Annotated in this window: 59 protein-coding genes, 1 pseudogene and 1 riboswitch (1 of these 61 running past the window's edge); of the genes and pseudogenes, 6 read left to right on the forward strand and 54 right to left on the reverse strand. The window is 29.8% G+C overall.

What is annotated here, in order from left to right; genetic code table 11:
* Positions 1 to 319: 319 nt before the first annotated feature.
* Positions 320 to 715, reverse strand: a complete 396-nt coding sequence (locus tag CLLI_RS06100) for a hypothetical protein (RefSeq protein ID WP_106063332.1) — start codon at positions 713 to 715, stop codon at positions 320 to 322.
* A 199-nt stretch (positions 716 to 914) separates the two neighbouring features.
* Here CLLI_RS06100 and lexA point away from each other — a divergent pair, with 199 nt between their 5' ends.
* Positions 915 to 1,517 carry a transcriptional repressor LexA gene (gene lexA / locus CLLI_RS06105; protein ID WP_106063333.1) on the forward strand — a complete coding sequence of 201 codons (603 nt, stop codon included), beginning with the start codon at positions 915 to 917 and terminating at the stop codon, positions 1,515 to 1,517.
* A gap of 30 nt (positions 1,518 to 1,547) precedes the next feature.
* On the opposite strand, the gene CLLI_RS06110 is transcribed toward lexA, so the two are convergent.
* From CLLI_RS06110 to CLLI_RS06150, 9 genes are all read right to left on the reverse strand, one after another.
* On the reverse strand, positions 1,548 to 2,840 hold the full coding sequence (locus CLLI_RS06110) for a methionine gamma-lyase family protein (RefSeq protein ID WP_106063334.1): 1,293 nt from the start codon (positions 2,838 to 2,840) through the stop codon (positions 1,548 to 1,550).
* A gap of 96 nt (positions 2,841 to 2,936) precedes the next feature.
* Complete coding sequence (gene hfq, locus CLLI_RS06115; protein WP_106063335.1) at positions 2,937 to 3,182, reverse strand: RNA chaperone Hfq; 246 nt, start codon at positions 3,180 to 3,182, stop codon at positions 2,937 to 2,939.
* 89 nt (positions 3,183 to 3,271) lie between these two features.
* On the reverse strand, positions 3,272 to 4,207 hold the full coding sequence (gene miaA / locus CLLI_RS06120; RefSeq protein WP_106063336.1) for a tRNA (adenosine(37)-N6)-dimethylallyltransferase MiaA: 936 nt from the start codon (positions 4,205 to 4,207) through the stop codon (positions 3,272 to 3,274).
* Positions 4,208 to 4,224: 17 nt separating this feature from the next.
* On the reverse strand, positions 4,225 to 6,099 hold the full coding sequence (mutL, locus tag CLLI_RS06125; protein ID WP_106063337.1) for a DNA mismatch repair endonuclease MutL: 1,875 nt from the start codon (positions 6,097 to 6,099) through the stop codon (positions 4,225 to 4,227).
* A 15-nt stretch (positions 6,100 to 6,114) separates the two neighbouring features.
* Positions 6,115 to 8,766 (reverse strand): DNA mismatch repair protein MutS, encoded by a 2,652-nt coding sequence (gene mutS, locus CLLI_RS06130; RefSeq protein WP_106063338.1) that lies wholly within the window; start codon positions 8,764 to 8,766, stop codon positions 6,115 to 6,117.
* Positions 8,767 to 8,819: 53 nt separating this feature from the next.
* Entirely contained in the window at positions 8,820 to 10,148 is a 1,329-nt protein-coding gene (miaB, locus tag CLLI_RS06135) for a tRNA (N6-isopentenyl adenosine(37)-C2)-methylthiotransferase MiaB (RefSeq protein WP_106063339.1), read from the reverse strand.
* A gap of 116 nt (positions 10,149 to 10,264) precedes the next feature.
* On the reverse strand, positions 10,265 to 11,074 hold the full coding sequence (locus tag CLLI_RS06140; RefSeq protein WP_106063340.1) for a CsxC family protein: 810 nt from the start codon (positions 11,072 to 11,074) through the stop codon (positions 10,265 to 10,267).
* Positions 11,075 to 11,125: 51 nt separating this feature from the next.
* Positions 11,126 to 11,728 (reverse strand): RsiV family protein, encoded by a 603-nt coding sequence (locus CLLI_RS06145; protein WP_106063341.1) that lies wholly within the window; start codon positions 11,726 to 11,728, stop codon positions 11,126 to 11,128.
* Between the two features lie 81 nt (positions 11,729 to 11,809).
* Positions 11,810 to 12,604, reverse strand: coding sequence for a CsxC family protein (locus CLLI_RS06150; protein ID WP_106063342.1), 795 nt, complete (start codon positions 12,602 to 12,604; stop codon positions 11,810 to 11,812).
* 302 nt (positions 12,605 to 12,906) lie between these two features.
* Here CLLI_RS06150 and CLLI_RS06155 point away from each other — a divergent pair, with 302 nt between their 5' ends.
* On the forward strand, positions 12,907 to 14,100 hold the full coding sequence (locus tag CLLI_RS06155) for a pyridoxal phosphate-dependent aminotransferase (protein ID WP_106063343.1): 1,194 nt from the start codon (positions 12,907 to 12,909) through the stop codon (positions 14,098 to 14,100).
* A gap of 42 nt (positions 14,101 to 14,142) precedes the next feature.
* Here CLLI_RS06155 and CLLI_RS06160 read toward each other — a convergent pair whose 3' ends face one another.
* The 13 genes from CLLI_RS06160 to CLLI_RS06220 form a co-directional block, all read right to left on the reverse strand.
* The gene (locus CLLI_RS06160) at positions 14,143 to 15,009 is read right to left on the reverse strand and encodes a GNAT family N-acetyltransferase (protein WP_106063344.1); all 867 of its coding nucleotides are present in this window, start codon (positions 15,007 to 15,009) and stop codon (positions 14,143 to 14,145) included.
* Between the two features lie 66 nt (positions 15,010 to 15,075).
* Positions 15,076 to 16,134, reverse strand: a complete 1,059-nt coding sequence (locus CLLI_RS06165; protein WP_106063345.1) for a CotS family spore coat protein — start codon at positions 16,132 to 16,134, stop codon at positions 15,076 to 15,078.
* A 94-nt stretch (positions 16,135 to 16,228) separates the two neighbouring features.
* The gene (gene speD / locus CLLI_RS06170) at positions 16,229 to 16,609 is read right to left on the reverse strand and encodes an adenosylmethionine decarboxylase (RefSeq protein WP_106063346.1); all 381 of its coding nucleotides are present in this window, start codon (positions 16,607 to 16,609) and stop codon (positions 16,229 to 16,231) included.
* Positions 16,610 to 16,871: 262 nt separating this feature from the next.
* Positions 16,872 to 18,791, reverse strand: a complete 1,920-nt coding sequence (locus tag CLLI_RS06175; protein WP_106063347.1) for a bifunctional 4-hydroxy-3-methylbut-2-enyl diphosphate reductase/30S ribosomal protein S1 — start codon at positions 18,789 to 18,791, stop codon at positions 16,872 to 16,874.
* An 8-nt stretch (positions 18,792 to 18,799) separates the two neighbouring features.
* Positions 18,800 to 19,465: a (d)CMP kinase gene (cmk, locus tag CLLI_RS06180; protein ID WP_106063348.1), complete on the reverse strand. Its 666-nt coding sequence runs from the start codon at positions 19,463 to 19,465 to the stop codon at positions 18,800 to 18,802.
* Between the two features lie 70 nt (positions 19,466 to 19,535).
* Positions 19,536 to 19,892 carry a chorismate mutase gene (gene aroH / locus CLLI_RS06185; protein ID WP_106063349.1) on the reverse strand — a complete coding sequence of 119 codons (357 nt, stop codon included), beginning with the start codon at positions 19,890 to 19,892 and terminating at the stop codon, positions 19,536 to 19,538.
* Positions 19,892 to 21,118 (reverse strand): BaiN/RdsA family NAD(P)/FAD-dependent oxidoreductase, encoded by a 1,227-nt coding sequence (locus CLLI_RS06190; RefSeq protein ID WP_106063350.1) that lies wholly within the window; start codon positions 21,116 to 21,118, stop codon positions 19,892 to 19,894. The genes aroH and CLLI_RS06190 overlap by 1 nt, the downstream gene beginning before the upstream one ends.
* Before the next feature lie 54 nt (positions 21,119 to 21,172).
* Positions 21,173 to 22,051: a MurR/RpiR family transcriptional regulator gene (locus CLLI_RS06195; protein ID WP_106063401.1), complete on the reverse strand. Its 879-nt coding sequence runs from the start codon at positions 22,049 to 22,051 to the stop codon at positions 21,173 to 21,175.
* A 97-nt stretch (positions 22,052 to 22,148) separates the two neighbouring features.
* Positions 22,149 to 22,313 carry a DUF4264 family protein gene (locus CLLI_RS06200; protein ID WP_106063351.1) on the reverse strand — a complete coding sequence of 55 codons (165 nt, stop codon included), beginning with the start codon at positions 22,311 to 22,313 and terminating at the stop codon, positions 22,149 to 22,151.
* A 95-nt stretch (positions 22,314 to 22,408) separates the two neighbouring features.
* Complete coding sequence (locus CLLI_RS06205; RefSeq protein ID WP_106063352.1) at positions 22,409 to 23,119, reverse strand: pseudouridine synthase; 711 nt, start codon at positions 23,117 to 23,119, stop codon at positions 22,409 to 22,411.
* A gap of 17 nt (positions 23,120 to 23,136) precedes the next feature.
* Entirely contained in the window at positions 23,137 to 24,264 is a 1,128-nt protein-coding gene (locus CLLI_RS06210; protein WP_106063353.1) for a Coenzyme F420 hydrogenase/dehydrogenase, beta subunit C-terminal domain, read from the reverse strand.
* A 145-nt stretch (positions 24,265 to 24,409) separates the two neighbouring features.
* On the reverse strand, positions 24,410 to 25,834 hold the full coding sequence (locus CLLI_RS06215) for an NCS2 family permease (protein WP_106063354.1): 1,425 nt from the start codon (positions 25,832 to 25,834) through the stop codon (positions 24,410 to 24,412).
* 93 nt (positions 25,835 to 25,927) lie between these two features.
* A riboswitch (purine riboswitch) is annotated at positions 25,928 to 26,027 on the reverse strand.
* A gap of 87 nt (positions 26,028 to 26,114) precedes the next feature.
* Positions 26,115 to 27,515: a glycosyltransferase family 2 protein gene (locus CLLI_RS06220; RefSeq protein WP_106063355.1), complete on the reverse strand. Its 1,401-nt coding sequence runs from the start codon at positions 27,513 to 27,515 to the stop codon at positions 26,115 to 26,117.
* A gap of 555 nt (positions 27,516 to 28,070) precedes the next feature.
* On the opposite strand from CLLI_RS06220, the gene CLLI_RS14465 reads away from it, so the two are divergent.
* On the forward strand, positions 28,071 to 28,238 hold the full coding sequence (locus CLLI_RS14465; RefSeq protein ID WP_170063653.1) for a hypothetical protein: 168 nt from the start codon (positions 28,071 to 28,073) through the stop codon (positions 28,236 to 28,238).
* A 131-nt stretch (positions 28,239 to 28,369) separates the two neighbouring features.
* Positions 28,370 to 28,972: a spore protease YyaC gene (gene yyaC / locus CLLI_RS06225; protein WP_106063356.1), complete on the forward strand. Its 603-nt coding sequence runs from the start codon at positions 28,370 to 28,372 to the stop codon at positions 28,970 to 28,972.
* Positions 28,973 to 29,077: 105 nt separating this feature from the next.
* Here the strand turns inward: yyaC and CLLI_RS06230 are convergent, their stop codons facing one another.
* The 10 genes from CLLI_RS06230 to CLLI_RS06275 all read right to left on the reverse strand — a co-directional run bounded on the left by CLLI_RS06230 (position 29,078) and on the right by CLLI_RS06275 (position 37,731).
* On the reverse strand, positions 29,078 to 29,626 hold the full coding sequence (locus CLLI_RS06230) for an ECF transporter S component (protein WP_106063357.1): 549 nt from the start codon (positions 29,624 to 29,626) through the stop codon (positions 29,078 to 29,080).
* 22 nt (positions 29,627 to 29,648) lie between these two features.
* A complete protein-coding gene (gene hydF / locus CLLI_RS06235; protein WP_106063358.1) occupies positions 29,649 to 30,848 on the reverse strand; it encodes a [FeFe] hydrogenase H-cluster maturation GTPase HydF in 1,200 nt (399 codons plus the stop codon).
* 17 nt (positions 30,849 to 30,865) lie between these two features.
* A complete protein-coding gene (gene hydE, locus CLLI_RS06240; protein ID WP_106063359.1) occupies positions 30,866 to 31,924 on the reverse strand; it encodes a [FeFe] hydrogenase H-cluster radical SAM maturase HydE in 1,059 nt (352 codons plus the stop codon).
* Between the two features lie 15 nt (positions 31,925 to 31,939).
* Positions 31,940 to 32,185 carry a TM1266 family iron-only hydrogenase system putative regulator gene (locus CLLI_RS06245; protein WP_106063402.1) on the reverse strand — a complete coding sequence of 82 codons (246 nt, stop codon included), beginning with the start codon at positions 32,183 to 32,185 and terminating at the stop codon, positions 31,940 to 31,942.
* A 267-nt stretch (positions 32,186 to 32,452) separates the two neighbouring features.
* The gene (locus tag CLLI_RS06250; RefSeq protein WP_106063360.1) at positions 32,453 to 32,884 is read right to left on the reverse strand and encodes a hypothetical protein; all 432 of its coding nucleotides are present in this window, start codon (positions 32,882 to 32,884) and stop codon (positions 32,453 to 32,455) included.
* Between the two features lie 89 nt (positions 32,885 to 32,973).
* Positions 32,974 to 33,768, reverse strand: coding sequence for an ABC transporter ATP-binding protein (locus tag CLLI_RS06255; RefSeq protein ID WP_106063361.1), 795 nt, complete (start codon positions 33,766 to 33,768; stop codon positions 32,974 to 32,976).
* Complete coding sequence (locus tag CLLI_RS06260; protein WP_106063362.1) at positions 33,734 to 34,636, reverse strand: ABC transporter permease; 903 nt, start codon at positions 34,634 to 34,636, stop codon at positions 33,734 to 33,736. Before CLLI_RS06260 ends, CLLI_RS06255 begins: the two co-directional genes overlap by 35 nt.
* Positions 34,636 to 35,646 (reverse strand): ABC transporter substrate-binding protein, encoded by a 1,011-nt coding sequence (locus CLLI_RS06265; RefSeq protein WP_106063363.1) that lies wholly within the window; start codon positions 35,644 to 35,646, stop codon positions 34,636 to 34,638. The genes CLLI_RS06260 and CLLI_RS06265 overlap by 1 nt, the downstream gene beginning before the upstream one ends.
* A 251-nt stretch (positions 35,647 to 35,897) precedes the next feature.
* On the reverse strand, positions 35,898 to 36,317 hold the full coding sequence (locus tag CLLI_RS06270; protein WP_106063364.1) for a HutP family protein: 420 nt from the start codon (positions 36,315 to 36,317) through the stop codon (positions 35,898 to 35,900).
* Positions 36,318 to 36,390: 73 nt separating this feature from the next.
* Positions 36,391 to 37,731, reverse strand: a complete 1,341-nt coding sequence (locus CLLI_RS06275; protein ID WP_106063365.1) for an MATE family efflux transporter — start codon at positions 37,729 to 37,731, stop codon at positions 36,391 to 36,393.
* A 182-nt stretch (positions 37,732 to 37,913) separates the two neighbouring features.
* Between CLLI_RS06275 and CLLI_RS06280 the strand changes: the two genes are divergently transcribed.
* Positions 37,914 to 39,095 (forward strand): amidase domain-containing protein, encoded by a 1,182-nt coding sequence (locus CLLI_RS06280; RefSeq protein ID WP_106063366.1) that lies wholly within the window; start codon positions 37,914 to 37,916, stop codon positions 39,093 to 39,095.
* 45 nt (positions 39,096 to 39,140) lie between these two features.
* Here the strand turns inward: CLLI_RS06280 and CLLI_RS06285 are convergent.
* Both CLLI_RS06285 and CLLI_RS06290 read right to left on the reverse strand, forming a co-directional pair.
* Positions 39,141 to 40,309 (reverse strand): annotated as a pseudogene (locus CLLI_RS06285) (ABC-F family ATP-binding cassette domain-containing protein).
* A gap of 48 nt (positions 40,310 to 40,357) precedes the next feature.
* Positions 40,358 to 41,233, reverse strand: coding sequence for a YitT family protein (locus CLLI_RS06290; RefSeq protein WP_106063367.1), 876 nt, complete (start codon positions 41,231 to 41,233; stop codon positions 40,358 to 40,360).
* A gap of 214 nt (positions 41,234 to 41,447) precedes the next feature.
* Between CLLI_RS06290 and CLLI_RS06295 the strand changes: the two genes are divergently transcribed.
* The gene (locus CLLI_RS06295; protein WP_106063368.1) at positions 41,448 to 42,101 is read left to right on the forward strand and encodes a DUF4397 domain-containing protein; all 654 of its coding nucleotides are present in this window, start codon (positions 41,448 to 41,450) and stop codon (positions 42,099 to 42,101) included.
* A 39-nt stretch (positions 42,102 to 42,140) separates the two neighbouring features.
* Here CLLI_RS06295 and CLLI_RS06300 read toward each other — a convergent pair whose 3' ends face one another.
* From CLLI_RS06300 to CLLI_RS06390, 19 genes are all read right to left on the reverse strand, one after another.
* Positions 42,141 to 43,538, reverse strand: coding sequence for a vWA domain-containing protein (locus tag CLLI_RS06300; protein WP_106063369.1), 1,398 nt, complete (start codon positions 43,536 to 43,538; stop codon positions 42,141 to 42,143).
* A gap of 11 nt (positions 43,539 to 43,549) precedes the next feature.
* Positions 43,550 to 44,686 (reverse strand): AAA family ATPase, encoded by a 1,137-nt coding sequence (locus tag CLLI_RS06305; RefSeq protein ID WP_106063370.1) that lies wholly within the window; start codon positions 44,684 to 44,686, stop codon positions 43,550 to 43,552.
* A 12-nt stretch (positions 44,687 to 44,698) separates the two neighbouring features.
* Positions 44,699 to 45,382 (reverse strand): hypothetical protein, encoded by a 684-nt coding sequence (locus CLLI_RS06310; RefSeq protein ID WP_106063371.1) that lies wholly within the window; start codon positions 45,380 to 45,382, stop codon positions 44,699 to 44,701.
* Positions 45,383 to 45,541: 159 nt separating this feature from the next.
* Complete coding sequence (locus tag CLLI_RS06315) at positions 45,542 to 47,533, reverse strand: complex I subunit 5 family protein (protein ID WP_106063372.1); 1,992 nt, start codon at positions 47,531 to 47,533, stop codon at positions 45,542 to 45,544.
* A gap of 18 nt (positions 47,534 to 47,551) precedes the next feature.
* The gene (locus tag CLLI_RS06320; RefSeq protein WP_106063373.1) at positions 47,552 to 49,003 is read right to left on the reverse strand and encodes a complex I subunit 5 family protein; all 1,452 of its coding nucleotides are present in this window, start codon (positions 49,001 to 49,003) and stop codon (positions 47,552 to 47,554) included.
* A 12-nt stretch (positions 49,004 to 49,015) separates the two neighbouring features.
* Positions 49,016 to 50,485 (reverse strand): complex I subunit 5 family protein, encoded by a 1,470-nt coding sequence (locus CLLI_RS06325; protein WP_106063374.1) that lies wholly within the window; start codon positions 50,483 to 50,485, stop codon positions 49,016 to 49,018.
* A 5-nt stretch (positions 50,486 to 50,490) separates the two neighbouring features.
* A complete protein-coding gene (locus CLLI_RS06330) occupies positions 50,491 to 50,850 on the reverse strand; it encodes a sodium:proton antiporter (protein WP_106063375.1) in 360 nt (119 codons plus the stop codon).
* Between the two features lie 2 nt (positions 50,851 to 50,852).
* Positions 50,853 to 51,272 carry an MnhB domain-containing protein gene (locus CLLI_RS06335; RefSeq protein ID WP_106063376.1) on the reverse strand — a complete coding sequence of 140 codons (420 nt, stop codon included), beginning with the start codon at positions 51,270 to 51,272 and terminating at the stop codon, positions 50,853 to 50,855.
* Positions 51,273 to 51,276: 4 nt separating this feature from the next.
* Positions 51,277 to 51,555: a hydrogen gas-evolving membrane-bound hydrogenase subunit E gene (mbhE, locus tag CLLI_RS06340; RefSeq protein WP_106063377.1), complete on the reverse strand. Its 279-nt coding sequence runs from the start codon at positions 51,553 to 51,555 to the stop codon at positions 51,277 to 51,279.
* Entirely contained in the window at positions 51,552 to 51,791 is a 240-nt protein-coding gene (locus tag CLLI_RS06345) for a hydrogenase subunit MbhD domain-containing protein (protein WP_106063378.1), read from the reverse strand. The genes mbhE and CLLI_RS06345 overlap by 4 nt, the downstream gene beginning before the upstream one ends.
* On the reverse strand, positions 51,778 to 52,095 hold the full coding sequence (gene mnhG / locus CLLI_RS06350; RefSeq protein ID WP_106063379.1) for a monovalent cation/H(+) antiporter subunit G: 318 nt from the start codon (positions 52,093 to 52,095) through the stop codon (positions 51,778 to 51,780). The genes CLLI_RS06345 and mnhG overlap by 14 nt, the downstream gene beginning before the upstream one ends.
* A complete protein-coding gene (locus tag CLLI_RS06355; protein WP_106063380.1) occupies positions 52,092 to 52,361 on the reverse strand; it encodes an MrpF/PhaF family protein in 270 nt (89 codons plus the stop codon). The genes mnhG and CLLI_RS06355 overlap by 4 nt, the downstream gene beginning before the upstream one ends.
* The gene (locus tag CLLI_RS06360) at positions 52,354 to 52,836 is read right to left on the reverse strand and encodes a Na+/H+ antiporter subunit E (RefSeq protein ID WP_106063381.1); all 483 of its coding nucleotides are present in this window, start codon (positions 52,834 to 52,836) and stop codon (positions 52,354 to 52,356) included. Before CLLI_RS06360 ends, CLLI_RS06355 begins: the two co-directional genes overlap by 8 nt.
* A gap of 138 nt (positions 52,837 to 52,974) precedes the next feature.
* Entirely contained in the window at positions 52,975 to 54,057 is a 1,083-nt protein-coding gene (gene mnmA / locus CLLI_RS06365; RefSeq protein WP_106063382.1) for a tRNA 2-thiouridine(34) synthase MnmA, read from the reverse strand.
* 30 nt (positions 54,058 to 54,087) lie between these two features.
* Positions 54,088 to 55,236, reverse strand: coding sequence for a cysteine desulfurase NifS (gene nifS / locus CLLI_RS06370; RefSeq protein WP_106063383.1), 1,149 nt, complete (start codon positions 55,234 to 55,236; stop codon positions 54,088 to 54,090).
* A gap of 19 nt (positions 55,237 to 55,255) precedes the next feature.
* Positions 55,256 to 56,182, reverse strand: coding sequence for a cysteine synthase A (cysK, locus tag CLLI_RS06375; RefSeq protein ID WP_106063384.1), 927 nt, complete (start codon positions 56,180 to 56,182; stop codon positions 55,256 to 55,258).
* Between the two features lie 66 nt (positions 56,183 to 56,248).
* On the reverse strand, positions 56,249 to 56,683 hold the full coding sequence (locus tag CLLI_RS06380; protein ID WP_106063385.1) for an RrF2 family transcriptional regulator: 435 nt from the start codon (positions 56,681 to 56,683) through the stop codon (positions 56,249 to 56,251).
* A 129-nt stretch (positions 56,684 to 56,812) separates the two neighbouring features.
* Positions 56,813 to 57,220 (reverse strand): hemerythrin domain-containing protein, encoded by a 408-nt coding sequence (locus tag CLLI_RS06385; RefSeq protein WP_106063386.1) that lies wholly within the window; start codon positions 57,218 to 57,220, stop codon positions 56,813 to 56,815.
* Between the two features lie 130 nt (positions 57,221 to 57,350).
* A protein-coding gene (locus CLLI_RS06390; protein ID WP_106063387.1) for an ABC transporter ATP-binding protein crosses the window boundary here: on the reverse strand, positions 57,351 to 57,671 show its final stretch. The gene runs 1,509 nt beyond the window's last position; only the last 321 of its 1,830 coding nucleotides appear in the window; the start codon falls outside the window, past its right edge; its stop codon occupies positions 57,351 to 57,353.

The following is a 57,671-nucleotide window of genomic DNA, read 5'->3' on the forward strand; positions in this document are numbered from 1 at the left end:
GTTTCCGAATAGTCGTTGCATCAAACCGTTTTTACCTACTAAATCCTCCATACTATCACACTTATTTAGTTCTTTCTTAAGGTCAATATCTGGTATATTTAATTCTCTCATAATCATTACTCCTATCAAAAATATTTTGTAGATATTATTCCCATAATTACCAGCCACATATACAAAAAGAACGTAGGTAGATTTGTATTTACACAAATCTACCTACGTTCTCACATACAATATATTGTAATATTTATTCTTAGTGCCATAGCTCTTTTCTAGAAGTTTAAGTTCATTAATTGTCAATTGTGCTGTAAGTATCCCTCTTCTAATGTTTCTTTCTAATTCTTATAAGGCCAGGAAACTCTTCATATAAAAGATCCTTAGATTTTTCTTCATCCTTTAAAATATCGCTTAAACCTTCTACATCATCGATGAATTCCATATTATCTTCATTAAAATCTGGCCCGGTATAGTCATCTCCTACGAATTCGCATTGAGAATTATTATCACTGCTGTTATTATCCACATCATCAGCTGAAGAAGTGCTATTTTCATCCTCTATGATTTTGTCGATTTTTATTCCCCTCATATCAAAGTTACCCTGCAGACATTTATTACAATTATTACACTTTTTATTTCTATCTAAATCACATACATCGCATTCTCCACAATCATTGCAAAGTTTATTGCTGTCTAATATACAATACTTATATTTTGGCATGTATTTATCCCCTCTTTACTTTTATAAGTTTTTGCAATTGATGAATTACTACATTAAGGTATTATATCAAAATGAAAAAATATATTCAACTAAAATAAAAATATAAATATCATAAGCATTTGTAATATGAGAACATAAGTTTGATATTACTTAAAGTATATGGTATAATTCAAATAAGATTAATTTGCGAGGTGTTTATATGGCTAAACAGGATAAGCAAAGCGAAATATATGAATATATTAAAGATCAAATAAGAACAAAGGGATATCCACCTTCAGTGCGTGAAATTTGTGCTGCAGTTGGATTAAAATCAACCTCTACAGTTCATGGTCACCTGCAAAGATTGGAGAAAAAAGGTTTTATAAAAAGAGATCCTACAAAGCCTAGAGCTATTGAACTGGTGGACAGTACTGTATATAAAAAGGAAATGATAAATATTCCTATAATAGGCACTGTTACGGCCGGAACTCCTATTTTAGCAGTAGAGAATATTGAGGATACCTTTGCATTGCCTGTAAATTTTATAAAAAGCAACAATGAACTTTTTATGTTAAAGATACATGGTAAAAGTATGATTGATGCTGGTATAATGGATGAAGATTTTGCTATACTTGAGCAGACTAATTCAGCAGAAAATGGTGATATAATTGTGGCTTTAATAGAAAATGAAGCTACTATTAAAAGATTTTATAGAGAAAATGGATACATAAGATTACAACCAGAAAATAAAACTATGAAGCCTATAATAGTTAAGGATTGTAAAATAATTGGCAGGCTAGTAGGGCTGTATAGAAAGTATTAAAAGATAGGGCTATTTACCCTATCTTTTACTTTACTTGTTATCTGTATTAAGTATTTTATTAAGGGCAATTAGAATTCCTATCTTTGCATGATCAAATGTAAGCCCTCCCTGTAAATATGCAATATAAGGCTCTCTTATGGGAGCATCAGCTGATAATTCAATAGATGATCCCTGAACAAAAGCCCCTGCTGCCATTATTATCTGATCTTCATAACCTGGCATATCCCATGGCTCGCATTGAAGAAAAGAATCAACTGGTGAACCCTGCTGAATACCCTTGCAGAAATTTATAAGTTTTTCTTTATCATTAAACTTTATAGATTGAATTATATCGCTTCTCTTTTCATTATATTTTGGTAAAACTTCAAAACCTGCTAACTCCATTATCCTTGAACAAAAAATAGCACCTTTAACTGCTTCCATAGCTACATGAGGAGCAATAAATAACCCCTGAAATAGTAATCTCATAACTCCAAAAGTTGAGCCACATTCCCCTCCTATTCCTGGAATAGTAAGTCTATAGGCAGCTTGAGTAACATATTCACTCTTACCTACTATGTATCCTCCTGTTGGTGCAATCCCTCCACCAATGTTCTTTATTAAAGAACCTGCTATTAAATCCGCTCCTACATCTGTAGGTTCTATTGTATCAATAAATTCTCCATAACAGTTATCTACAAAACAAATCACATCCTTCCTTATGTTCTTAATAAAGCTAATTATTTCTTTTATTTCAGAAACTAATAGGGAATTTCTCCATCCGTAACCAGTAGATCTCTGTATGTGGACTAATTTAATGCTTTTATCTTCAATTAATGCTTCTCTTACTGCATCGAGATCTACTTTACCATTCTTTAAATCTATTTGTTTATAATTAATTCCATATTCTTTTAGAGAACCTATATTCTTATCTCCTGCTATGCCTATTATGCTATTTAGAGTATCATAAGGAGCTCCTACAATAGAAAGCATAGTATCATTAGGCCTTAGGTTTCCAAATAAAGCTGCTCCAATAGCGTGAGTACCATTTACAAAATGGGGCCTAACCAAAGCAGCCTCTGCATTAAATACTCTAGCATACACCCTATCTAATGCATCTCTGCCTATATCTCCATAACCATAGCCTGTAGAATTAGTAAAATGAGAATCACTTATTCTTTCCTCTTGAAATGCATGTAAAACTTTTAGTTGATTAAATTCTCTTATTTCATCATACTTTGCAAATTCAGGTTCTACATCATTTAAGGCTCTTTCATATAAGTCTATAACGTTATCCTTAATTTTATAAATATTTTTTAATTGTTCTTTTGTGTTTTTAATCATTTTTAAGAACCCTCCCCTATTTAATTTTATGTATTAAAACTATAACCACAATTAAATATATTATCATATAAAAAAAGAATAGGCAAAATAATTCGCCTACTCTTCTTCATTTTCTGGTGTAGAAGTAAATAATATTGCCTTAGCGGGTGTTATTGTAGAAATGGCATGCTTATATATAAGCATCTGTTGACCTTTGCAATCTAATACTACAGTAAAACTATCAAATCCTTTTACTATCCCCTTAAGCTGGAACCCATTAGTTAAATATATAGTAACATCAGTTTTATTTTTCCTGGCTCCGTTTAAAAATATATCTTGTAAATTATTAACCGCTTTGCTCATATAACTCACCCTCCATTATGTACTTTATAATATTATTCTATAAATTATAAGAAAATCCTTTTAATTCCCCAATTAATTCACCTTATGATTTATTTTTTTACTTCTTTAGTTTTCTTTATAATACTATTTACTATGTCTTCATCAGAAGAAAATTCATCTTTATTTATCCAGATAGCTCTTTTATCTTTTCTAAACCAAGTGAGCTGCCTTTTAGCGTAGTTTCTACTGCCCTTTTTAATTAGGTAAATCATTTCATCTAAAGTTATATTCCCTTGAAGATAATATAGTACTTCTTTATATCCTATACCTTTCATAGACTGCATATTCTCATTACAACCCATTTCTTTAAGCTTTTTTACTTCCTCTATAAGACCCTTTTCCAGCATTATATCCACTCTTTTATCTATTCTTTCATACAATTTAGCCCTATCCATATTTAATACAAAATAATTTATATTATAAGGAATATTATACATATCCTGTTCTGCAGAATATTCACTCATAGTCTTCCCTGTTAATTTATATACCTCTAAAGCTCTTATTACTCTTTTTAGATTATTGTAGTGTATTTTGTTGTAGGATTCTATGTCTACTTCTTTTAATAGGTTATGTACATATTCCTTACCCTTTTCATTAGCTAGGATTTCTAGATAATTTCTATACTCATCATCCTTATGTGCTTCGGTAAAGTTATAATTATATATTAAGGAATTTATATATAATCCAGTTCCACCTACTACCATAGGAAGTTTATTTTTTGCATATATTTCTTCTATAGCCTTTTCTGCATGTTCTTTAAATTCTGCAGCACTAAAACTATCCCATGGTTCTACTATATCTATAAGATAGTGCTTTATACCCTTCATTTCCATATGTTTTACCTTAGCGGAACCTATATCCATGTGCTTATAAATTTGCATAGAATCCGCGGATATGATCTCTCCATTTAATCTCTTGGCTAAAGAAATTGAAATATCAGTTTTGCCTACTGCAGTAGGACCAGCTAGTATAAATAAGTCTTTCATATCTAGTATCTCTCCCTTTACTGTATTCTCTTGAATCTTTTTTCTAATTCGTATAAAGTTATTTTTATTATTGTAGGTCTGCCATGAGGACATGTAAAAGGATCGTCTATATATCTTAAATCTTCTAAAAGGCTTTCCATTTCTTCTAGTGATAATTTATCATTAGCCTTTACTGCAGATTTGCATGCAAGCTTTGCTATTTTATTGTATTTTATATCGGTTGTATCTCCACTTCCTAAATTCTTTATATTATCAATTATTTCCATAAATAGATTATTTAATTCAGGTTTTCCAATAATAAAGGGTACTTCTCTTATACTTATAGTATTATCCCCAAAAATTTCTATATTAAAACCTGCTATTTTAAATATTTCCTTATTTTCTATATAACATGTAAAATCCTCAGGCAATAATTCTATTACTACGGGAGATAATAATATTTGAGATTTAACTCCGTCATTTTGTATATTAGATCTATATTTTTCAAAAAGTATTTTTTCGTGAGCTGCATGTTGATCTATCATATATAAATCCTCAGCACCTTCTGCTAATATATAAGTACTATGAAATTGCCCTATTATTTTAAGTTTTTCAAATTTAGCTGTAGGTACTCCTTTTGGTACATTAACTTCATCATTCTTTAATATTACTTCATCAGTATTTAAAGGTTTAGCTTTATCTTCATTAATAAAATTACTATTATAGCAGGAGTTTAATTCATAATTGTTATTTGTTAAATCATCTTTTCTGGTATACATTTTTTCTAATTTATAAAGATTTTCATCTTTTAAATCTATGGGTAGTTGAATTTTTTGAATAGATTCAAATTCAGGGTCTTGCTTTGTCCCTTGAGAAGTTAAATTACCTGTATTATTTTCCACATCTATATTAAAGGAATCTAAAAGGCTATCTCTTAAAGCTTTATGTACTCCGTTAAATACTGAAGCAAAAACCATTCTATCATCTTTAAACTTAATTTCAGTTTTTGTAGGATGTACATTAACATCAACATACTCAGGAAAAATGTCTATAAATACTATAAAAAAAGGAAACTTATTTATGGTTAAAAAGGATTTGAAGGCATTTTCCACTGCGGTGGTAATAAGTCTGTTTTTTATATATCTCTTGTTTACAAATATGCTTTGATTATTTCTACTTCCTCTGCTTATCTCTGCACTTCCTATATATCCATATATGGATAAAATATCATTGTGTTGTTCAAAGCTTGTAATATTATCTATGGTGTTCTTTCCATATATAGTTCTTATAACATCCAAAATATTTCCTGTACCATAAGTATTTAATGTGGTTTTATTGTTATTTATTAGCTTAAAAGCTATATCTGGATTAGCTAAAGCCAATCTATGGATTATATCAGATATTAGAGAAGCTTCTCTTGATGGAGATTTTAGAAATTTAAGCCTAGCAGGTACATTATAAAAAAGATCTCTAACCTCTATAACAGTACCCCTATTAGCCCCTATTTCACTTATATAATTTATTGTTCCACCATCAATGCTTATCTCTTTACCAAAGCTAAATTCTTCTACTCTGCTTCTTAAAAGAGTTTTTGATACAGAAGATATACTAGCTAAAGCTTCACCTCTAAAACCCATGGTATTTAATGCAAACACATCTTCAATTTTCTCTATTTTACTAGTAGCATGAGCTAGGAATGCCTTTTCTATATCCTCAGGGTATATACCTGAACCATCATCTGTAACTCTTATTAATTTTTCTCCCCCATCTTCAATTTCTACTGTTATGTTCTTACTCTTTGCATCTATACTGTTTTCCACTAATTCTTTAACTACAGAAAAGGGTCTTTCCACCACTTCTCCTGCAGCAATTTTATTAAAAGTATCCTTATCTAATAAATTAATTCTACCCAAATATTTCCCCACCTTTTAAATGGATCTAGCTTTTTTAACAATTTCGTACAGTTTATTAAAACCTTCAAAAGGAGTAATATTCATTACATCAATAGAGGATATTTCCTTTATTAAATTATCCTTTTGAATATCTGTAAAATCTAATTGAAAACTATCTTTTGTAGAGCTAGCATTATTATGTTCTATTATATCATTTTTAGCTTGATTATTAACTTCACTTATGGCTGTTTCTGAAGTTATATTATTTATATCAATATTATTGCTCTTATCTTTTTCTATAGAATACAATATCTCCTTTGCTCTTTTTATTACTTCTTCAGGAAGACCAGCTAGCTTTGCTACTTCTATTCCATAGGATTGATCTGCCCCTCCCCTAACTATCTTCCTTAAGAATACTATATCATTATCTATTTCCTTTACAGATACAGAGTAATTTTTTACTCCTTTAATGGTATGCTCTAATGCGGTTAATTCATGATAATGGGTAGCAAATAGAGTTTTACATTTTAAATCTTTATTATTGCATATATACTCTATAACTGCCCAGGCGATGCTTAAGCCATCAAATGTACTAGTACCCCTTCCTACCTCATCTAATAGTATTAAACTTTTATTGGTAGCGTTCTTTAATATATTTGATACTTCCCACATTTCCACCATAAAGGTACTTTTGCCTGCAGCTAAATCATCTGAAGCGCCTATCCTTGTAAATATCTTATCACATATGGATATCTTCGCCTTTTTTGCAGGAACAAAGCTGCCTATTTGAGCCATAATGACAATTAAAGCTACTTGTCTCATATATGTAGATTTACCTGCCATATTAGGCCCTGTTATAAGCAATAATTCATCTTCTGTGGTATTCAATAGAGTATCATTAGCTACGAAATTTCCTGTGGGAATCATTTTCTCTACCACAGGATGTCTGCCTTCTTCTATTAATATTTCATCCTTATTTGTAATTTCAGGCTTAGAATAATTATTTTCCAAGGCTGATGTAGCTAGTGAACTTAAGCAATCTAAATTCGCTATTATGCTAGCGGAATTTTTCATTCTATCTATATGCTTTTCAATAGAATCCCTTATGGCTACAAAAACCTCATATTCTAAATTCACTAGCTTTTCTTCTGCTCCAAGTATCTTATCCTCCATTTCCTTTAGCTCAGGGGTTATGTATCTTTCTGCATTTGCTAAAGTCTGCTTTCTTATATATCTACCTTCTGGTACAGAGGATAAATTGGATTTTGTAATCTCTATATAATAACCAAATACTTTATTGTAGCCAACCTTTAAGGACTTAATGCCTGTAAATTCCCTTTCCTTATTTTCTAAGTTTGCTATCCACTCTTTACCGTGAGTTTTTGCCCTTCTTAATTCATCTATATCCTCATTATATCCTTCTTTTATAATATTGCCTTCCTTAACAGATAAAGAAGGATTATCCACTATGGAATTATTGAGAAGCTGAAAAATATCTTTAAGATCATCTAAACCTTCATACATACTAACTAATAAGTTACTTTTAAAATTTTTAATTATGTTTTTAATGTTTGGTATCTTTTCTATAGAATTTTTAAGAGAAAGCAGTTCCTTAGCATTAACATTCTTTGAGGAAATCTTGCCAACTATTCTTTCAATATCATATATATCCTTTAGACTTTCCTTTAGATCCTCATGCAAAGATAGATTATTTAATAACTCTTCTACTGCTGCTAATCTATCCTCTATCATATTCTTATTAATTAAAGGCTGTTCAATCCATTTTCTAAGCTGTCTTCCTCCCATGGAAGTATTAGTTTTATCTAGAATCCAAAGCAGGGAACCTTTTTTGCTTTTATCTCTTATGGTTTCTGTAAGCTCAAGATTACGCCTGGTGTTTATATCAATGGATAAAAAGTCCACTATATTATAATATTGAAATTTATCTATGTGAGATAAGCAGGTCTTTTGAGTTTCTAGCATATATTTTAATAAACAGTTACTATTTTTTATTAAGCAATTAGAATAATCCTCCCTTTTAAAATCAGGAAACTGGTGTTCTAGTGTGTCTTCTAAGGAAAAATACTGTTTTCCTAACTTTGTAAACACTACATCAAATCTATCTTTTATAGTATTTACTATTTTTTCATCTGTATTTTCTTCTATTAATATTTCGCTGGGATTATATTTAGAAATTTCATCTAATAGAATAGATTCATTGTAATGACAGCTAGTAGCAGAAAATTCTCCTGTAGAAATGTCACAAAAGCATATACCACATTCTCCACTTTCATCTATATAAAAACTCATGATGTAGTTATTTTTATTTTCCTCAAGAAAAGCCGCATCTGTGTAGGTTCCAGGAGTTATTATCTTTATAATATCTCTTTTCACAATACCCTTGGCTAAGGCTGGATCTTCAAGTTGTTCACAGATGGCAACTTTATATCCTTTGCTTATCAATCTTGTTATATATGTATTAGCGGCATGGTAAGGTATTCCACACATTGGGGCTCTATTCTCAAGGCCACAATCCCTCCCTGTTAAAACCAACTCTAATTCCCTTGAAGCAATTTCTGCATCTTCAAAGAACATTTCGTAAAAATCACCAAGCCTAAAGAAAAGTATGCAATCCTTGCATTTTTCCTTAACTTCTAAATACTGCTGCATCATTGGGGTAAGTGCCAATTTCTTCACCTTCCTTATGTAATCTATAAAAAAAGCCCTATTAAAGAGCTTTTTTATATTTCTTCTCCTATTAAGGAGAAGCTTTGAGCTTTTGTTATTTTAACCATTACTAATTTTCCTATATTATCCTTATTGCCAATGAAGTTTACAAGCTTCCCTGTCCTAGTTCTGCCCGTTAATTTATCCTCATCATTTTTACTTTCTCCTTCTACTAATACTTCTACCACTTTACCGTCATATTCCTTATTTTTCTTAGCTGAAATTCTATTTACTACCTCTACTAATCTATTAAATCTATCATGTTTTACACTGTCCTTAACTTGATTCTCCATTTCATCAGCTGGAGTACCTTTTCTATTGGAGTATATAAATGTGAATGCAGAATCATACTCAACTTCTTCTATTAATGTTAAAGTATCTATAAAGTCCTCTTCACTCTCCCCAGGGAATCCAACAATTATGTCAGTAGTTAAAGCAACATTAGGAATTTTTTCTTTTATTTTCTTTACAAGAGCTAAATATTGTTCTCTATCATAATGCCTGTTCATTTTCTTTAATACTTTTGTGGAGCCTGATTGTACAGGTAAATGAATTTGCTCACATAGTTTATCACATTCTTTTACAGCATCTATTAAGTCTTCGGTTAAATCCTTAGGGTGAGAAGTCATAAATCTTATCCTGTCTATTCCCTCTATTTTGTTTATTCTTCTTAATAGATTACTAAAACTTACTGCTGGAGATAAATCTTTACCATAAGAGTTCACATTTTGACCAAGTAAAGTAATTTCTTTATATCCCTTTTTAACTAATTCCATAATTTCATGTTCTATGTCTTCAGGTTTTCTGCTTCTTTCTCTTCCCCTTACATAGGGAACAATACAATAAGTACAGAAATTATTACATCCATACATAATGGTTACGAAAGCTTTAACATTGCTCTTTCTATCTATTGGAAGCCCCTCCACTATACCTTCTTCTTTATTCCATATTTCTACTATAGATTTACCTTCATGTTTTACCCTGTTTAAATATTCAGGAAATTTGTAAGCATTATGAGTCCCAAATAATATATCCACAAAGGGATATTTCTTCATTATAGATTCTGCCATGCCTTCTTGCTGCATCATACAACCGCATACCGCTATTATAAGATTTGGATTCTTTTCTTTAAGCTTTTTTAATGCACCTAAATTTCCATATACCTTTAATTCAGCATTTTCTCTAACACAACAGGTATTAAAAATGATTATATCAGACTTTTGTCTTTCCTCTGTTCTAGAATATCCTAAGTTCTTCAGCATGCCTGATAGCTTTTCCGAATCCTCTTCATTCATCTGACAACCCCATGTTTCTATATAAAATAAACCTTTATCTTTTTCCATGTAGTTCACCTCATAAAATATTTTATCTATTTAACATTCTACATTATACTATATTTTATATTCATTATCTATTTTTTATCAAATTTTGTGATATAAATATTTAATTATCTTTAATCTTATTTTGAAATTTCTACATGTTGATTTTGTAGTAATCTTATTGTCAGAAGCAGTACTACTCTTTCAGTAATATTAGAAAAGGTTTGTTCTATAGATGATTTACAGTCTTTATTTATTGGATTTTCAAGAATGTCAGATTCAATAATTTCAGCACAAATCAATTCACAAAATACTTTTTCATTAAAGAATTCAGTTAATTTAAAGTTTTTCTCACAAATATTTTCCCCAGCTATATTTTCTTCGCAAATATCACAAACTTTAATACTTGTTTCAAGTAGTTCTACCTCATCATGAGTTATATTTGTCTTAAACTTAGGTGGGGTCTTAAATGTTATTTTAGTAGTAGATTTAAAAGGAACCTTAACTGTAGCATGCTTTAACTTCCCTCTTAATACACTTTTAGTATTATAGTCTTTAGTGGTGTATTCTATGTTTTTTTTAATAAATCCCTCTAGAAATAATATGCCATTATTGAATTTGCCATGTTCAGAATTAGGAATGAGTTTACACTGATTCAAATATACATTTTTTCTAATGTGTTTAATTTCTAATACATTCTCTTCTAATTTAAGTGAAGACTGAATAGTAATAGTTATACCACATTCTGTTAAAACCACTGGAACCTTTACTGTTACAGGCCTTGGGGTAACTTCAGACTTGCATGGACTATTCTCACAAATAGGTAATGTTTCTGAAATAACAGCTGCTTCACAATTCTCAATGGTATCTTTATCAACTGTAATTTCATGCTCTTGTTTTCCACTATGTAGCTTATTTTCATATTTTCTTGAATGGTGTCTCTTAGACATAATTTACCTCCTTATAATAATGTTGTAGATTTAACTACTTGTAACATGATACTATTTCCTAAGCAAGCCTCTAATAGGCCCTTTGGGATTAATAATGTTTTTTATGGAGTCAATTGGTATACTGAATTGAGGAATACAATAACTAAAGGCATAGGGAGAGTTCCTGTTAAGTTCATAGTAGATTACCAAGGAATCTTCTGTAAGATAAAAACTTCTATTTTTATTTATATTTGCAAACTCCTCTATTATAGGAATATTGTTATCCTTTATATTTTCTAGAATTATTTTGTTAATTATATATTCATAATCGCTTTCTTTATAAAATAAATCATCAAAATTATATATACAGGATTTTCTTATATTTATAGTTAGAGATTTTAATAAATTAAAGGTTCTGTCATCTCCAGGCAGATAGGAATAGCATTGAATAATTATACTTAATAAATTCTTTTTAAAAAGTGTAATTTTGTATTTTCCATATATATTCCTTTGTCCCAAAAATTCATCGGCTTCTTTTTTTATAAGGCTTTGTATCATATCTTCAATTAGATTATTTATTTTAGGCTTTAATTTAAACTGAGGATACATTATATCTGTATGTTCATTTTCTATTTTTTTAGCAATAACTCTATAGGATCTTTTTTTATGTGCCAATATTTATTTCCTCCTAAAAACAGACCCAAAACCTATGTTAGTAAGCTTTGGATCTGCAACATATCAATTAGCTAATATTATTTAGGCTGTACATGGATTAGTAGCTGCTATTGCAGTTAATTCTACCTGTTGGTTTTGCAATACTTTAAATGTTAAATTTATTGCCAATTTTTCAGTAATCTGCGTAAAGGTTTGTTCTGTAGGATTATGACAGGTTGAGGTTGGATTCTTGTGAATATCCAGTTCAGCAATGTCTGCTTTTACTAACTCAACAAAAGGCTTTTCATTAAAGAATTCTGTAACGAAGAAACTTTGATCGCAAGGATTTCGTCCTATTACATTGTCTGCACAAATGTCGCAGCTCTTAAGCTTATCAGTAAAGAATTCCATTTCACTTGGAGTAGTGTTTTCTGTAAAAACAGGTTGCCTAAAGAACCTAACTCTAGTAGTAACACTAAAAGGAACTTGAACAGTACATTGTCTTATATCTCCACATATATTTACACCGTTCTGACAAGTTTGAGTAGCGAATTCAATATTCTTTCTAACAAAGCCTTCTATAAAAACTATACCTGTACCTGGGCGATTGTCTTGTGAAAATGGAACAAGACGAGCTTCAGTTAAGAATACATTCTTTCTAATACGCTTAATTTCTATAGCTGGTTGGTCTAATGTGATAGTAGCATGAACTGGTATTGTTATATTTGATTCTGCAAGAACAACTGGAATCTTAACAAATACAGGTCCAGCAGAAATAACAGCAGGTGGTACACAAATTTGCTCAGTTAATGGTTCATTGCTTGTTGTAACAGATGAACAAATATTGTGTTCAGGGGATATACAGCAAGCACTATCTTCAAAATCATTATTATTCATAAAGTTATCCTCCTTTTTATCTACAGAAAGTAAGATTAGAAACATCTAATAGCTTACCTTCTGATATATATTATTCAAATCCATAGACAGTGTTACAAAAAAAGCATAATAATTAGAAGTTTTATATAATAATAAACCACCCTAATACTAATTCTACTTATAGGTGGTTCTTTAAAAATATCTATATACATATTAAAATTAACTAAAATATTAATATATTTTTACTATTTACATATTAATTAACTATAGTATAATAAATTAAAATACGGTGTGTAAATATATAGTAAATGGAGGATGAATTGATGGGGATTTCTAAAAGAATTATGGATATGAAGTTTTCAGAAATACGTAAACTAATTCCTTTTGCAAATGAAGCAAAGGAAAAGGGAATAAAGGTTTATCATTTAAATATTGGACAGCCTGATGTAAAGACACCTGAGGAATTCTTTGAAGCGGTTAATAACTATAAAGGAGAAACTTTAAAGTATGAAAATTCCCAGGGAATGATGGAGTTAATCGAAAGTATTGTAAAGTATTACAAGGAAATAAATATAGATTTTAATAAAGAGGATATTTATATAACCAATGGTGCCAGTGAAGGAATTCTATTTGCTTTAATGACCATATGTGATTTTGGTGACGAAATAATAGTGCCCGAACCTTATTATACAAATTATAATAATATTGCAAGATTAGCAGGAGTAAGCATAAAATCTTTTATGACTTTTAGGGAAGATGGTTTCCATTTAAGAAGTAAAGAAGAAATAGTAAGTCTTATAGGTGATAATACAAAGGCTATGCTTATTACTAACCCAGGCAATCCTACAGGTGTAGTTTATTCAAAGGAAGAAATTAGATTACTTTCAGATATTGCAAAGGAGAAAGATCTTTATATAATAGCAGATGAGGTATATAGGGAATTTGTATATGATGGTTTAGAATATACATCCTTTATGCATATGGAAGATATTTCAGATAGAGTAATACTTATTGATAGTATGTCTAAAAGATACAGTGCTTGTGGAGCTAGAATTGGCATGATGTGTTGTAAGAATAAAGAAATATCTAATGAATTTTTAAAGCTTTGCCAATCAAGACTAAGTGTGTCAACTTTAGATCAGGCAGGAGCGGCTAATTTAATAAATGTAAATAAAGAATATTTCTTGAAAGTAAATAAAGAATATGAAAAAAGAAGGGACATACTTTATGAAGGTTTATGTAATATACCAGGAGTAAGTTGTGAAAAGCCTTCCGGTGCATTTTATATAATTGCAGAACTTCCAGTGGAAAATTCCGATGATTTTGCTAAATGGCTTCTTACAGATTATAATTATAAAAATAAGACTGTTATGATAACTCCTGCTGCAGGCTTTTATGCTACAGAGGGATTAGGAAAGAATCAGGTTAGGCTATCCTATTGTATTAAAGGTGAAGATATAGCAGATGCTGTGATTATCCTAAAGAATGGACTGGAGGAATATAATAAAATAAGATAATATAATATAGGATAGACTTTTGGGTTTTCATATAAGTCTATCCTATATTATTGCTTTCATGTTATATTGTTCTGATACTATTTTAAAACCACATTTTTTATACATCTCTAAAGCTATCTTATTATTCCAATCTACATTTATAATTACTTTTTCAAATTTATTAATTCTAACTATTTGTAGAAGATAATTTATCAAGGCTTTACCATAACCCTTACCTCTGTAGTCCTTTAATATGCCTAAATTCACTATTATAGGTACATTGTTTTCTATTATAATTTGACCATAACCCATATATTTATTATCCTTCATTATAAAAATAGCTCCATCATCAAAATAATACTCTTGGCACTGATCAAAGTATATGTCTCTTATAGAAATAGGTATTCTAGTATCATTCTTAAATACTTCATTTTGTATGTTGCATCTAATTTTTTCTTCTTTTCCCTTTTCTAAAATTTTAAACATAACTTCATTATTTATAGAAGATGTATAACTCCCTGAAAGATTTAGCTCCATTTTAATGGTTCCACTAATTTTTCTAAAGCCAGCCTTTTCCAATTGATTTACATTATTACCATTACCTTCACAAGTATATGAGGCAGTATAACCTACTCTTAAGGTCCCTATAAGTAATGATATATATTTTTCTACATTTGATGTGCTATCAATATTTAAAGAATTTATTAAATAGGAGTTTTTATCCTGCATTGTTGCCCATATATAGCCAATATATTTCCCTTCACTAATAAGTAATGTAATATCTCTTTTTAAAAACATTTTTTGAAAAATATTGCAACTGCGGTAAAGAGCAAAAAAATCTTCATTTAATTTATTAAAATATATTCGGCTATCATTTAATAACTTTAATTGAGTTATATTATTTTTATTTAATTTAATACATTTACACATAATCTTCCTCGTAAGTATAATTTTATATTTATTAGTATAAAACTTTTAAATTTTGCAGTCAACCTTTTAATCCTTATAAGCATTTATATAGCTTATATAGTCCTCTAAAAATTTCTGTTGTAGATTATCATATCTTACCAGTTTATTTAATTTATTAATATACTTAGTTTCAGACCAAGCTTTATGTTTAAGATACCTTTTTTTGCCTAACTTCCAAAACTTATGAGGAAAAGCTATCATGGAAAGCATTGCTTCTAACTCACTTTTACTAATTTTGTTTATTTCACTATAGGCTTCTATTAATATTTTAGCCTTGTCAAAATCCCATTGATATGCTTTTTTAAACATTAATCTTCTTATAAGCTTTCCTAAATCATTTATATGAAGATCAATAATTATACTATCTAAATCAATTATATAATATTCATTATCTTTCTTGATTATATTCTGATAATAAAAGCTATCATGACATAATGTTCTTTTTTCTCCAGCTCTTCTTGAAAGCAAATAGTAATCAGAAGCATTTAACAATTGAATTGCAGCTACACCTCTATTATAGAAGCTGTCAATATAGCTTTCATATTGAGTATCAAATTCGCTTTTTATTCTCTTCTTTTCTATTATTTTTTTATATCTTTCTAAATCTGATAAGTTATTATTAAATATCCTAGGCCAATTTTTAAGATTATTTTTTACTTTTAATTTTCGTGTATCTATTTTGCTGGTAGCAATATGAAATTTAGCTAGGAATTTAACACAATTACAGGCTTCATTAATATCATTTAAGTCACATTCCTCTCCTTCAATCCATTCCGTCACATAAAAAAACATCTTTTTATCTTTAACAAAAAGATAATTGCCTTTAGTTTTGTAAAATTTAGCAGTATAATAAAAGCCGTTCCTTTCCAATTCTTCTACAAGGATATTTCCATTTATAGCTTTTTTTTGACTGTGTCTAATTTTTTTTAGACATACAGGGCCCAAATCTGTAGTTATCTTATAAGCACTTCTCACTTTAGTTATTTCTTGGACATTAAAGTTATACTTGCCTAACACCTTTTTAATCATAACTTTTTCTTTATCCGTAAGTTCATCTATATATTGAACTATTTTCCTATCACCCATAACCACCCTCCTATTAGTGTATAATAAATTATATTAATAATAGGAGAAAATATTACCTATAAATAAAAAAAGGTCATCTCATTTCGATGGCCTTTTATATATTTGATACTTTAACTGACACTGGCTGTTCAAAAATTCCTCTTTTTACCTCTGTGGCAGTCATATTTTTGGCTTTAAATTTTTCAGTTAAGTAATTACATGCATCCCATGGGTTTATAGTATCTCCACATGTAAATACATCTACTGCAGCATAGCCAAGTTCAGGCCATGTATGAATAGTAAGATGGGATTCTGAAATTATTACTACTCCGCTTACTCCTTGAGGGTTAAACTTATGAAAGGCAACTTCTCTTACTTCTGCACCAGACTTTAATGCAGAATTAACCATTGTTTTTTCTATATATTCTTTATCATCTAATATTTCCTCATCGCAACCATATATTTCTGCTAAAATGTGACGTCCTAAAGCTTTCATTCTATACTATTACCTCCTCTATTAAATGATTAACAACTAAATTTTATCAAATATATGAGAAATGTCAATATATTTACTTGTTTTTTAAAAGTATTTTATATAAAACTATGATTATTTCAATATTTCTCTTGATTACTATGGTATGTAATAAAAATCTTATTAATTGATAGCTATTTTTTGAAATAGGATAATTATGTATATTTAGCAAAAATACGTGTATCTTATTCTATAATACACGCATTTTTGCTAAAACATATATAACTTAAATATCATTTACTTCTTTTATACTTAAGCCAATTTTTTTGTTTTCTTTGTCTACATTCATAATCTTGGCTTTGATGTTTTCTCCAATTTTTAAAACATCCTCCGCCTTTTCAATTCTTTTGTGGCTTATTTGAGAGATGTGTACTAATCCATCAATTCCAGGTTCTAATTCTACAAAAGCACCGAAGGGAGCAAATCTAACTACCCTCCCTAAGACTATGCTGCCTACAGGATATTTTATATCTGCACTATTCCATGGATCATCCTGTAATTTTTTTATGCTTAAAGACAATTTCTTTTTTTCCTTATCAATATCTAAAATATATACATCTATTTTATCTCCTATTTTTAATAGATCAGATGGTTTTGAAACTCTACCCCAAGACATTTCAGTTATATGTAATAGACCATCTACTGCTCCTATTTCTATAAAAGCTCCAAAATTAGTTAATCTTTTTACTTCCCCTTTTACAACAGTATCCTTTTCTAACTTAGCCCAAGTTTCTTCTTCTTGAATTTTCTTCTCTTCTTTTAATATTTCTCTTCTTGAAGCCACTATTCTTGTGTTATTTTTAGATTCATCAAATTCTATTACATTAACAGTCAATTCTTTTCCTTTATAAGAACTCAAATCTTCTATATGATTTAGTTCTATATGAGAAGCCGGTATAAATAATCTTACTATACCATTGTATAGGGATACTAAACCTCCATTTACTGCTTCTTTCACTTTAACAGTTATTGTAGTTTTATTTTGAAATGCTTCTTTTATTTCTTTATAAGCATTTTCCCTATCTAATTCTATCACAGATATAATTGGAGGATGATTTTCCGATCCCAATCTAATTACTTTAGCTTTGATGTTTTCACCTTTTTTTAATAAACTATCTAAATCAGCATTATCTTCTTTAGTTAGTTCATTTAAAGGTAGTAGTGCATCTGATTTATATCCTATATTAACAAAAGCTTCTTTATTGCTAGTATTAATAGAGGTAACTTCCCCTTCTACTATTTTCCCTATTGATATTCGAGTATCATTTTTTTTCATATACTCTAACTGCTCATTTAATTCTAAATTTTTATCTTCGCTCATTTTAATAATAGCCTCCTTTATTATCCAATCAGGTGTTGAAGCACCTGCTGTAACACCAATTATACAATTTTTTTTGTTTATAATATTATCAGGTATCTCACCTGCATTTTCTACATGAATAGTGTTAATACAGTTTTTCTTACATATTTCAAAAAGCTTAGTGGTATTGGAACTGTTCTTGCCACCAATAATTACCATGACATCAGTTTTCTTTGATAAGTCTTCTGCTGCTTTTTGTCTAACTTTAGTAGCACTGCAAATTGTATTAAAAGCTATAATTTCTTTACATTCCTTTATTACTTTGCTTAGAACCTTTTCCCAGTGCTCTTGTTTTTCAGTAGTTTGAGATACCACACAAATTTTTTTAGGTAACTTTCCCAAGTCCCTCTCATCTCTAGAAATAATAGCGGAATTATTACACCAGCCATTGATTCCAACTACCTCTGGATGGGTTCTATCTCCTACTATAAGTATTGCATATCCTTCTGAATAATATCTTTGAACTTTCTTTTGTATGTTGGAAACATAGGTGCAGGTGGCATCAATAATTTTTAAATTCTTTTCTTTTAACTTATTTAATACATCCATAGAAATACCATGGGATCTAATAATTATTACATCATTTTCCTTTAAATTATCAATATCCTCTAATTCTATAGGGAATATATCCTTATCCTTTAAGTAATTTACTACATCATTATTATGTATTAATGGACCCAAAGTGTAGATTCTTTTATTAAAATCTTCCTTAGCTTTTATAGCCATGTCTACTGCTCTTTTTACACCATAACAAAATCCAGAATTCTTTGCTAGAATTATACCCATAAAATCACCTACAATTGATTAGACATTTTTCTTCTTATATAATTAGACATCTTATCTACTACTTTAAGTACTGTCAAATTTGAAGTATCTATTTCTATGGCATCATCAGCCTTTTTTAATGGGTTTGCCTTTCTAGTAGTATCAATAAAATCCCTTTTTATTATATCTTGAAATATATTATTATATTCAACATTTATTCCGTTTTCTAGTAGTTCATCATACCTTCTTTTAGCTCTTACTTCTGGTGAAGCGGTTAAATAAAACTTAAAAGGGGCTTCAGAAAGGACAACGGTTCCTATGTCTCTTCCATCCATAACCACATCATATTTTTTAGACATCTCCTTTTGAAGTTGAACTAATAATTCCCTTACTTCAGGTATCGCCGCATATAAGGATACATTATTACTTATTTCAGGCTTTCGTATTTCTTCACTTACATCTTCTCCATTAATGATTAATCTATCATTTGAAAAATGCATTTCTAAAGATTTTATTAATCTACATAGGATATCTGTATCCTCTGGAGATACATTATTTCTTTTAGATAATAAGGTTACACCTCTATACATTGCCCCAGTATCAATATACATCAGGTTAAATCTTTTTGCTAATACTTTTGCAATAGTACTTTTTCCTGCACCAGCAGGTCCATCAACTGCAACAGCTATTCTCAATGTCAAACTCCCTTTCTATTAACATACAATCTAATATATTCTATAAGAAATATTAAATTCCTCTATTTTTTTATTTGTTAATCAAATCCTTACGTAAGGATATTGCATCCTTTAAATAAACATAATTTATATTAACTCTTTCTCCATTACATAATACTAGAATTCTAATACATTTTTTTAAAGAGTTTTCTACATTCATTTCATTAAAGTGCATAATAGCTACCTTATGTAAGTTATAATATTTTCTTATATACTTTCCTGGATAAGCCGCAGTGATATCATCTGTGCAGGAAAATGTAATAGACACAATATGTGAAATATCTAATTCATTTTTCTCTATAATTTTACCAAATAATTCTATAGAAGCGGCTTTTATTTCACTAGAATTATTTTTGCCAATTGTAGTAGCTCCTCTTATTGCAAACATTATTTTTCACCTACCATTATACCAGCTAGATAACCAGTTGAAAAAGCAATTTGAATATTATATCCTCCAGTATATGCATCAACATCTAAAACTTCTCCTGCAAAATATAAGTTATTAATTATTTTTGATTTCATAGTCGATGGATCCAGTTCTTTCACACTGACTCCTCCTGATGTTACGATAGCTTCTTCAATAGGTCTTAACCCTTTTACTTTCATATTTAAATTTTGAAGCAATTTAACTAGATTTTTTCTTTCCTCTTTAGTAATAGAATTTACTTTTTTATTTTCAGGTATATTAGATAATTTAATAATTACATCAATTAGTTTTTTTGGCAACAAATCCTCTAATGAGTTTTTAAAGTCCTTATTTATATATTTAGCAAAATCCTTTTGTATTCTTTTATCTAGATTTTCTTCACTTAAAGCTGGTTTTAAGTTGATAACAACATAGAATGTGCCATTTTGTTCTATAAACCTACTAGCACTTAATACTATAGGGCCAGAAATACCAAAATGAGTAAATAACATTTCACCAAACCCATTATATATAATTTTACCTTTACAGTTCTTTATATAAAGCTCTACATTTTTTAGGGATAATCCCTGTAGTTCCTTTATCCAAGGTTCTTCTATCTCTATGGGAACTAAAGAAGGCTTTAAATCCACAATGGAATGTCCTAATTTTTTTGCAAATTTATGACCATCACCTGTAGAACCAGTCTGTGGATAGGATACTCCTCCTGTAGTTATTATAAAGTAATCCCCTTTTACAACATGATTATTTTTTAATTTTGCAGAGGTAATATGTTTATTACTACTTATTAGTTCTTCTACAGGGTTATTTAAGATAACCTCTACTCCCCTATTAAGAAGCTCTTTTTCCAAGGCTTTAATTATATCTGATGATTTATCAGATTCCGGAAATACTCTATCTCCTCTTTCAACTTTTAGTTTTACCCCTAGTTTTTCAAAAAAGTTCATTACATCCTCATTAGTATAAGTATATAGAGAGCTATATAAAAATTGTGGGTTGCCAGGTATATAGTCAAAAAATTCGTTTATATCCTTTCCATTGGTAACGTTACATCTTCCTTTACCAGTTATAAAAAGCTTTTTGCCTAGTTTTTCATTTTTTTCAATTAAAGTTACACTATGTTTTCCAGCAGCGGTTATTGCGGCCATCATGCCTGCTGGACCTCCACCTATTACTACCACTTTAGCCATGTTTATGCTACCTCCTAAATAAGAAAACGAACCTAGCTAAAGGTTCGTTTAATTCTAGTCTACTCTTTTCTCTTTATAAGAATAAACTTCGTAATCTTCCCATATTTTTTCTAACCTTGAAAATGTAGAAGAAATTGTTTCCTTTTCTCTAAGACCCACAGCAATAATTAATGCATTTACCACACTAAGCGGTGCAACTAATGAATCAACAAAAGAAGCCATATTACTTTGAGCTATTAAAGTATGATCTGCCCTAGCTGCCAAGGGTGAAAGTAAACTATCAGTAATTGCAATTACATTTGCCCCTCTGCTTTTAGCATAATCTAGAGCTTCAATAGTTCTTCCTGCATATCTAGGAAAACCAATTCCTATTACCAAATCTTCTTCCGATACATTAAGCATTTGCTCAAATATATCGCTTACTCCATAACCTATTACTGTCGCATTATCAAGTATTAAATTTAAATAAAATCCTAAAAACTCAGCAATAGCTGTTGAACTTCTTAGACCAACTATATAAATTCGTTTTGCTGAAAATATACTATTTACAACATCATTGAAAGTTTTCTGATTAATTTTTTCTAAAGTTGCTCTAATATTTTCCATGTCTGATTTTAGTACACTTTTAAGTGCACTTTCTTGACTTATAAAATCATTAGATAGCTCTATCCTTTGAACTGTTGTTAATTTGTTTTTTATTAGTTCTTGTAATGCCTTTTGCAATTTTGGATAGCCACTAAATCCTAATTCATTTGCAAATCTAACTACAGTAGACTCACTTACCCCTACACTTGTTCCTAATTTAGCTGCAGTCATAAAAGCAGCTTTATCATAATGTTTTAAAATATATTCTGCAATTAATTTTTGACCTTTACTAAGTCTAGGAAACTTTATTTGAATAGTACGCATTAAATCTTGTTTTTCGTCTTCCATTAAAACCAATCCTTTCTCCATATCCCCTTATGTATTGCAATATTTATTTCATTTTAACATCTATTGAACATATTATCAACACATCTTTCAATTTTTACTATAACTCTTTGTAAATTGTTAAAACATTTTTACCATCTTTTTCAGTTAATCCAAAGGCTATATCCATTTTATTTAAATTTTTATTTAAAAAGTCTACAACTTTATACATATCCTCATAATACTCAAACCCCTTAGTTGCAATTAACTCTAAATCATTTTTCATAGGTTGCTTCCTCCCAATTAATTTTTATAGCTATAAATTCTATCTGGAATAAAAAAATAATAATAAGTTTTAAAAAATGAATGAAATAATATTTATCATTCATTCCTCAAATATTCAACTTCAGTATCTTTTAAGTATCTCCATTTCCCTATTTTTAAATCTCCTAAATGAATTTTTCCAACGGATACTCTCTTTAAATTTATAACTGGATGATTAATTTTTTCGCACATTCTTCTTATTTGCCTATTTTTACCCTCGTGTATTACTATAGAAACTTTTGCATTTCCATTTTGAAAAGAAAGCATTTCAATTTTTGCAGGTGCAGTTATATAATCTCCAATATCTATACCTTGATTAAATTTTTTCATTTCATACTTTGTAGGAATGCCTTTTATTGTAGCAATATATTTTTTATTTTTTTCCTCCCTAGGATGAATTATCTTATTATATATATCACCATCATTGGTTAGCAATATTAATCCAGATGTATCATAATCTAATCTTCCTATTGGATATATTCTTTCCTTAACCTTAACTAGGTCTAATATGGTGTCTCTTCCCCTTTCATCTTTTACTGTACATACATAACCTTCTGGTTTATTAAGAGCTATATAAACCTTATTTTCCTCTAATTTTATTTTTTTATCATATACCTGCACTTTATCAATTTCAGAATCTATTTTACAACCTAGTTCTGTTACTACTTGCCCATTAACTTTAACATCACCTTGAAGTATAATATCTTCACATTTTCTTCTAGAGGCAACGCCACACCTTGCCATGTACTTTTGCAGTCTTTCTACCATTAATATAAACACTCCTTTTAGTCCTCATCATAAATATTTCTTTTCAGCATCTTTATATATTTATTGTATAGATAATTAAAATCATTTTTCTCTAAATCTCTAAAAAAGTCCATTCTATGTTTTCTTACTCTGAGCTTTCCATTAGCTATTCTCGGATTTCCTTTTAAAGCATCATCTAAGGAACTTTTTCTTAGATGTATTTTATTGTTTACTATTAAATTCTTAAGTATTCTATCCCCTACATCATTATTTGAAATTACCAATGAAAGACCTCTTTCATCCATTAAATCTTCAGGAGCCTTCCAAAAGTCACCTATAGTTAAATCCCCAGCCCTTGGAATTGCAGAAAATTTGCAATCATAACAGCTATTATTTGAATATAAATCACATATAAATCCATTAAAAAAGGGATCTTCAGCCTTTGAACATTTGTATATATAGCCGTCTTTTGTAATTAGCTTTACCTGTCCTTTAGACCAGCCTAATTCTTTATCCCTAAAATTAAAATAAACAATTTTACCATTCTTAGATTTATCAAATAGGTATTTTTGAAAAGCAGTAATAGATGGTACACCATGACATATAAGATCAACAGTTATTAATTTTTCACTATTTATAACTTTTTTTATAGCTGCGACTTGGCAAGGAACACCAATAAATAGAACATTTTTGTTTTCCATATCAATTATTTGTTTGATTCTTTTATAAGTGAAGCCTATATTGCTCTGTATATATTTAGAACCTATTATCTTTTGTAAATCATCTTTATTTCTAATTTCTATATGCTCTGCTAAGAAATCCTTATTCCATGCAACACCAAAAACTACTCCACCATGATCTAATACGTGTTCAGCAATTTCTGAGGATAGTCCTCCTGATGAGCTCAATTTTCTTATATTTTCATTTAGAGTATAGGATGCATAAATCTTTAAATATTGTTTCTGTCTATTTTTATTATTATACTCTATTGATGGACAGCTATTTTGACATTTATTACATTCCACACAGATATGCTCATCTACCTTAGGATAATAGAATCCATCTTCACTTAAATTCATTTTTATAGCCTGTGTGTTACAAACATTGTAACAGGCAAAACAACTTGTACATTTATCTAAACCTATTTCATCTATAGCTGGTTTCATATAAAAACACTCCCTTTAAGTCTCTTAAGTTTCTATTGAAATTCATATTACATTATATTATAGTCTATTTAATTAGCCTAGTAAAACTATAGAAAATTGAGGATAAAAAAGCATATAGTGTATAAAATCACTATATGCGCTAATATTATTGAGGTAATAATATAAACCTTAATATAAACAATATTGCAAGTACATAGATTATTGGATGTACTTCTTTATATTTACCAGTAGCTATTTTCATTATAGGATAAAATATTATTCCAGCAGCTATACCATTGGCAATACTATAACTAAAAGGCATAATAGCTATAGTAAAGAAGGCAGGGACAGCTTCAGTAAAATCATCAAAGTTAATATTTTTAACAGAACTCATCATAAGAGAACCAATTATAATAAGAGCTGGTGCTGTAGCTTCTGCTGGTATTATTCCAACGAGATCTCCTAGAAATAAAGATAAAGCAAATAGTATGCCAACAACCACAGAAGTAAGTCCAGTTCTTCCTCCCTCTGCAATTCCGGCAGTGGATTCAATATATGTGGCTGTTGTTGTTGTTCCAAATAATGAACTTATTGTTGTAGCTATAGCATCAGCTAAAAGTGCTTTCTTCATATTTTTAATTTTACCATCAGGCAATATCATGTTCGCCTTTTCTGCAGTTCCTACTAAAGTACCGATAGTATCAAACAGATCTACAAGGCTGAAAGTAAGTATTACCATAAATATACTAGTTAAGGCACCAATGAAGCCTGTACCATTATGCGTTATAAGGCCTTTAAAATCAAAAGCTAAAAATGTTGGTGCAACACTTGATGGAATGCTAAAAGGCTTTAATCCGGTTATGTTAGTTATTCCCATTGGAATACCTATCAATGTAGTTATTACTATGGACAATAGCATTGCTCCCCTAATGTTCCTTGCCATTAAGATTACCATAGTAATTATACCTATTAAAGTTAAAATAGTATGGGGGTTAGTAAAGCTTCCAAAGCTTACTAGTGTAGCAGGATTAGCTACAATAATGCCACCACTTTTTAATCCTATAAGGGAAACGAATAAACCAATACCTCCTGTTATAGCAACTTTTAAATTTTGTGGAAGGGCTTCAACTATCTTCTCTCTTATTGAGGTTATAGTAATAAATATAAATAATAATCCTGATATAAATACAGCAGCCAAGCCTTGTTGCCATGTATAACCCAAAGTTAAACAAACACTATAGGTAAAGAATGCTGTTAAACCAATGCCAGGAGCTACTGCAAAAGGTAAATTCCCGTATAAACCCATTATAATAGTTCCAATTGCTGAAGTTAAACACATACCTACGAAAGCAGAGGCAACTATTGGATCATTTAATGTAGATAGTGTAGCAGCTGCATCTCCTTTTAAGCCCTGAGCATTCATACCTGAAAATTTCAATATATTGGGAATTACAAGTAATGCATAAGCCATAGTAATAAATGTAGTGAAACCAGCTAATACTTCTGTTTTTACATTTGTATTATTTTCATCTAGTTTAAAAAATGAATTTAAAAATGAGCCTTTTTTTTCTTTTGAATGAATATTATTCATATCTTCCTCCTTAGTAATTAAAATTTTATAAAAAAAATCTGTTAAGGATATAAGCAAATCCGTTAACAGAATCTAATATATACATATGTTATATATTGAAACAGACTCACCCATAGAGAGAAATTCGCGGTTTCTCGTAGAAACTTCTGAACCTTATTATCAGAATTATATGGATAGAATTCTTCTATAAAATTATATTTTTATATATTAACATTGTGAACGAAATAAGTCAATATTTATATTTTTTAAAAGAAAAAAATTAAATATTGACTTATTTCGTTTATTCCACATCTTGAATACTTATAGTCCTAGTATGTTTCGTGTGATTCCATTCCTTATTATTTTTATCCATTATTCCCTGTATAGTAATCGGAATCCAAGTAAGAGTGTATATTCCATATAACAAATACCATATAAAAATTTTAATTGAATGTTTTTTATTTAGGACAAGTAATAATAGTATGAACATGGCAATGTAAACTAAATTGCCAAAAACTATTTCATAGGATTTTGGATTACTTCCAAATATAGATGAGATGACAACTATGTTTAAGGAATAAACGGAAAACAAAGCAAACATTGCTTTGGATAACTTCTTTTCAAGCATCATAATAAGTGGAGTAAATAAAAATTGTAGTATACTAAAAACCTTCCAAATAACTGGAGCAAATAAATCATTTATTACAAAAATGTTAAGCCCTTTTTCAGCATTATTCTGGGCTAAGGTTAATGCTACAGATATACCTAGTAATAAAGTAACAAGGGGCTGAATTGTATACAAAGCGCAATCCAAAGCTGTAAAATCTTTATCTTTTATAGATTTATGAAGCAGCTTTGTAAAAAATCTAGAACCTACATCTGCAAATCCTTGCATCCATCTTTTTCTTTGATTCCAAGATTGCTTAAGGGTTATTGGTTTCTCATCATAAACTACAGCATTATGGGCCCAACCAACTTTATAACCATGCAGCACAAGCTTGCAGGTAAACTCTAAATCTTCAGTAAGACAAGTAGCACCCCAGCCTAGTTGTTTTAAAATCTCAGTATCTACACAAAAACCTGTACCTCCAATTTGATTGGATAATCCTAAATTTGCCCTGGCTAATTGGAACAATCTATTTGCAGTCCAAAATGATATGGAATAGGATTGAGTTATCCATGAATCATCTGGATTTTTGCTATCAATATATCCTTGCACTACTCTATACCCTTCACAAAGCTTACCATTCATTTCATTTAAAAAGTTTTTTGAGACCAAATTGTCTGCATCAAAAATGGCTATAGCATCGTAATCTTTTTCCATGGCAAATATTTTGCTAAACATCCATTCTAATGCATAACCTTTTCCTCTTTTATTCTGTATATTCCTTTCAAATACATTAACATTAGCTTTTTTTGCTATGCTGGCAGTATTATCTGTGCAATTGTCAGCGATTACATAAATATCATACAGTTCTTTTGGATAATCTAAAGACTTTAAGCTTTCAATTATATTGCTAATAACTGCTTCTTCATTATGTGCAGCTACAATAAGAGCAAACTTTTTTTCTGATTTATATTTACTTGAAGTTAAATCTTCTTTTTTAAATAATCCAAATAATGATAATATTAAATAGTACATTGTTATTAAAAACACTGTAATTTGAAATATTGCCGTTGAATAATAGATAAAATCTTCCATAATATCACTTCCATCTCATTGTTTTGGCTTTTTGATAGCATCAATTTTATAATACCACATTTTTTTAAAATAAAGCTTGCAATTGCAATGTTTTGATTATTCTGGCAATATTCAACATACAATAAAAGGAACCTTACTAATCAGCAAAGCCCACCTTAACTTAATTTTACCCATATTAAAATTTTTTATTAATAATTTATTAAAATACTCTATAATGAGTTCACCTATTTGTAATTTCTTTTATAATATCGTAATTTAAATCTTTTTTTACTAATTTTTATTTATTTTTTTGTTAGTTATTTATAAGGATTAAATTGTAGTTAAGTGGTTTACTTTTATTTTTTATTACATAATTTTCATTATGTAAACTATTTATGATGAATGATAAATGTTTGGTTTACATTTTTAAATTTATCTGCATAATTAATATTATGTAAATAAGTACTATAGTACATTATTTCATATTCACAAATGATTTTATATTGAATATACTATAATAATATAACCTTCTTTCTATATAAATGGTTTAACATATTATAAAAAGGAGGGATATATATGGGACACAAGCATAAAAATCGTTGTAAACATGATTGCCGCCAAAAAAAATGCAATTGTACTAGTAGATGTTGTAATACTGGATGTGATTTTTGTAATATCTTTAGCTCTTCATGTAATAATTTTATAGTTCCACTTGTAATTTTAGCCCTTTTAGCTAGAAGATAGAATATTTCAAAACCTATAAAATGACAGCTATTTATATTGCTGTCATTTTATAGGTTCTCATAGTACATTTATTTAGTTTTAATGGTATAATTATACTAAGTAAGTATTTATTTTTATGGGGGTAATGCTATATGGATTCCTATTGTTTTTACGCTCTTGAAGAAACCAATATTGATGATATATCAAAATATATATTAGATAAAATTAATGGTAGAGATAAGATACTTATATTATGCATAGGCAGTGATAGCTGCACAGGTGATTCATTAGGTCCATTGACAGGTACTTTGTTAAAAAAACATAATTGTCCGTGCACCATAATGGGAGACTTGGAAAATCTAGTAGATTACAATAATTTAACACAGAAAATAAATTATATAAAGGATCATTATAAAGATCATTTTATTATTGCTATAGATGCATCTTTAGGAGATAAAAACAATATAGGTAAAATAATTATAGAAAATGGCTCTATATCTCCTGCTACTGCATTAAAATCAGGAAACTGTTCTGTAGGCGATATTTCTATTAAAGCAGTAGTAAATAGATATTCTTCTATAAAATATGCTAATGAATACATACTTCAACAAACTAGACTCTATTATGTTTATTCCATGGCAGAAATATTATCAAAAGCCATATTAAAAGCTATAAATGACAATTTAAATTCACATGAAAACGTATACTTAAAAGATACAAGAGATATATTTAGTAATTCAGTACCTTCTAGATAATTATGCACTAGTATAAAAAGGATCTAAAATGATTAAAAACCTTAATACACTCTTAGCTTAATCATTTTAGATCCCTTTATATTATTAGAATAACCAAAATACTCTTTAATATACTTTGTGGTTCGATGATATTACCTTTCTTCTTACAAGGGCATTTACTAATATTAAAGCAATAAATCCACCAATTAAAGCCGTAATAAGTTGAGGTATTCCCATCATTATAATTAATTTAGATGCAACTTTGGGTGGTATACCTAATTTAAATACATGTATTAATTTACTAGCAGCTAAATATAAAAATCCAAACTTTATAAATGCTCCAATGACTATAGCAATATATTTTAAACTTTTAACCTTATTACTTATTATACCAAAAACAAGTACAAATAAGATATTTCCAATTATTATAAATGGAACAAAAGGAGCCATAGGACTAGGAAGTTGTCCTATTATCAACGCAAGCATTGGAGTTAATGTTCCTAATAATACTGCCCATGATACACCACAACTATAAGCTGCAACAATTAATGTGGCATTAACAACAGAGCCTACAATTACTTGACTTATCTGGGGAAAACTTCTTCCCAAAGCTTGTATTGCTATGGCAATAGCTAATAATAGAGCTGTTCTTACTAATTTTTGTGATTTGTTCATTAAATCTCCTCCAATTTATAGATTATTTTATATCCTTAAATACTTCTGTAACTCTTTTAAGTATTCCATTAATATGTGCTATGGCTATGCCATAATTTGTTATTGGTACATCATAATTTTTAGCTTTTAATATTCTGCTCATCATCTGTTTTCTATTAAACATACATGCTCCACAATGTATTATTAGCTTATAGTTTTTAATATCATCAGGAAAATCTGAACCAGCACTAACTTTAATTTGTAGTTCACCACCTGCTTTTTCATTAAGCCAATTAGGTATTTTTTCCCTTCCTATGTCTCCTTTCAAGGCATGATGAGTACATGCTTCAGCTATAAGTACTTTATCTCCAGGCTTTAATGAATCTATGGCTTTAGCACCTTTAATAAGACTTTTTAAATCTCCCTTATATCTGGCCATAAGTATAGAAAAAGAGGTTAATGGTATATCCTTAGGTACTATTTCATTTACCTTCTTAAATACCTGAGAATCTGTTATAACTAAATCTGGTTTAAAATTTAATTTATTAATAAAATACTCTAATTCTGAATCCTTTACCGTAATTACTACAGCATCCTTATCTAATATGTCTCTTATAGTTTGCACCTGGGGTAAAATAAGCCTTCCTTTAGGCGCTTGTATATCTTGTGGTGCAACTAATAAAACTACATCTTTAGGGTTTATTATATCCCCTACTAAAGTACTTCTTTCAAAATTCAAGGGAGCTTTTTCAATTATTGTATCCTTTAACTTGTCTATATTAGTGTTCTCTTTTGCACTAACTTTTACAAATGGTATGTTAAATTTACCCTTAAAATACTCCTCATTTACTTCTAATTTATCTATTTTGTTTATTACTCCAATTACAGGAATATTCTTTGAAGACAATTCTTCGTACCATCGTTTTTCTAAAGTTAACTCTTCACTTTCCGAAGTAAATACCAAAATAGCCAAATCTGTTTTATCCATAACCTGTTTTGTTTTCTTTATTCTAAGCTCTCCAACTTCACCAAAATCATCCAACCCTGCAGTATCTATCATCATAACAGGACCTATGGGCAAAAGTTCCATAGCCTTATAAACTGGATCAGTGGTAGTTCCTGCTTTATCTGATACAATTGCTATTTGTTGATTTGTTAAAGCATTTATTATACTTGATTTCCCAGCATTTCTTTTCCCAAATATAGCTATATGCAATCTATTTCCCTTAGATGTGTCTTGCATAAATAATTCCTCCTATGTTACTTCATAAATTTAAAATATTTTTTCTTAAATGAATCCCCTCTATTCAAGGATATCTTTTTATCAATATTCAATATATAGTCTTCTAGTTCTTTTCTCTCTTGTTTTATTGTCTTTTCTTCCTTAGCCTTGTTAGGATATATTTCATATAATCTTCTGTATTTATATGGCTCTACCTTTTGCATAATAACATTGGCTCCACAGCTAAAAGCTATTCCTTTATGGGTAGAATTAATTACCCCCAAAGAAGTAGTAGCAGGAAGATGCGTATTTTTTAAAATAAGTCTAGATAAAGCTAATACCTTCAAGGTTAAGAAAGTATCTCCTTTTTTATATTTTTTTAGCTTAGTTTCAGGATGTGGTATAAAAGGACCAATACCTGCCATGTCCACCTGCAATTCCTTTAGCAGCATAATGTCCTTTGCTATAGTCTCATAGCTTTGTCCAGGAAGACCTATCATAAAACCACTGCCAACCTGATAGCCCAATTCTTTTAAATTCTTTAAACATTTTATTCTATTCTTAAATGAAGAATGAGGGTGTAATCTATTATATAAATCTTCATCTGCTGTTTCGTGCTTTATTAAAAATCTATCAGCCCCGGCTTCCTTAAATGCCTTATATTCTTCAAAGTCTCTTTCCCCAATGCTAAGAGTTATGGCAATATCCCCAATAGACTTAATTTGTTTAATTAAATAACATATCTTTTCTTTTGTGTACCATAAATCCTCTCCAGATTGCAAAACTATAGTTTTATATCCAGCAATATATGCCTCTCTTGCAGTATTAATAATTTCTTCTAAAGGCATTCTGTATCTTTTTATATTACAATTATAAGAATTTAAGCCACAATATGCACAGGCACATCTGCAAAAGCTAGAAAATTCAATGATAGCTCTTATCTGAACTTTATTTCCACAGTATTCTTCAGTTATTTCTTTTGCCTCATTGAATAGATAACTTACCTCATTCTCATTTAGTTTTAATAATATTACCATTTCATCTTGTGATAAGACTTCCCCTAAAGCTGCTTTATCAATTATTTCTTTGTAATTCATAAATGTACTCCTATATTATTTCTTTGTCATGGCAGATTTAACATTTACTCCAGTAACTTTTCCAAGCTTTCCTGTCATAGCGCTTATTTCGTCTGAAGTTCCGTCCACAATCAATGAAATTACACTTATTTCTTTTTCTTTATAAGGTATTCCCATTCTTCCAACAATTATATTTGCAAATTGGTGAAGGATTTCATTTACTTTATTTGCACTTTCAAATTCTTCTACTACAATGCCCACTACCCCTACTCTTTTCTCCATATCCATGATTCAATTCCTCCTATGCATATCACTAAAAGCAAAAAACCTTCCGGCAAAAACTGGAAGGTCTATATATCACAATGACATTTCATTTAAAAGTTATATACTCTATGTAATATATTTATATTTTCCTTCCCTTTTGCTTAGAATTTTCCTTACAATTAGGTTATATTTTTTCATTAAATCTCTTTTATCGGAAACACCAATAAATGGGATACATATTAATTATATTTTTATATACCAAACTTGTCAACTATGTATGTACAATTAAAATCTAATAATAAAGCTTTCTTTAAACACAAGATGAATAAACAGCATAATAATCAGAATAAAGGCTAAACTTCTATGAATCTTAACCCAATTACCCCTTACATTTTTATTAATATAAGTTCCATAAATACCAAGTAAGAAAACAATCCACATAGTACCTGCTGCTATTATTCCTGTTATAGAAAGTCCTTCTACATTAAACATTATAATAAAATGAACTATAACTGCTATAGAGCCTATAATACCAAAGTATCTATGATATTTCACAACAAATTTCATAAGTATTCTATAATAATTTACAAACTTTTTTTTATCTTTACTTAGTTTTACAATGTATTTTTTATTAATATACTTTATAAAAAAATTTAATAAGGCACCCCCATATCCTATTGCGCTTATCCAGCCAAAAAATCCTGCCAAATCTTTCATACTATTTCCCCCATTACAAAATTATATTCGTATTATATCACTTTATTATCTAAAACACACTATTTAAAAGAGCTGGTATTACACCAGCTTTAAGAAAATATTACCCTATCACTTAACTCTTCCTTAATTTTTAAATCACCAAAATGATCTAATAGTTTTTCTACTGTTAATTTTTTCTTTTCATCACCATTAAAGTCAAAAGTTACATTACCCCTATGCATCATTATTAATCTATTTCCCAAATTTATAGCATAGTTTAAATTATGAGTTACCATTATTGTAGTTATATTATTTTCATTTACTATATCTTCAGTTATCTTTATTATCTTTTCTGCAGTTTTAGGATCTAATGCTGCAGTGTGCTCATCTAGTAATAGTAATTTAGGTTTCTTCATAACAGACATAATAAGTGAAAGTGCCTGTCTTTGTCCTCCAGATAAAAGTCCAACCTTATTATTTAACTTATCTTCTAACCCTAAATCTATTTCCTTTAACATACTGCGAAATAATTCTATATTCTTTTTATCTATGCCAGAAGTTAATCCAAATCTTTTTCCCTTATTATATGCCATAGACATATTTTCTAAAATAGTCATATTTGACGCTGTCCCCATAGATGGATTTTGAAATACTCTTCCTATGTGCTCTGCACATTTATATTGAGGAATCTTATTTATTTCCACTCCATCTAGTATTATCTTGCCACTATCTTCTTTTATAGATTGAGATATTATATTTAATAAAGTTGACTTTCCTGCTCCGTTACTTCCTATTACAGTAATAAAATCTCCTTCATTGACAACTAAATTAAATCCCTTAAAAATTGTTACTTCGTTTATTGTATTCTTATTAAATGCTTTCCATAGATTTTCTATTGCTAGCAATGTTTTCACCCCCCAAAGAAGACTTTTTACCGATTTTAAAATTAAACTTTTTATTATTAAGCAAAAGAGCTATTACAACAATAATTGATGTTATAAGTTTTAAATCAGTAGGAGGTAGACCAAGTTTTAATGCTAACGCTACTGAAGCTTTATAAATTAATGCACCTATTATAGTTAAAGTAGTTCCATTTAAAATACTGCCTTCTTTAAAAATTGAATTTCCCATAATTATTGCTGCTAAGGCCATTACTACTGTACCAGCTCCCATTCCTACATCTGAAAATCCTTGATATTGGGCCATTATTGAACCTGACATAGCTACAAGACCATTAGATATCATTAAACCTAAAACCTTAATTTTATCCGTATCAACAGCTAATGAAGTAACTAATTCTTCATTATCCCCTACAGCTTTTAACATAAATCCTAATTTAGTATTTAGAAATAAATCTAGTAGTATTTTAGATATTACTGCAAATATAAGAATAACTGCTAAAGACATAATATTTCCTGAAAAAATTGTGTCTTTACCAAATAAAGGAACATTCGATTTCCCCATTATTCTTAAATTTATAGAGTAAAGTCCTGTCATAACTAAGATACCTGATAATAAATTTGTTATTTCTAATTTTACATGTAATATTCCTGTTACCATTCCTCCAATAGCACCTGCTGCAAAGGACATTACACAAGCCAATAATGGATTTATTCCTTTCATTAAACATAGAGCTGTTACAGCAGCCCCTAAAGGAAATGTGCCATCTACAGATAAATCTGGGAAATCTAAAATTTTATAAGTTATATAAACACCCATAGAAGCTATGGAAAATATGAATCCGCCTTCTAATACATTTATCAAAATATCCATTATTTTACCCCTCCCTGTACCTTTTCAGATTTCTCAAATATATCCTTTGGCACTTGAATATTCAGCTTTTTAATAGCATCTTCATTTATAACTAACTCCATATCTTTCAAATTACCAACAGGTATTTCCTGGGGAATATTCCCATCTATTATTTTTACAGCTGCTTCTGCTGTTTGTAATCCTAGTTTATAATAATCTATACCTATTGTTGCAATAGCACCTGACACCACATGGGCTCTTTCTCCCCCAAATATAGGTATATTTTTGCTATAACAAGTATTTACTAACAGTGGAATTGCAGATGCCACTGTATTATCTGTAATTAAATATAATACATCTATTTTATTTATAATAGAATTCAAAGATTGAGGTATATCATTGACATTTGTAATTCCTGTGGAGATTACATTCAAATTAAATTCCTTGGAAATAGTTTCTGCCTCTTCTAATTGAATTTCAGAATTGCTTTCGCTGGTATTATAGATAATTCCTATATTTTTAGCTTTAGGTATTAATGTTTTTAATAGTTGAAATTGTTCTTTCATAGGAATTTTATCTGAGGTTCCAGTTACATTAGTTCCAGGCTTTTCTATGGATTTTACTAATCCTGATTTTACTGGATCTGTTACTGCGGTAATCAATATTGGTATATCCTTTGTGGCATTAAATGCTCCTTGAGCCGAAGGTGTTCCAATGGCAAATATTAAATCTTCCTTATTGGATACAAAATTCTTGGCAATATTTTGAGAAGTTTGCATATCCCCTTGAGCATTTTGATAATCAATTTTTATATTTTTACCTTCCTCATAACCCTTATCCTTTAATCCTTGGATAAAGCCTTTTCTTGCAGAATCTAAAGCGGGATGTTCCACAATTTGAGTTATACCAATTTTTAGTACCTTTTTGTCCTGAAGTGATTTTTCTGATCCTTGAGCTTTTGAACAGCCCACAAAAAATGAAGTGCTCAATACTAGTGAGAGTAATACTCCCACTTTTTTCTTTCCTACCATACTACCATCCTCCTAAAATATTAAATTATAAAGATATAAAAAACTCTCCATAGGGAGAGTTTGTATACTAAATAAACCTTAATTAAACAAAATTAAAGTTAACTTCCATATTCCCTACCTAACTACCATACTACGTTTTTTAACTATACTGCTAAACCTTTTAGAACTACCATATTACTAAATAAATTAAGTATATTTAGTATAGATTTTATTATATCTCTCATATTTTGTCAATACATTTTTTTATTTTTCTAATATATATCTGGTATAGAACGATGTCCTAACCCTATTACTACTTCATTTAAGTGTAGAAGTCCTATACTCATGAATAAACATACACTTAAATGTTCACCACATCTAGCTATACCTATCTTTCCTCCAACATTTAAACCATTTGCTTTTATGGATACCTGCATTATTGCCTCTCTTGTTGCCCCTACAACAGCTCCGTCATGAACATGGCAATCCTTTATAAGTCCACATCTTTTTGATGCCACCAATGCCCTCTCCACTATTTTAGTTATAGAATCATTTAAATTTCCACCTACATCTACCGCTACAGTTCTTATATCTCTCTTTTTGAAATTTTCTTCTAACATCTTTTCATCTTCTCTAGATGAAATAGCCATTTGAATAGAAGCCTTTGCTACATCTACACTTTCAATTTTCATTCTAAACCCTCCTTAATATTAAGCTCCGCTATTCTTCCTTCTTGTTTATATTTTATCATAAAACAAGCATGTATTAATAATTTCTTCTGTAACTTTTAAATTTCTTTCTAAAATAAATATACATTAAAATACCATCTACAGCCCACTGCAAGTTTGTTATCCACCAAACATAGGTAACAGGCTTTTTGAGATAATATATAAAATAAAACATTAAAGGTAATCTTATACACCAACCAGTAATTAAAGAAATAGTAAAAGTAGTTTTAGCATCTCCTGTTCCTTTCAAGGCTCCACAAAAAACATTAGAAATAGCTATAAAGGGTTGTTCAATAGAACCTATAAGCAAACATGCTGCAGTGAGATGTATAACTTCCCTTTCTTCACCATTTATAAAGACTTTAGCTAAAAAATTTGGCATAGTAATAAATATAATAGCAAAGAACATTATAATTCCCAAAGAAAATAAGCAACATTTATAAGCATATTTTTTTGCACCTTTAACATCTCTTTCCCCTACCTTCATTCCTACTAGAGTTGTAGCCGCAATACCTATAGCAATGCTGGGCATAACTGAAATGCCTTCTATGTTATTTGCAATTTGATTAGCTGCAAAGGATGCAGAACCTAAACCCATAATCATTGATGTACATATTAATCTACTTATACTATATGCTGCTTCCTCAAAAAAACATGGCATTGTGATAAAAAGTACTTTTTTAATTTTTCCATAGCTGCATCTTATTTTAAATTTAACCTTTATATTAAAGTTTTTTATTACATAAGAAAATAAATATATCATTCCAAAAAATTGAGCTAAAAGTGTAGCCATAGCAGCACCAATGACTCCCAAATCTTTAAACAATATACCGAAAACCAATATAAAATCAAAAAATATTTTGCTTACAGAAATAATTATGGATACTCTAAATGGAGTCTTTGTATTTCCAACTCCTCTTAATATAGAATTTAAAATATTCACAAATAAACTTGGTAATAAAGACAATGCTACTATTTTTATATAAATATCTCCATATTCTAATACTTTGCCATAGGCTTTAAAAAGCTTTAAAATTTCATTGCTAAATCTATAAAGAACAAAAGTACAAATGGAAGCTATAATAATACCAATTTTAATTCCTATGGAAGCATATTCTTCTGCACTTTTTATATCCTTTCCTCCTACGCTTCTAGCTATTAATGAGGTTACAGCTATTCCAAGTCCTGAGGAAATTAAAATATTATAAAAAGTATTTATAATTTCATTGCTCAAAGTCACTGCGCTTACCATTTTATTTCCGCCAAAATTTCCTATCATCATTATATCAAATATATTCATAAAATTATAAACTACCATTTCTGCAATTACAGGAAGGGATATATCTATCACTTCACTTAACACATTATTATTTTTCATTTTTGCATCCCTTCTAAATTGTATTTAATTCCATTACTTAAATATATTAACATGTTAACTTTTTTAACATAGTATTTTAGAAATTACCATACTATTAAACCTTTAAAATAAAGTTTTTAGGTAACAATATATAAAGATAATGTAATATTTCAATTGTTATTTTAGGAGGTGCCTATTTACTAATGAAAAATTGGCATAAAAACAAAACCTGGATTATCTTAATTATTTCATTTATTCTATATTGCAACTTTTATATAAATTCGGGTACTGCTGCTACTTTAGCTCCATCAGCCTCCATCGATAAAGAATTACTAAAAGAAGAAATTCAAAAAATATACAACAAGCGTTCAGAAGTATTCATAAATGGTGATCTAAGTTCTTTGCCACAATACTTTGACACTTCACAAAGATATGGTAAGTGGGCACTAGAACATGAAGTACAAAGAGTAAAATATTTAAGATCTTGGGCTTATCAAAGGGGAATAGTTTTTACTAATGTAAATTCCTCTGTGCTATTGTATAAAACCTATACAACTAAAAATGGTATTAGACTATCTTTAAAGGAACTTTATAAATTTGATTATATTTACAAAGATGACGAACAGCCTGTAACAAATTCATTTGGTGTAGGTATAAGACATACTGTTGATTTGGTCAAAAAAGGTGATAATTGGGTTATATATACTGATTGGTATACAGACTGCTTTGAAGATGGACTAAAAGCCTACACTGGAGATATAAAGGAAATTGATCTTTCTAGAGAAGAAATATATACTATGCCAAATTGTCCAAGGGAAATAAAAACCAGTTATACTGGTAGATATAATAGAATTAAAGCGGCGGAATATGCAGATAAATATTCCGGAGCTTCCCTACAGGAAGGTACAGATTATAAATACAATAGAAAATATAAAGACTTCAATGGTATTGGCGGCGATTGTACCAACTATGCCTCACAAGTATTGGGTGATAAAGAAGCCGGCGGATTAAAATTTGATGGGACCTGGCATTGCACCTACCATCCATTTGGAGGCGGCGAAGGCAGTAGAGCTTTTGTCAATGCAGATGCTTTTAGAGACTATTTAGTGTATAGTGGTAAAGGGCATTTGATAAAAAAAGGAGATTTTAAGCAGGTGGCAATTCCCACTGAAGCTCATCCCTGCGGTATAGTACAAAAACTAGAACTTGGTGATTTAATTTGTTATGCAAAGGGGCATGACATAGATCATTTTGCGGTTATTACCGCATGGGATTCCCATGGATATCCATTGATAAATTCTCACACTACAGATAGATATCATGTACCATGGGATTTAGGTTGGGGTGATAAAAATATATTCTTTCATCTAGTTCACATAAGATAAATATATAATAACAAAATAGGCAGAAGGTTAATCTGCCTATTTAAATTAAACTATTTTAGTTGTCCAATCCTCGCAATTCCATATATCTGTCACTACATCTCTATAAAACTCTGGTTCGTGGCATACAAGCAGTATAGTTCCTTTATTTCTTGTTCAAAATAACCCATGTATTGGTAATCTCCAAGCTCCACTTGGCCAGAAACAGGCTTTATTTGTCCAAGTAAGCTTTTTAAAAGTGTTGACTTACCAAGGCCGTTTGCTCCTACTAAAGCAATCTTTTGTCCTCTTTCCATGTAAAGATTTAATGGCTTTGTCAATGGCTCATCATATCCTATAACTAAATCCTTAGTTTCAAAAATCATCTTACCAGCAGCTCTAGCTTGCTTAAAGTTAAATTGCGGCTTTGGCTTTTCCGCTGTAAGTTCTATTCTATCAATCTTATCAAGCTTCTTTTGTCTAGATTTTGCCATATTAGCAGTAGCAACATTAGCCTTATTTCTAGCAACAAAGTCCTCCAGCTTATCTATTTCCTTTTGTTGTCTATCATAAGCTGCCTCTAATTGAGCCTTTTTAAGCTGGTATAATCTTTGGAATTCATTATAATCTCCAACATATCTTGTTAGTCTTCTATTTTCAATATGATAAATCAAATTAATTACACTGTTTAAGACCGGATTTTGAAGTAATAGCTTACCTAAAAGAATTTTGGTTCTTTGTCCATCAGATAAATCTGAAACATCTTTATCAAGTCCCAAATCTAAAAGTCCTAATCCTTTTGCCACTTCTTCTACCTTAGCATCTATAATATAAAAGCCATTATGATCTAGCATGTCTTGAACTACAGCAGTTCTTTCAAGAGCTTTATTCATCTCGTCTTCATTCATGTCTCCCATACTGCCATAAAGTGTGTTCATTTCTGTTTCAAGATCAAAAAGGTATTGAAATGCACCTCTTAATGCTTCTCTAATTGTCATACCCTTAATTAATGAACCATGCTGATCCATGTAGCCTACTCTAACATTATTTGACCAAATAACTTGTCCTTCGTCTGGCATAAGATTATCTGTTATTATGTTCATAAATGTGGATTTTCCCTCGCCATTAGCTCCAATAAGGCCAACATGTTCGCCTTTTAGCAATCTAAATGAAACATCTTCTAATATAGCTCTATCACCAAAGCCATGGCTAATATTTTTAACAGTTAAAATACTCAATATCTATCTCTCCTTAAATTTTAGAGTAAAGTTACACCTTTTTATATCTTATGAAATATTCTTTCTAAAGCCCCTTCCTTCTACTTCAGATACATCTATTATTGATATAAAGGCATTTTCATCTATTTCCCTTACCATTTGTTTTAACTGAGGCAGCTGAGATAAGGATACAACACAGTAAAGCACCTTTCTGCTTTTATTGGTATAGGCACCTTCTCCATATAAAAAAGTTACACCTCTTTTTATATTTTCCATAATACTTTTGCTTACTTCTTCTTCCTTATCTGTGATAATTAGAATTAATTTATCTCTGTCAAATCCCTTTATAACTATATCAATCATGTAAGAAGTAATATACATGGATACCAAAGTATACAAAGCACTTTTTATTTCAAATATAAAAGCTCCGATGATTACTATAACACAATTTACACCAAAAGTTATTTTACCTATATCAAGGTTCTCATTTTTTTTCTTTAGTACTGAGGCAACAATGTCAAAACCGCCCGTAGATCCATGATTACTAAATGCCATACCAATACCTGCTCCAACTAGTACTCCGCCATATATACATAATAATAAGGGATCATCTATGAAAATTAAGTCTTTTAATGGGGTTGTAATAATAAGCATAATAGAAAAAGATATAGTCCCTATGATTGTAAATACTGTAAACTTTCTATTCATCTTTTTGTAACTCAGATATAAAAGGGGAATATTTATAGCAAATACCGTATATCCTGCAGGTATTTTAAAAACATACTGTATTATTAAGGTAATACCAGATACTCCTCCACTAAGAAGCTTTGCATTTACTAAAAACACATTTATACCAATTGCTGATATTAAAGTCCCAAGTATTATTAAAAGTATATTTTTTGCACTTTTTTTATTGATGTAGTCACTTAATTTCGAATAATCCATCCTCTAATCCATCCTCCTTTACCTTTTTTGTAATGTTAATACTGCAATATTATTATACCCTTTAAATTAAAATACATATTTTAATAATATTATATTTTATTTGGGAAGGAAACAGTAATTTAAAAATTTTATTAAATGCAATTTGTGTCAGTATATTAAAGGTAACATATATTAATATTGTAAGTAATAATTTAATATTTAGAGAGGCGAATTTATGTTTTTTTGTCCACTTTTTACACCAACACTTTTTAGGGTTAATCCTCCTATAACCTATATAAGATTTCTACATGCCATACCTAGTGCGTTAAATATTGATATTTATTTAAATGATAGACTTATGGCAAGTAATCTTTCTTTTAAAAAATTTACTGAATATTCACCTATAGCACCAGGCTATTATACCCTAAAAATATTTGTTTCTGGCAAAACTTCAAATCCCATTATAGACACAAGCTTTTTTGCTACTCCAAATAATATTTTTACTGCAGCTGCCGCAGGTAATCTAAACAATATTCATTTAAAGCTCATAGAAGATATACCTATGACTATAGTTCCTGGTACAACCATGATTAGATTTATACATCTTTCTCCAGACACTCCTACTGTAAATGTAGCTTTAACAAGTAGAGAAGGTATAATCTTTAACAATGTTTCCTTTGGTGAAGTTACTAATTATCAGCAAGTAAGTCCTGGGCATTATGGAATACAAATAACAGCAGCTCACTCAGGCAGTGTAATTTTAATAGTGCCAAGTACGCCCTTTGGTCCTAATAAATTTTACAGCATTTATGCAGTTGGCCTATCCGCTGGTAATCCTCCATTACAAGTATTGCTTCCACTAGATGGCAACAGTTACTTAAAAGTTTAAATATAAAAGCATATGGTTCTAAACACCATATGCTTTTGCCTATATATATTGATTTGCTGCGCAAGCCCAATCTTTTGTTATTTCTCCCATATCTTCTATAGCTATGGTTACATCATTTTTTTCTATTTTTTTATTGGATAGTTTTTTTACTTCCCCAGGAGGGTTTATTAGTGACAAAGATTCTTCTGCCCCTGTGAGCACCCACAATGTTTTACTATTTATAGGTTTTATGCTAAGTTCTCTTTCTCCAATGCCATCTGTAAAATATATGAGAAGATGATTTCTTAATTTTTTTTCGTATATATATTGAAATACTGGTGAAAAGGCAGTTGCCCCTCTGGTATCCACCTTGGCCTTAATATCCCTAATACCCTTTACTCTATACGCCCTTCTAATTGCATCATCACACTCAATTATGGTTATTTCACAAGGATGATTTTTTACTATAGCAAATATTTCTATCATAATCTTTTCTATTTCCCTATCAGTTATACTTCCACTTATATCTATAGCTACTAATATCTGAGCCACATGATTAGATAGCTTACCTCTAAGATCCAATCTATCTGGCTGTCTCCTATCTTTTCTTGTTATAGTCTTTTTATATCCTACAGGCAGTGTACCTATAATCTTTTTAAGATACTCTGCCCAGGATATTTCTGGTCTTTCATTTAGATCCTTTAAAGTTTTTTTTAGTGATTCAGGCATTTTACCTCTATTAGCATTATTTGCAGTGTTTTTAGTAAGCTCCTTTAATTCTTCAAAATTATAGTCATCTTTAGATTCTCTCCAAATATCATGTGCCTTCCATATTTCATGTTTTTTCTCATATTTCCTTGAAGCCTCCACATTTTTTCTCTCTAAAATTTCTGGGCCCTTTTCATCCTTCAATTTTTCCATTGCTTTTTGCAATTCTTCAGCATAGTACTCAGCATTTCTTTCATATTCTAAGTTTGCATTAAAGGATAATTTAATGTTTTCAATAGTAGAGCTCCATGATGGTAGGTGCTGAATATATTGATTTATAGATATATCTAATGCAGTATTAACTACAAAATCACTATATTTTTTTCTCATTTCCTGTCCTCTTTTAACATGATTAAACATAATATGGTATATTTCATGTTTTATCAAAGCCTTCATTTCTTCTAAATTACATTCTAGAAAAATACATGGGTTAAAATGAAGAATAAAATGTGATAAAGATACTGTAGTGCCAATGGCAGTGGCCATATTTAAATCTATCTTTCTCTTCATTTGTATAGTAAAAAGAGCAAAAAAGTTATCCTCATCCTTCATTAATGAAAAAGTACACAGCTCTACTAATTTATAAAACTTCTGAATAAATTCCTTATTTAAAGTTGGCTCTTCTCCCCAACTGTACACTTCCTTTAATAAATTTTTTCTTAAAACCTCAAACTTACTATTTTCCTCCATAATTCTTCCCTCTAATCTTCTATTTGTTCATACATTGAAAAATATCCATTAACAAAGGTTTCATTCATCATAAATTCTTTATAAAGGTTATCTCCATAGTTGAATTTAATTTCCTGCATAATTCCCATTCTAAGATCTGCCGGATATAATTGTAGAAATTTTGAAAATAAATCTATTTCCTTTGTTCTATTTTCTTTATCCTTTAAATAAAGCAATGCATTTTTAGAGGCTAAATATAGTCTTGAATGGCTTTCCTCCTTTACCCTTTCTATTAAAGCTTTATCAATGTCTTCTCTATTAAATAGTTCTTCAGATGTTATTAAGGGATGCTTGTTTTCCTGAAGAAAATTAAAGAAATCTTGAGCAATACTTCCCCCTACATTGCCCTTTACCACATTATAAAATATTCTTGATGGGAAATTATCCTTTTCATTTAAATAAACTTTATAAGCTTTAGATATTCTTTCCCAACTTCTTGGAGTAGCTTTAATAGATTCTTGAGAGTAAGGAGTATGAAGGTATTCAGGGAATGTGGCAATAAACTGTACTATATCCTGATGAATATTAATTTTCTCATCCGTTGCCCACTGCAGCCATGCCTTTACATCTGCATCTAATTCAATCCATACAAATCTATCCTCTTGAGCAGGATCCATGTCCACTACCTGATAATCACTTTGCTCAAAAGCATCATATTTATTTGAAGGATTCATAGCAGCTATCACATCTACTTGAGATGGTAGAACATATCCATTTATTTCTCTATTTAAAATTATGTTCATTAGTTCCTGCTGTACACTGTGTTCACATCTATTTATTTCATCTATAAAAAGAAGTACTCTCCTATTAGGATTTTCATCTATAGATTTTTCTATTTCCAATAACTTTGTATGAACAGCATATACTGTTCTTTTCTTATTAGTAAATATTCCATTTAAATTAGTAGTGTACTCCTCTACTGTTGGCAGCCCTCCAATTTCTCCTTCTTTTAATAAATTTCCATCTATATTTACTACATAATAGCCTTCATTTTCCCCTAATTTTCTTACTAAAGAGGTTTTACCTATACCACTTTCCCCTATAATAAGAGGAACCGCTCCACTCTTTATAACTAAACTTACTGTTAATAATGCATCATTAAAATTCATAAAAAACACTCCTTATATGCTTAATTTATAATCTAATAATATTCTTTTAGCTTTCATACTGCCAAATTTGTAAATATAGGTTACTTTATTAAAAGAAAATGCTTGGCATTGAATAAAATCTATTATATATTTATCTTCTACATCTTCTTTTCCTATTTGTTCTTGAATAACATCCATTACTGATTTCATGGCTTCTTTGTCTAAATACTTTACTATTTTAATATTTACCTTAACAAATTTTTTTATTTTATCTTTTGTTAAATTATTTATATATCTCATTGCTTCTTCATTGGATTTAATGGCTTCTATTTCAACTTTCTCACTAGGACTATTTATATATTTAATAGCTGTCCAACCATTCTTTACTGCAATTATCTGTATTTCTTCACAGGGTTCTTTAATAAACTTTATAGAATCAAAATCCCTTTCCACAGCAATTCTTTGAAGCTCAATACTAGGATCTTTTATAAATTGTATTGCCCATCCCTTGGAATTTACCGCTTCCTTAATCACTTCATAGCTTGGATTTTGAATAAATTTAATGGTATTCCATGCCTTCTTCACTGCAAACAAACACATTTCTTCTGTAGGATTTTCCACATATTCTATAGCCCACACATTTGATTTTAATGTATTCCATATATCAGTATCAGAAGGATTCTTAATATATTTTAATGAGTTGCCATTTCCCTTCACTGTAATCACCGCCTATTTTAATTATGTAATTATATTATCATAAAATAAAATTAAATTGAATATATAGTATCATTTAATAATAATTATTTTCTCTTAAAGGTCATTTTCTTTTAAAAATATTTAAGCATGTGACTTTTTATTAATCACATGCTTAAATTATTAATATATCAATGCTATAAATAATATAAGTAACACTATTCCGAAGATATAAACAGAATAAGTAATGCTATTTATTCTATAGCCAACTTTATTAATCTTTTCGTTTAAACTTATAGTTATTTTTTCTTTATCAATGCTTTTTCTATTGATATTCACATCATCAATTTTTTCTCTTATCTTATATGATAGTTTATTGTTAATTGATATTTGCTTTTTACCAAAAGTTTCAGCATAGTCACCCATGAAATCAATACTTCTAATTAGTCCCTTATCAAATATTCTTAGTACAAAACTAATACATTTAAATAAAAATTTAAATGTTGGTATATATATTTTTTTCTCCAAACTAAACCAATTTAAAGCTATATTTTCATACCACCAATTATTGTCGGAACCCTTTCTCAATATTTTTCTTATAAAACCCATGTAAAGTACTACGCCTAATACTATAGATGTAAATGAAGATTTTATATTTTCTAAAGTATAGAAATGAATGTCTATTCCACTATGTACATTAAAAGGAATTACCGCCTTATCTAAAATTGGTATTATACTTTTAGGAATAATACCTATAAATACTACTAAAATAGCTAGAATAATCATTGGTAATCCGATTCTATGCTTGTTTATAATATTTTGCTTAACAATAAGATTATCATTTTTCTCTACAAATACTGCAACAAATATTTTCAAAAGATAAGCTGTTGTAAATCCACTACTTATAACAAAAATTATTTCTCCTAAGGTTAGCCAAAATCCCCCATATATCTGAGTAGCTTCTGCTAAAGCATGATGAAGCATATTTTTACTAATAAACCCATTAAATCCTGGCATGCCTATGATACCACATAGTGCTATTAAAAATATTGCTTTTAATAGCTTTTTATTTATGCCAAAACCACCTATGCAATTTATACTTAATTCATGCAACACCATATAAATTTCGCCAGCAATCAAAAATAACAACACTTTAAAAATTACATGGTTTATTATGTGATATAGTGTGCCATACAATGCTATTGCCTTATGTTCACCTAATATTCCCATAAGTCCAATACCAACTATGATGTATCCCATTTGACTCATACTGCTGTAAGCCAAAATCCTCTTGATGTTTCTTTGAAACATAGCTAAAAGTCCACCTATAAACATAGTCATAAAGCCTAAAACTAAAAGAGCAATAGCCACATTTTTATCTCCTGGGACTACTATTTGAGCGGTTACCATAATACCGAATATTCCAGTTTTTAATAGTATACCTGACAGTATTGCACTGGCCGGTGCTGGTGCTGCTGGATGAGCCTTAGGTAGCCAAACATGAAGAGGAAACATACCTGCTTTTATGCCAAAACCAAACATTATTAATCCAGATATTAAATATTTAATATCTCCTATACCTTCAATGGCTACTCTTAACTTAGTAATTTCTAAGGTTTGGGTATAATCATATAATAGAAATAAACCCATTAGGAGAACTAATCCCCCTAACACCGCCATAATTATATAGGTCTCTCCTGCCTCATGTGAATATTTATCTTCATCATGTACTATTAAAGGATAGGAGGTTAAAGACATAATTTCGAAAAACGCAAATAAGTTTAAAAAATTCTCAGAAATAAATATACCTATAGTGCTCCAATAGGTAAGCATAAAAAATAGATAATATCTGTTTCTATTTTTATAACTTATTAAATATTCAGTGGAATATATAGTAACTAAAAACCATATAAAAGTAGTCAGCCACACAAAAATATATCTAAACATATCCATCTTTAATTGAAGACCTACTCCCATAATATAAGGTATATTTAAATCTATTCTTTCCTTACTTACGACTGGAAACAAGGCACAGGTAAGTAGAAATACATACCCAGTGATGGCTACATTGAATAAATCTCTATATTTTTCATTTACCATTCCCATTATAAATCCTATAAAGGTTCCCAATAGAGGTAATATCAAAATTAGTAACAATATTAGATGGGCATTCAATAAAATTCACCTTCTCTCTTATATTAGTTCATTAGCTATTTCCCGTACAAACACCAATATAGGATTTGGAAATAATCCTAATAATACAGTTATCATAGTTATGCATACTATAGGAATAACCATTTTTTTAGGTGCTTCCTTTTTCAATAAAATAACATTATCTCCTTTTTTAAAGAAAGCTTCTGTAATCACAGGTAAAAGGTACATTGCAGTAAGTAATGCACTCAATAAAAGAATAGCTGGGAAAACAGCTTTACCATCTATAAGTCCTCCTAAAGCTAAATTCCATTTACTTACAAAACCATTAGTAGGAGGTATTCCTATTAATGATATGGAAGAAATGGTAAAGCACCACATAGTAATAGGCATTTGTCTTCCTATTCCTGCAATTTGTCCTATTTCTGTCTTTCCAGTGGTATACATAATAGCCCCCGTACAAAAGAATAGGGTTATTTTTATTACAGCATGGTTTATAAGATGCAGCATTCCCCCCACAAGGGAACTTTCATTTAGTAAAATTATTCCAAGTAAAATATATCCCAACTGGCTTATGGTAGAGTAAGCCAGCCTTTTTTTCAAATTTTCTTGATGCAGTGCTAAAAAGGATCCCATAAGTATTGATATCACAATTAATACTGTTAGATATCCAGCACTATGAGTTTTCCTTATAACCTCTGCTCCGAATATATAATAAGTAATTCTAATTAAGGCAAATGCCCCAGATTTTACTACAGCTACAGCATGTAAAAGTGAACTTACTGGAGTTGGTGCCACCATTGCCTGTGGTAACCAAGCATGAAAAGGTACAAGAGCTGCTTTGACACCAAAGCCAATAAACATAACTAAATAACTTAGTGATATTAAATAGATATTTGAATCAGAAACATTATTTAATATTCCTTTAGGTACAAAAGTTAAATTATTGGTTAAACTAAATAAAATAATCATCCCAAATAGTACTAAAGTAGCTCCTCCAAAGGAATATATTAAATACTTTTTGCCGCTTTCTAAAGCCTCTTTGCTTCCCGAATGAATAACTAAAGGAAATGTAGCTAAGGTTAAAAATTCATAAAATAAATATAAAGTAATTAAATTTCCTGAAAAAGCTATACCTAAAGTTATTCCTAATGTAGCTATAAAGTATGAAAAAAATCTATCTTCCTTTCCTTCATGTTTCATATACTCCATGGAATAAATAGTAGTAAACACCCAAAGAATTGAAACTAAACTGGAAAAGAAAATGCTCAATTTATCGATTTTAAAGTATATATCTAAAAATTCATTAATTTTAAGTAGATGCAGCTTTCCTCCTGGCATATGATGAGATAAGTAAACTACAAAAACTAAGTTTAAAATAACCGAAACTGCCGCAAACACATTTCTTTTTTTCTCTTGAAATTTAGCTACTGCTATAGTTATGGCAGCTAAGAAAGGAAACAATATGGGTAGTATTATCAATAAATTCTTCAAAATATAATCCTCCTATACTAGTCCTGTCTTAATCAAATTTATTATGCTCTGTGAGTCTATGCCAATGTATATCATAGCTATGACTAAAATAATTATTGGTAATAACTCTTTTAAAGATTTGCTTTTACTTTTATAAATCTTTCCTCTCAAATTTTCCTCTCCGAAAAAGCCATTAATGGATACTGGAAAATAGTATACTGCATTTAACAAACTGCTTGCCAGTATTACAGCAATTAATAAGGTCTTATTTGCTTCTATGCTGCCTAAAGCTAAATACCACTTGCTGACAAATCCCGGTAACAATGGTATGCCTATCATAGATAGTGATGCTATAAAAAACAATCCAAGAGTATATGGCATTTCCTTACCTACACCTTTTAACTCATCTAAGTTCTTATGTCCTGTACCTTGTATAATAGCTCCAGTACATAAGAACAAGGCTGCCTTAGTAACCGCATGTCCAATAATATGAAATATGGACATAATAATTCCTAATTCTGTACCAAGACCTATAGCAAAGAAAATATATCCCATTTGTGCTACAGTAGAGTATGCAATAACCCTTTTTAAATTCTTTTGAAATATTGCGAAAATAGAACCAAGTATCATTCCAAGACATCCTAATACAAGTATTATGTTCAATATTGGAAAGTTTCTAATTATTTCTATTCCGAAAACTCTATAAAGAACCTTTATCAAAAATAAAATATACCCTTTTAAAACCAAGGATGATAATATAGCACTAGAGGTGGTTGGTGCATTAGAATGAGCATCTGGCAGCCAGGTGTGGAGCGGAAACATAGCACTCTTTACTCCTAAGCCTACTGTAAATAGCCCTAAAGTTATGAGAATGGTTCTTGGATAATGTATATAATTTTTTACTAATTCATTATGAATATATGTCATATTCAAATGTCCAGTTATAGAATATAGAAATGCAATTCCCATAAGAACTAATCCTGATCCTAGGCAGCTCATGATTAAGTATTTCATTCCTGCTTTTATATTTTCCTTTTTATCCTTTACCACTACAATACCACAGGAAGCAAGGTTTCCTATTTCAATAAATACAAATACATTAAACATATCATTTGAAAACACAATACCTAGTAGAGAAGCAATAAGTATATTCACTAGAAGATAATAAAGTGGTATCTTGTCCTCCCTTATATCAAAGTGTATATTGTAAATAGAATTCCAAATAACCATAATAGCTACAAAGGTAAATAATATTCCCATTATACATTCCACTGTTCCTACATGAAACTCTATACCAAAGGGTGCATTAAAATGTCCAACCCTATAGAAATAGTCTCCAGTTTTCAAAACTCTATTTAGTGTAGCTAAATACATGACAAAGCTTACAATAAAAGATATTATACATATACCCTTAACCAAATTACTTTTCTTAAGTAAAGGCATTATACTTGCAGTGATAAATAAAAGCAGTACCGTTAAAAGTGGAAAACTATCAATCAGCAAATTTATTACTCTCCTTTATTTAAAATTTTATCTAACTCCACTGTTCCATATTTCTCATATATTTTTACAGTTAAAGCTAAGGCAAAGGCAGTAGTACTTACTGCTACAACTATACCTGTAAGCATAAGTGAGGTTGGTATTGGATTTATATATCCTTCCACACCTTTAAAATTTCCAGATATAATAGGAGCTTCTTTCCCCTGTATGTAACCCTTTGCAATAAAAAATAGGAATACAGCGGTATCCATTATATTCATACCTATAATTTTTTTTATTAAATTATTGTTTAACAATAAAGTCATAAAACCAATTCCAAATAAAATTATTGCTCCAGTTTCGTAATAATTAGTTAAGAGTTTTTCCATAATTATATTTCTCCTTCATCAAATAAACTGTAAAAAAAGTACATGGTAATACATACTACAGCTCCTACTACAATGTTTAATGGCAGTAAAAAACCTCCACTTAGAATTTTACCTGGAGTGCCCAAAGGCGGCGATGGCCAGTTTAAATGACTTCCACCTGATACAAAACTATAGCCCTTCATAGTTCCATAGGCTAGTAGCCCAAAGGAAACTATTTTCATTAATCTTCTATAACTAAATTTCATTGAAGCCTTCTCTTTACCGTATACTATTCTATACAATATAAAACTTGCCCCTATTATGGTTCCTCCAGCAAATCCTCCACCAGGGCTTAAATGTCCATGAAATATAACATAAACTCCGAATACTTGTATTAAAGGTATTATTACCTTTGCTACTTCCTCTAATATTTCGTTCTTCATATAATCACTCCTTTACCTCTTTTTTAAAAACTATTAACACTACCACTGCGGAGGTAAATAATACGCTAGACTCTATAAAGGTATCAAAGGCTCTGTAATCTAATATTACTCCTGTAATAATATTAGTAGCACCTGTATCCTTTACTGCATTTTCTATATAGTATTTTGAAACTTCATTGTGAGTTGGAGTATCCTCTTTACCAAAGGTAGGCAGCTCCGCCACTCCAAGAAGCAATATGAAAGTTATTCCAAGAGTAACTATGACAGCTATCACTTTCTTCATCTTTTTACCCCTCTAATTCTTTTTAAAGTCACAATAAATAACACTGTAGTTATGCCTGCCCCAACTGCGGCCTCGGTAATGGCAAGATCTGGTGCATTGAGCTGCTGCCATAATATTGCCATTATTAAACTATAAACCATAAAAACTATAATAGCTCCCAATAAACTTTTCATAGAGGATACAATAATTGATGAAAAAATTAAAAATATTAACATTATTACACTAAATGTTTTCATCTTTATTTATTCCCGCCCCTTCATCTAATGTTCTTAAATATTCCGCTTTTCCAATTAAATGTGTAGCTGTTGGATTAGTTATCCATATAAAAATTAAAACAAGTATTAATTTTAAGGCTGTCCAATTAAAGCCATTGAAAATTATCAATCCCATTAGGCTTAGTAATGCTCCAAGAGTATCGCATTTAGCCGCACTGTGTATCCTAGTAAAAACATCTGGGAATCTTAATATTCCAAGGGTTCCTACCATAAAGAAGAAAAGCCCTCCAAATATAAATATTCCTGCTATAATAGTTTTAATCATCTACTTTTTCCTCCTAAGCTTTCAATGTAATTTGATATCACTACAGATGCAATAAAACTAATTAATGCATATACTAATGCCACATCCACAAAATAGGTTTCATGTAGAATAAAGGAAACCATTAGTATTAATATTATAGTTTTAGTTCCAATTACATTTATAGCTATAAGCCTGTCTGTAGAACTAGGCCCCTTAATAGCTCTATATATGCAGCCCATAATTGTTAATGATAGAAATATAATTGAAAATACTAGTATCTTAACCATTTACGCATTCCTCAGCTTTCAACAGTATCTTCTCAAAATCCGATTGAATTAAATCCTCTCCATTCTCCTTTTGGAGACAGTGTATGACTAATTTATCTTCCTCCATTAAAAGAGTAAGTGTTCCTGGAGTTAAAGTTATTGAGTTTGCCAACACAGTTTTATATAAATGGGATTTGATTTTTGTATCAATAGTGATAATTTGTGGAGATATGTTCATTTTAGGGCTAAGAACTATTTTTGCTACATGAAAATTTGATTTGAATATTTCTTTTATTAAAATTATGAAATACTGTATAGCACATATTATGGTCTTTCCATTGATTATTCCTTTTTGTTCTTCATCTATTATCATATCTTTATTAAAATTAAAAATAAAATAACAAAGCAAACTTCCAATTATAGCAGTCTCCATATTTAGGAAACCACATAATATAATCCAAAACCCAAAATAAAGCGAAATAATCCAATATTTCATGAATAGTACCCTCCTTCCTTCTATTATTTCATGTTATATTATTATATTATCAAATCTTATATATCGCCGTCTACATTTTTTTTATTATTTATTCAGTTTTTTAAATTGTTTAAATTGTTTAATATTTAATTTATCAAGCTATTGTAATATGCGTTCAATTATTCCTCCGCCAACCAAAACTTCACCTGAATAAAATACCACTGACTGACCTTTTGTAATAGCTCTATGAGGATTATAAAGCTGAATCTTTACCTTTCCATTTTCTAATGGTGATATTAAACCCTTGGAAGACCCATTAGAATATCTTACTTTCACATCTACCTCCATAGGGGACAATAGATTATCAAAGGGAATAAAATTTAAATCCCTGGAGATAAATTCTTTTTTAAACAACTCCTCATTACCTCCTAGGGTGATTTGATTTTTTTCAGCATCAATTTTTACAACATACATAGTTTTTTTTAATGCAATGCCTAAACCTTTTCTTTGACCAATGGTGTAATATACTATTCCTTTATGAGTGCCAAGTACTGTACCACTTTTATCCACGAAGTAACCTTCTTTTATTTCCTCTCCTATTTCCTTTTTTATAAATCTCCCATGATCATTATCTGGTATAAAACATATATCCTGGCTGTCCTTTTTATTGTATACATTAAGGCCAATATCCTTAGCAATGCTTCTTATTTCATTCTTGTTGTATCCTCCACAAGGCATCAAGGTATGCTTTAGCTGAAATTGAGTAAAATTATATAATACATAGCTTTGGTCTTTTCTTGGATCAACACCTTTTTTTATAATAAATCTTCCCTGTTCATTTTCCTCTATCCTTGCATAATGACCTGTAGCAATATAATCACCACCTAAATTCATGGCCCTTTTTAAAAAAGAATCAAATTTTATATATTTATTACACGCAATGCAAGGATTAGGGGTTCTTCCTTTCTTATATTCTTCCACAAAGTTTTTTATGACCTTTTCCTTAAATTCTTCCTTGAAATTCATTACATAAAAAGGAATACCTAATTTATAAGCTACTCTCCTTGCATCATTAACTGAGGATAATGAACAGCAGCCCCCTTCTCTTTCCTCATATTCCTCATCACTCTGCCATATTTGCATAGTGACTCCTATTACTTCATAACCCTGTTGTTGTAAAAGATAAGCTGATACAGAACTATCTACTCCTCCGCTCATGCCTAATACTACTTTCTTTCCCACCTGAATCACCTGCCTTAAAACTTAAATAAACTAATTATTTTTCCTTATCCTTTCAACTATTTCCTTCAGTTTATCTCCTACAAAATCAATATGTTCTTCCTTAGTTTGTAATCCTAAAGTAAGCCTTATAGAGGATTTAGCTAAGCTTTTCTCTAAGCCTAAGGCTGTAAGCACATATGAAGGTTCCATGGAGGAAGCTTGGCAGGCACTTCCACTGGAAGCACAAATTCCTTCCCTATCTAATAGGAATACCAAATCTTCTCCATATACTCCCTGAAAACAAACATTTACATTATTGGGAAGCCTTTTTCCGCCAACAGGACCATTTACTATAACTCCATCTATTTGCAATAGTTTATCTATTAACTTATCTCTTAGATAACTCAGTCTTTTGCTTTCCTCTTCCATAATTTTTATTCCTAATTCCGCAGCCTTACCAAAACCCACTATTAGAGGAACATTTTCTGTACCAGCTCTTTTCCCTCTTTCTTGAGCCCCTCCATGAATTAAATTGTGTATTTTAATTCCCTTTTTTATATATAAGGCTCCTATACCTTTAGGCCCATATATTTTGTGAGCAGACAGGGAAGCCATTTGAATATTCTTATTTCTTACATCTATAGGAATTTTGCAAAAGGCCTGCACTGCGTCTGTATGAAATACTATATCTTTTGATTTACATATTTCTCCTATTTCCTCTATAGGCTCTATAGTACCTATTTCATTATTAGCAAATATTATAGATACTAATATAGTATTTTCCTTTATAGCTTCTTTTAAATCTTGTATTTTAACAAAGCCTTCCTTATCCACTGGCAGATAGGTTACTTCAAATCCCATGCTTTCTAAATATCTGCAAGTGTTTAGCACTGCCTCATGTTCTATTTTTGTAGTAATTATATGATTACCCTTATGTTTATTTGCCAAAGCAAATCCTTTTATTGCCCAATTATCTGCTTCAGATGCACCACTGGTGATATATATTTCCTCAGGGCTGCAATTTATAACCTTGCTTATTCTTTCCTTTGCCAATTCTATTGCCATTTTATTTTCCATGGAAATGGAATATTGGGAAGAAGGATTTCCATAGTACTTTGTAAAATATGGCTGCATCTCCTTTAAAACCTCATCTTTAACATAGGTGGTAGCTGCATGATCCATATATATTATCTTTTCCATAAATCCCTCTCCTTTTTCTTTAATCAAATACTGGTGTAGACAAATATCTCATTCCAGTATCAGGTAACATTATTATTATATTTTTGCCCTTATTTTCTTCCCTTATGCCTAGCTTCTCTGCTGCATATATGGCTGCTCCAGAGGATATGCCTACCAATAGTCCTTCTAATTTAGCTATTTCTGCTGTAGTACTAAAAGCCTCTTCATTAGATACCTTAATAACTTCATCTATTACATCACTATCTAGTACAGAAGGTATAAAACCTGCCCCTATACCCTGAATTTTGTGTGGACCTGGTTTTCCACCAGAAAGTACTGGAGAACCCTCTGGTTCAACAGCAATTATTTTTACATCAGGATTGTTTTCTTTTAGTGCCTTTCCAACACCAGAAATGGTTCCGCCAGTACCAACCCCTGCTATAAATATATCCACTTTTTCATCCATATCCCTAAGTATCTCCATTGCAGTAGTTTCTTCATGAATTAATGGATTGGCTTCATTATTAAATTGCTGTGGTACATAAGAGTTAGGTATTTCAGCACCTAATTCCTCTGCTCTTTTTATAGCTCCCTTCATCCCCTCTGAAGCAGGTGTTAATATAAGTTCTGCTCCATAAGCTTTTAAAAGCTTTCTTCTTTCAATACTCATGGATTCAGGCATAGTAAGAATTATTCTATAACCTTTAGCTGCTGCCACAAAGGCTAATCCAATACCTGTGTTTCCACTGGTTGGTTCAATTATCACTGTATCTTTATTAATTAATCCCGCTTTTTCTCCCGCATCTATCATAGCATAGGCTATTCTATCCTTAACACTGCCTGCAGGATTAAAATATTCGATTTTACCAATTAAGTTTGCTTTTACATTGTGAACTTTTTCATATTTACCTAATCTAAGTAATGGTGTATTTCCAATTAATTCTATTAAATTATTGTATATTTTCATAAATAACATCCTCTCTCATTTATTATTCCTATAGGATTAGTAGGCTTTTATTCAAAAATATATATATTATATATAATATATATATTCGGGATTTGTTTCTTTGTTATATTCATAAAATAAGTCCTCTAGAGTAATGGAATTCACAATAGAATTAATGGAACTATTCAATTTATCCCATATATTTTTTTGAATACACTTATCCATTATATCCTTTTCTGTTTCATCTTCTTGTACAACTAGTAAATCTCCTTCCAAGACCCTAAGTATATCTCCAACTGTTATCTTAGACATACTCTTTGATAGTGTATATCCACCCTGAGCACCTTTTTTGCTATTTACCAACCCGTTCTTTCTAAGCGCAGAAAATATTTGTTCCAAATATTTTTCAGATATGTTTTCTCTTTCAGAAACACTTTTTAATGTTACATTTTCTGATGAGGAATATACTGCTATATCTAGCATAGCTTTTAATCCATATCTGCCCTTAGTAGAAATTTTCATATTAGCACCTCTTAAATCTATTAATCCTATATGTTTAATATGATTATAATACTAAAATTTTGCTGTGTCAATATTTATCTATTAAATAAGGTTCAGATGGAGAAAATCCGCCTGAACCTAAGAATCACTTCATATTAATTTATATAGCTCCCTATCCTCTTTATCTATTCTTTTTTCTAAAAGTTTAAATGTAATTTCTAATTCACTTTTAAATTCTTCTTTATTTTTTAATAGTTTACTCTTAGTATTATATTTATTTTTAAACTTAGTAAATTCATCGCAGATATTGCCCATTTCTTTTATGTAATCTTCACCTATTTTTTTAATTTTTAAATCACTGCTTTTTAATAAATCAGGATATAAATACTTGTCCTCTGAATTTAAATGGACTGTTAGTTTACCAGCCAGAATATTTATATTTTTAGCAATTTCTATTCCTTCATTTATATTTTCTTCATTTTTTGAAAGGTCTTTTATTATATTTATTAGTTCAACTATTTCTATATGTTGTCTTTTTAAGTTACTCAAATTATCCATATTAATACCTCCAGTGTTTCACAAATATTTTTAATCTATAAAAATATTATAACAGATTAAAAATATATTTACAGTAACACTGGTTACTTATTCATCATTTTTCAAGTATTTCCAACACGTATTTTATACATTAAGCATTTAATAATTCTTTTTCTTTCTCTTCTATAAACTGATTTGTATATAGATTGTAATAATATCCCTTTTTCTTCATTAGCTCTTTATGATTGCCCATTTCTAATATTTTTCCTTTTTTAATTACTAATATTTTATCTGAGGATACTATGGTAGATAATCTATGGGCTATTATAAAGCTTGTTCTTCCTCTTAATACCTTATGAATAGCATCTTGTATTACTTTTTCAGTTTCCGTATCAATAGAAGATGTGGCTTCATCTAATATGAATATAGCAGGATTAGCTATTACAGCCCTTGCAAAAGAAATCAATTGTTT

This window comes from Clostridium liquoris (genome assembly GCF_002995785.1).
GTDB classification, from domain to species: Bacteria; Bacillota; Clostridia; order Clostridiales; family Clostridiaceae; genus Clostridium_AO; species Clostridium_AO liquoris.

Bases quoted from the DNA above. Each gene is read 5' to 3' on its own strand.
- CLLI_RS14465 (WP_170063653.1), top strand. From the start codon at position 28,071: ATGGGACACAAGCATAAAAATCGTTGTAAACATGATTGCCGCCAAAAA.
- CLLI_RS06305 (WP_106063370.1), bottom strand. From the start codon at position 44,686: ATGAATTTTAATGATGCATTATTAACAGTAAGTTTAGTTATAAAGAGT.
- CLLI_RS06230 (WP_106063357.1), bottom strand. From the start codon at position 29,626: ATGAACAAATCACAAAAATTAGTAAGAACAGCTCTATTATTAGCTATT.
- CLLI_RS06175 (WP_106063347.1), bottom strand. From the start codon at position 18,791: ATGGGTATAATTCTAGCAAAGAATTCTGGATTTTGTTATGGTGTAAAA.
- CLLI_RS06160 (WP_106063344.1), bottom strand. From the start codon at position 15,009: ATGTGTAAATGTATTAAATTAAATAAAAATAATATAACTCAATTAAAG.
- CLLI_RS06330 (WP_106063375.1), bottom strand. From the start codon at position 50,850: ATGGAAAAACTCTTAACTAATTATTACGAAACTGGAGCAATAATTTTA.
- CLLI_RS06155 (WP_106063343.1), top strand. From the start codon at position 12,907: ATGGGGATTTCTAAAAGAATTATGGATATGAAGTTTTCAGAAATACGT.
- CLLI_RS06360 (WP_106063381.1), bottom strand. From the start codon at position 52,836: ATGAAATATTGGATTATTTCGCTTTATTTTGGGTTTTGGATTATATTA.
- hfq (WP_106063335.1), bottom strand. From the start codon at position 3,182: ATGAGCAAAGCGGTTAATAATTTACAAGATATATTTTTAAACGGAGCC.
- CLLI_RS06280 (WP_106063366.1), top strand. From the start codon at position 37,914: ATGAAAAATTGGCATAAAAACAAAACCTGGATTATCTTAATTATTTCA.
- CLLI_RS06245 (WP_106063402.1), bottom strand. From the start codon at position 32,185: ATGGAGAAAAGAGTAGGGGTAGTGGGCATTGTAGTAGAAGAATTTGAA.
- miaA (WP_106063336.1), bottom strand. From the start codon at position 4,207: ATGAAAGACTTATTTATACTAGCTGGTCCTACTGCAGTAGGCAAAACT.
- miaB (WP_106063339.1), bottom strand. From the start codon at position 10,148: ATGGAAAAAGATAAAGGTTTATTTTATATAGAAACATGGGGTTGTCAG.
- CLLI_RS06195 (WP_106063401.1), bottom strand. From the start codon at position 22,051: ATGGAAGACGAAAAACAAGATTTAATGCGTACTATTCAAATAAAGTTT.
- hydF (WP_106063358.1), bottom strand. From the start codon at position 30,848: ATGCAAGACACATCTAAGGGAAATAGATTGCATATAGCTATATTTGGG.
- CLLI_RS06380 (WP_106063385.1), bottom strand. From the start codon at position 56,683: ATGAAAATTTCTACTAAGGGCAGATATGGATTAAAAGCTATGCTAGAT.
- nifS (WP_106063383.1), bottom strand. From the start codon at position 55,236: ATGGAAAAGATAATATATATGGATCATGCAGCTACCACCTATGTTAAA.
- CLLI_RS06345 (WP_106063378.1), bottom strand. From the start codon at position 51,791: ATGAAAACATTTAGTGTAATAATGTTAATATTTTTAATTTTTTCATCA.
- CLLI_RS06220 (WP_106063355.1), bottom strand. From the start codon at position 27,515: ATGGAAGATTTTATCTATTATTCAACGGCAATATTTCAAATTACAGTG.
- aroH (WP_106063349.1), bottom strand. From the start codon at position 19,892: ATGTTTGCAATAAGAGGAGCTACTACAATTGGCAAAAATAATTCTAGT.
- CLLI_RS06265 (WP_106063363.1), bottom strand. From the start codon at position 35,646: ATGGTAGGAAAGAAAAAAGTGGGAGTATTACTCTCACTAGTATTGAGC.
- CLLI_RS06295 (WP_106063368.1), top strand. From the start codon at position 41,448: ATGTTTTTTTGTCCACTTTTTACACCAACACTTTTTAGGGTTAATCCT.
- CLLI_RS06215 (WP_106063354.1), bottom strand. From the start codon at position 25,834: ATGAATAATATTCATTCAAAAGAAAAAAAAGGCTCATTTTTAAATTCA.
- cysK (WP_106063384.1), bottom strand. From the start codon at position 56,182: ATGAAAATATACAATAATTTAATAGAATTAATTGGAAATACACCATTA.
- CLLI_RS06270 (WP_106063364.1), bottom strand. From the start codon at position 36,317: ATGAAAATTGAAAGTGTAGATGTAGCAAAGGCTTCTATTCAAATGGCT.
- CLLI_RS06205 (WP_106063352.1), bottom strand. From the start codon at position 23,119: ATGGTAGAAAGACTGCAAAAGTACATGGCAAGGTGTGGCGTTGCCTCT.
- CLLI_RS06100 (WP_106063332.1), bottom strand. From the start codon at position 715: ATGCCAAAATATAAGTATTGTATATTAGACAGCAATAAACTTTGCAAT.
- CLLI_RS06275 (WP_106063365.1), bottom strand. From the start codon at position 37,731: ATGAAAAATAATAATGTGTTAAGTGAAGTGATAGATATATCCCTTCCT.
- CLLI_RS06140 (WP_106063340.1), bottom strand. From the start codon at position 11,074: ATGTCTAAGAGACACCATTCAAGAAAATATGAAAATAAGCTACATAGT.
- CLLI_RS06190 (WP_106063350.1), bottom strand. From the start codon at position 21,118: ATGGCTAAAGTGGTAGTAATAGGTGGAGGTCCAGCAGGCATGATGGCC.
- CLLI_RS06150 (WP_106063342.1), bottom strand. From the start codon at position 12,604: ATGAATAATAATGATTTTGAAGATAGTGCTTGCTGTATATCCCCTGAA.
- CLLI_RS06335 (WP_106063376.1), bottom strand. From the start codon at position 51,272: ATGAAGAACGAAATATTAGAGGAAGTAGCAAAGGTAATAATACCTTTA.
- mnhG (WP_106063379.1), bottom strand. From the start codon at position 52,095: ATGATTAAAACTATTATAGCAGGAATATTTATATTTGGAGGGCTTTTC.
- hydE (WP_106063359.1), bottom strand. From the start codon at position 31,924: ATGAATTACAAAGAAATAATTGATAAAGCAGCTTTAGGGGAAGTCTTA.
- speD (WP_106063346.1), bottom strand. From the start codon at position 16,609: ATGAAAGCTTTAGGACGTCACATTTTAGCAGAAATATATGGTTGCGAT.
- CLLI_RS06165 (WP_106063345.1), bottom strand. From the start codon at position 16,134: ATGGGTGATAGGAAAATAGTTCAATATATAGATGAACTTACGGATAAA.
- yyaC (WP_106063356.1), top strand. From the start codon at position 28,370: ATGGATTCCTATTGTTTTTACGCTCTTGAAGAAACCAATATTGATGAT.
- CLLI_RS06385 (WP_106063386.1), bottom strand. From the start codon at position 57,220: ATGGATAATTTGAGTAACTTAAAAAGACAACATATAGAAATAGTTGAA.
- CLLI_RS06290 (WP_106063367.1), bottom strand. From the start codon at position 41,233: ATGGATTATTCGAAATTAAGTGACTACATCAATAAAAAAAGTGCAAAA.
- CLLI_RS06200 (WP_106063351.1), bottom strand. From the start codon at position 22,313: ATGAAAAATGATTTAGAGTTAATTGCAACTAAGGGGTTTGAGTATTAT.
- CLLI_RS06355 (WP_106063380.1), bottom strand. From the start codon at position 52,361: ATGGTTAAGATACTAGTATTTTCAATTATATTTCTATCATTAACAATT.
- CLLI_RS06250 (WP_106063360.1), bottom strand. From the start codon at position 32,884: ATGAAAGATTTGGCAGGATTTTTTGGCTGGATAAGCGCAATAGGATAT.
- CLLI_RS06210 (WP_106063353.1), bottom strand. From the start codon at position 24,264: ATGAAACCAGCTATAGATGAAATAGGTTTAGATAAATGTACAAGTTGT.
- mbhE (WP_106063377.1), bottom strand. From the start codon at position 51,555: ATGAAGAAAGTGATAGCTGTCATAGTTACTCTTGGAATAACTTTCATA.
- CLLI_RS06260 (WP_106063362.1), bottom strand. From the start codon at position 34,636: ATGGATATTTTGATAAATGTATTAGAAGGCGGATTCATATTTTCCATA.
- CLLI_RS06110 (WP_106063334.1), bottom strand. From the start codon at position 2,840: ATGATTAAAAACACAAAAGAACAATTAAAAAATATTTATAAAATTAAG.
- CLLI_RS06300 (WP_106063369.1), bottom strand. From the start codon at position 43,538: ATGGAGGAAAATAGTAAGTTTGAGGTTTTAAGAAAAAATTTATTAAAG.
- lexA (WP_106063333.1), top strand. From the start codon at position 915: ATGGCTAAACAGGATAAGCAAAGCGAAATATATGAATATATTAAAGAT.